Raw genomic sequence first — 57,275 nt, forward strand, 5'->3', positions numbered from 1 at the left:
TGAACGGACACGATGCCGTCTGGATACTCGATCAGGATAACAAGCCAGTCTACGGTTACGAAGGCGGTCGGCAGCTTCCCCCCTCTTCGCTTCGACCTTACGGCGGCGAATTAGCAGAACTGGTCAGGATCGTGCGCAGCGGCAAAGAGGACGGTCGCCGAATACGCGACGCGAACATTGAGACACATCGTGGAGCGTACCCTGGCTCCCTCGGCAGCAACTCGCGTGGCCGTTGGAGTTCGCATATCATCGGGGATGCCGGCGAGGCTGTGATACTAACGGTCATGACGATCGTGCCAGTCACTGAACGTGTGGTCTTGCGGCAGCGGCCGCATTTGATCGTCAGCGCCGTCAAAATCAATGAGCAGCGCATTCAGACCTATGCCGACACGTTGCTGATCAACGGGCTTCATGTAAGACCGCTAACGTCCTCGCATAAATATTCGGGCACATATATTTTAACAGATGATAAGGGCCAACCGATCGTCCAACTTGTATGGGCCTCCCGCCGACCAGGCCGGATCCTCTTACAATACGTCTTGCCGCTCTTCGTCATCGTTACCGCGATCGCCGCATTTCTGCTAGTCGCAACATTCCGCCGAATGCAGAAAATGACAATCTCGCTGATCGACAAAGAGCGAGAGGCCAGTTTCCTTGCCAACTTTGATCCGCTATCTTCGCTTCCCAATCGTCGTCTCTTCATGCAACACTTCAACAAATTGCTTGCTCCCCACCTGATTGACTCAAATCCCGCAATGGTAGCATTTTGCGACATCGATAACTTCAAGACCGTCAATGACACATGGGGCCACGAGGTCGGCGATGTTCTCATCAAGACCGTCGCCAAACGATTGCGAAATGGTTTCCCGGACAGTGTTCTCGTCTCGCGCTTCGGCGGCGACGAGTTTGCTCTGGTGCATGCGGAAAAGTGGCTATCGGTAGAGGACTTTGGAAATCGCATACAACGCGCTTTCGCAGAGCCTTTCGATCTCGCAGGAAAGCCATCACGCATTGGCGTATCGGTCGGTATTGCGATTGCACCAGATCACGGCCGCGGAAGCAGCGAGTTGCTGCGCAACGCTGATATTGGCCTGTACGAGGCCAAGGACGGCGGCCGCGCGCGTTGCGCAGTGTATCACCGCGGCATGCACGACCAGATCGTTGTGCGGAAGGAACGTGAAACGCGGATTCAGGATGCGCTTGAAGCCAGCCGCTTCGAACTCCACTACCAACCCATCGTCGATATCCGCAGCGCCTGCGTCTGCGGCATGGAAGCCCTGCTGCGCTGGCCGGCGGACGATGCGGCAGCGATGCCGCCAGCAGAATTCATCCCGATTGCCGAGCGAGCGGGACTGATGCCCATACTTGGGGACTGGATCATCTCACAGGCCTTCCGTGATTCCCTGCGGTGGCCGGGGCTATGGGTTTCTATCAACCTGTCACCGCTGCAGATCAGCACCGCTGGCCTGATCAACACCCTTAGTCGCGAACTACGCATAAGCGGCGCTGACCCTGCGCACATAATGTTCGAGATAACGGAGGGTCTCCTTCTGAATTCAACTGCCGATACCCGGAAAACCTTTGACGCCATTCGAGCTATGGGCTTCAAGATCAGTCTCGACGACTTTGGAACGGGCTATTCAAGCCTGAGCTACCTCCAAGACTTTACCTTCGACAAACTTAAGATAGACCGCAGCTTCATCTGCGACGGCAAGCTGCAGGACCCGCGCTCTGCTTCCTTGGTGAAAGCCGTCATCGACGTTGGCCGTGCACTCGGCATCGAAGTGGTGGCCGAAGGCGTCGAGTACCTTAGCGAAGCGCGGATTCTTCAGGCGCTCGGTTGCTATCAGTTCCAGGGGTGGCTCTACGGGCGAGCGCTTCCACCTATCAAAGCAACTGACCATGTACGAGAATTGAACACACTTGTATCCCAGGGGTTCACCGTCGATCCGGTAGCGTCGCTGCGCGTGGCGAAATAGCAATTCGTATCTCACAAATCTTGCTCTCGCGACTGGTGGCAGGTGCGATGTTGACGGGATCGGTCTCGACCACGTCATCAGCCCAGCTTCCCACATCACGAATTGACGTCGACGAACCAAGGGACATCATCGTGACCGCACAGCGTCGATCGGAGCGTCAAATAGACGTACCGGCCGCGATCACTTCCTTGTCCGGAAAAGGCTTCGACGCAGCGGATTTGGGTGATACCAAGGCAGTTATACGGTTCACGCCCGGTTTTTCCGGCTTCGCAGAGAACAACTTCGTCGACGGCATCGCCATTCGCGGCATCGTTTCAAACGACTACGGGCTTGGTGGCGACCCCTCGATTGGAATTTTTCGAGACGGCGTTCACCAAGGTCGGACAGGTTCGGTGATCACCACCGCCTATGATTTGGAACGCGTTGAGGCGCTACGCGGGCCGCAGGTGTTCCTGTTCGGTCGCAATGCGATTTCCGGAGCTCTGGCAATCGTCACCAAGGCGCCCGAACCGGACGCGGCCGAAGGCTACGTGACGATCCGTGCGGGCACTAGGCACCGCTTTGAGGTTCAGGGGGCTTACAACGCCGCTTTAGGCGATGGTTGGGCGCTTCGCGCGGCCGTTGATCGGGAAACCGAGAGAGGATCGTCACAAAATGCGAGCTTCCCCAATGCGAAACAATTGGGATCCCGCGACGTGGCCGCAACTCGTGTATCACTGCTTCATCGGGGCAATGACACGACGGTACGGCTTACGGGTGAATATGACGACCGCGAACTTGGCGGCACACCGCATCGCGCTAGGATCAACGATGCGGCGGTGATTGACCTGCTACGCGAACTGAATCCACAACTGGAGATCCGGGGCGGTCGGCGGGACGTCGACAGTGATCTATCGAAGCTGCGTGACCACAGCCGTGTCGGATCGCTAACCCTACGGATCGATCACGATGCAGGCTCGGTGACGCTTGCCTCGCTGACCGGACTACGTGCTCATCGCTATCGGTATCTTGAGGACTACGACGGCACACCCTTGGTCATCGATTCGTTCGGCGTCAGACAGCACGGCGACTATGCCAGTCAGGAGTTCACCGCCGTCTCGACGGGCAAAGGTCCGCTGCAATGGGCGGCAGGCATTTCGGCTTACCATGAGCGCGTGAAAGGCAGTTATACCAACGGCATATCGGAGAAGATCGTCTGCGGCCCAGGCTATGGATATCCGGACTGCAACCAGTTGGTGGCGGACATCTATGGCAGCGATCGGGTCTTTGTACCTGCGGCGGACGGCATTCTGACCGACGTGAACCGCGCCAAAGCGGCCAACTGGGGTATCTCGGCCTACGGGGCGGTGGATTGGAAGGCCAGCCCGGATTTCACGATCGGAGCAGGTGCTCGCTACACGTGGGATCACAAGCGGTTCGATCTCGACGTGCCGCAAGTCGCGAGCACGTTGGGAAATGTTTGGCTCTCGACCTACTACACTGGCGGTTACGTCCGGGCGGCACAGGCTTGGGACGGCGTTTCGCCGCGCGTCTACGCACGTTGGGCCCCAAACCATGACTGGACGATCTATCTAAGCGCTACCAAGGCCATGAAGGCGGGAGGGTTTGGAACGTTCAGCCTCGTCGCCTCCGAACCGCTTGATGATTACGATCTCGTTCCCGCCGGCACAAAGCCCGACGACTATGGTAAGGAAACGGTCCGCAGCGTTGAGCTGGGCGTGAAAGGCCGACTTCCTGACGGTCGCGGCACCGCCGCCATTACGGCTTTTCACTACATCTACAACGACCTGCAGGCCAACGTCTTCGATCCGGTGCTCCGCAGTACGCAGGTCATCAATATCGGTAGGGTCCGGGGCACCGGCATTGAGGCGGAGGCGGCGCTGCGGTTTGGCCGTCACGTCAGTCTGGCGCTCACCGGCGCCTGGACGCGTACGGTTAAGACCGGCGATCGCGGCTGCACGCTTTCCGACTGCGGTGGTCTAGGCAATCCTACGCTAACCACGAGCGCGATTTTGCGCCTACAAACGCCACTTCGAAACGGCGAATTGTACGTGCAGAGCGAGGCGTTCTACGCCAGCCGCGCACGGGGCTCGTTCGACGACCGGGGCTTTGGGCGGGTGCCTGTCTGCGCCCGAGGCGACGTGCGGCTGGGATATGCCGGTAATGCAGAATGGAGTTTGGAAAGCTACGTCCGCAACGTGACGAACTCGCTGTGCTACGCCGGTGCCGACAACGGCGGAGGGATCTCGCCAGCCACTCTGTGGGGCCCGATCCTTGCGCGCACCGCGGGACTAGCACTTACGCGACGCTTCTAGGTCCTGTTCTTCCCGTCCCGTATCCCGTGCTCCAGAAGGAATGGGATCTTGTCTAGTCCGCATTGCTTAGTTGATAACGGATGATTGAGCGCGCCTGCGTGGTCGCAGGCTTTCGAACCGCGATGGAGGTCAGGCTCGGCCTGCGCCGATCAATTATACCAGACGTTCGGCTCCACATAGCTTCCCATCCCTCTCTCGAGATCGATCGCCACAGGCGCCAGCCCGCCCGCGATAGGGTAGTTCCCGGACCGTTCGTAAAGCTGACCCGACCACGCCTCCCAAAAACCGACCGGTTTCTCGATGACCATGGATTTGCGGCAAAGACTGACCATGCGCCCCCCCGCCCTCTCATGACTTCGCAACCATGGATCGTAGAGCCGACCATCCTCCCGCCGCAATATTGCGTAGTCCGCGATATCCATATCGAGATGCTGCTCAAGCATGGTCGGCCGCACTGGGAGAAACGGCTTGCCCAGGCCCTTGCTCTCTACAAGGTTGCGCATCGCACCGAGCACCACGCGGGCCAACCCACGATTACGATGTGCGTCCGGTACGGAAACAGAGAGGCCCACCACCATGTTCGGTGCACAGCTAGTCGTTTCGGCAGCGCACTGAAGCGCCCAATCCCAGCCACGCTCCGGCAAGTTAGACGGATCGTCGTAAAACATCGGGATGAGGTTGCCAGTTGCCACAACATAGTCACGATCACGATCGATGACGGCAATTTGATATTCCGGATATCGCTCCATCAGATCAAAGTAATGAACGAACGGCTCTGAGAAGTTTAGAAATCCCATACGGGACCAGACAGCTTTCTCTATTTCATCAGCCGCATTCGCTACCTTATCCGATTCGGCGGACGTCGTTATCAGAAGGTTATCCATAATCTAGTATCATCCCTTACGGCCCCGCATGCCTGCCCCATAGATGGTTAAAGTCTGATTAAGAATACTTGATGGCATAGATAAATGAAAACCATTGGCGGCTGTGGTTCATCCACCGCATTCCTACGCTCACGTAAGTACAACCAAATCTAAAGCATTCCAAAAGTATAGGCCGTCAGTACCGACATAAATACGCCGGAGCACAAATGATAAAACCGGTTTTCCTGATATGACTGCACGTGTTCCGACTGAGGATCGGCAACCAGCGGATCGGCCAGTGGCCGTTACGATTAGCAATTGTTCTGCCGCGATATTGCGTTACCACGGGGTGGACCCGGAGAAGTTCGCCGTCGTGCGAGCAGTTCCGCGTACGAATGCGATCGAGATAAGCGAGGTGCGTCTTGTTGACGGTCACCTATCGCTAACGATCCTGCTGCCGATGCCGTACGGCTCGAGACGCATGACTGTTATTACGGGTAAGAACGCCAGCATATCCCTTCCGGGCATGGAGTTGTCGCCTGAAGTCGCTGCTGCGGCCGTCGGACGCCCCGTAGGACGTCTCTCTGGTCATCCTGCATTTGAAAACCTTACGGAAGTCGTCGTGACCGAAGTCTTGCAAGTCGTCGAGGTCGGACAGCGCCCGACTACGATTCTGCGCTTTGACGATCAGGTCAAGCTACTAAACGCCGCAGATATCGCGACGCGGTCATATAATTAGATGCCCCGCACTAATACAGGAGTGCCGATCAGCGCTGTTTGGTATACCAGCCCCTGTAAAGCTTCGACGCAGACTCAATGGCTTCGCAAAGATCTACCAGGGTTCCACTTTCGGCGTCGACTCACAGGTCTCAGAGGCCACTGTCATAATGTCTGCTACGGGATTGGCTATTTATGAGCATTGATAGCCGAAATACGCGCGCGTACGCCCGCAATTCGAGGTGAACAAACGGCCACTCGCGCAATCTGAGCGTCCCTAAAGCGGTCGGGCCGTAATTCTTCCCATGATCGTCATACCCTAGTCAAATGTGTGGAAAGCCCGGTCGTAATGACAACTGTGCAACAACAGGTGATTTCGGACGGCAGCCTCCCGATCGCCGCAAAACGCCGTCGCCAACCCCGATTGGCGAATATCGTGGATTTTCCGACACTGCATGGCGGACAGTCGGCGCTCAAAAGCGGCCGGGCAGATGTACGCCCAGGGTCAGACGCTGGGGTTGGAGATCCGCTATCTGAAAGCAGCCATTCGGCAACCCAAACGCCGCATCAGTGCCCCGGCAGCAGGTGCTCCACTTTCAGCAGGCAAGTCGTGCAGCGTATGTCGCTGCTACTGGTGGGGTAAAATACATGGCGAACGGTAGTGGCAGCCGCGCAAACTCGGTTGGCGGCGAGCGCTGGCCACTCTTCTAGGGGCGTACCTTTCCAATGGACGAACTGACGACTGCCACAGCCAGCTTTGACTTCCCAAGCGAACGCAATAGCAAAGAGCAACCGGCGTATGGCGTGTATGCTCTGCTCGTCTGGCGACGCTGTCGAGCTACGCCTCGAGCTGAGCGGCTGAACGTGCGATAATAGTCCAGCAGCGCCTCGTCCCAAGGCAGTTAGCGCTTTTCGGTCAGGTTCATTGATCGGCTCGTCGTCGAGTCTGCGCGCCCCGATGCAGCCGCCCTAGGCCGCGCGGTCTTCGGGCGCTTGCCGCCGCCCGCACCGGAAGAACCGGATCATCAAGGGCACAGCCTCGGACCCCAAGAACTGGTCTAGTTGACCTTCTTATGTCGTTCACAGCCACAGATCAGATATGCCCTTCTGATAACAAGGGACTGCATGAGTCGGATTTAGAATGTCAATCGCCGACTTAGTGAAAGAGCGGCAAATCCAATAAAAACCGCTTTTATCGAGTCGCATTCAACATATGCGACATGTCTCATCACACGATCAAGGAATCCCCTTTCTTCGCCAAGGTCTCTCTCAGCTAAATATTCGGTTGTCCATTTTCTGAATTGGCGACAATTGGTCGTAATAGGCCTAAAGTAGCTAATATTATCGTGACGCGAATCTTTAGCAATCCGATCCATCACAGCCTGCACTGCGGCAGCGTCTCCCTCCAGCGCTTGTATGAAGCGGGCACCGTCAGATAGGAGAAGACCAGTAATATCTTCAGAACGGTTTCCGGCATCAGCGAGGTCGCGAAGGTCGGCCAAATCACCTGACGTAAAGTTCTGCTTGGCTCTGCTGATATAAATAATGATCTGCATAGAGCCCTCGGATCGTATCGCACTAAGTCATGTCGATCGAAATGACTCCGCTCGCTGACACATTCTCGGTTTTTTCTGGTTAAGAAATAGTTAATGGCTGACAAGTGAATCCTCAGGAGGATAGTGTCCGTCGGTCGGGTTAAGTAACCGGATCCAAATACCGCTGGCAGCGTGAGTGCCTGCCAAGCAGCGACAGCCATTTCTCTAAACGCGGCCTTCCAAGTAGCGCTGGCCTCTTTCCATGGCGCCCGACCCTCGAGCCGCTCTATCCGGCTGCCTGACATATAGGCCGCGACGTGTTCGATCATCGCGTCCTCATCATTGCTCGTGCATAGGCGACACCGTCCCGTCACATCGACTCCTTACAAGCCTGTTCCTGATAGGTGCCGTGGCAAATGCATCATCAAACACGACTCATAATCAATCTGGCGGTCCAGGTTCTGTGAGCCACGCTCAGTGAGACTGTCAGCGGTCGCGTGGACACGCCAGCGGTGCGCCTAGCCCTGCGGTGCCTCTGGCATCATTGCCCCGAGCGCTGGCCGCTCGTCATGTTCTGGGAGGGTGCGTAGCAAGATAACGAGATCGGCCAGAGCCAGAGTGTGACGGCCTCCCTCACCGGGATTGTGCGACATCTGCGACCATCCGAAGCGTATTTCGAGATCAGCAATTTGCAGTAGATGCCCAAGTGCCTTTAATAACATCGACTGCAGCGGCAATGCGGTACCAATCCTTTACGGCGATGGGGTCGCCGATGGCAGCGACCATCTGATCGACGATATAATCTGGTGTATGTTCGCCGTGTTCTGCAAGGATGGCGCCCGCCTGTATCCAGACATCTCGATTATTTATGGGGGCTGACCGGGCCATCAAATGTCGAGGTTTCGGCGCTCGACTTCGGAGCGAGAGCCCTCGCTGGCCTGTAACGCCATCGCGATGATGTACTCGATGACCGGCTCCGGAATGGCGTTAGCCACATCAAGCCCAAATAGGTCAAGATACGACCACGCGACCCATCCCGAGTAGACAGTGAGCCCCGGTATATCGAGCGAAACAAACCGTCCGACCGTAACTCTGTATTCCGAGCGAAGCTTGAACCCCAGAGTTGACACGTTTTGAATGATAGCCGGATGCTCATCTGCAAGAGTGTGATGAGCACGGCTGGAAGACTCATCGCCGTTCGGTTCGAATACCGACGATCAAGCCGGTCTTTGCCGGCACTAGCCACAGGGCCGCGATGGGTGTTCATGGGGCCGTCGTCCGTCAGCACGCCTAAAACTCCGTTAAATCATAGCATTTTAGACTTTCGATTTAACGTGATGCAAAGGCCCGCCGCGCCTTCGCAATTCTCTTTATGACACACTTGCTATGGCAGTATGGCCAGTGCGCTTAGCCCCGTGGTCGAGTTGCGTTTAAGGTTGGCCAACCGGCCCGACGATAATGCCGCTGCCATCGTCAGTGACCGCGGCATGTATCTGGGCTATGTCAGCGCCGAGCGCGCGCTGCTGATCGGCAAGCGGATGAAGGAAAGCCAAACAGTCGCCGTTTTTCAGGCAATGCACGGAAGCGGAGCCTACATCCGGATCCGCTTTGCAGGTCGCGTTCCTACCCAACCCCGTCCCCGATGTTCCGAAACGCCCGCCACCCCGCTTGGCTCGGCCTGCGGATCGACCGGTGTACGATTCCCCCGCGCGTTCTATCCAGATGAGGATAGGGCCGGTGTTTGGGGCTTAGTTCATTCGGTAGAAAGGAACTTTGTTCGCTCGGTAGAAAGGGGTCGGGTTCTACCTCCTTTGCCATGCAAGGCATTGATCGAATTATGGAGCAAACTTTCGAAGCTGGTCGGGTCGCGGGCCAGACTATCGACGGCAAACTATCTGACTGCCCGCACGAAGAACGGCTTGCCCCGAACCTAAGAAATGTCTGGATTTCCGGATTTCTGTGCAGCAGGACTGGGCGAGCATACCGCAAGCGACTGCGCCTAAACTAAAAGCCTTGCAGCGCTGGCACTTCGGAACGACTGCCTGCAGTTGTAAGGCCGACATCTCCAACGCGAGGGGTGGCCGCGATTGCGCCAGCCCCAGTTCCTAAAGCAGCAGTAGTTTTGATAAATTTGGCACCTATGTCCCCGCTCCGACTATATGGTCGAGGCGGGTCAAACAGTTCTGAAATTTTGATCAACCAAAAACTGGTTTGTATTTGCAGGACAGCACCCGTATTAACGCCCGGCCAATCGATAGAGACCTATCGAAAGTGTCACCCCTTCCCTGGGCGACTGAAAGCGGCCTTTTTCTGTGCGTTGGCTATGTCGCAAGCGCTTCACCCCGACGAGGATGGGCCCGAGTGGGGCACTTGCCTAATCACTGTCCGCTGCTGACGGGCCAAGGCGCATCTGGAGAGCAACTGATCGGGCGACGCTTACGCCGCTTCGATGTCGAGTTTGAGAGCAAGGCCGGGCCCATCGAACAGCCCGCCCCCTCGTCTGCTGAGACGTTCAGAACTTCAGGCCTCGAGGTGCGCAGCATACTGGTTCTCCCGTAGGCAATCAGCGGCCAGTGGCAGCGGATCGTTCCGAGCACTAAGCCACGACATGACGATCCGCGGCGAACCTGACAGCCCCATCTCGATGAGGAGAGGTGGAGTGGTCAAAGCCGCACGTTCGTGCTTTGACACGGAAAACGCCGCACTAGCTTAGTTGCGGTAACGCTCAGGCCGCTTCAGCAAACTCGTCAGTATACCATCGCTGATGGCCCCTGCGCCGCAACCCATTGCTGAACATGACGCCGATTTTGAGGCGGTTTCAGGCAAGCATCATTGAAAATGAAGCGAATTACGGCTCCACGCCTGAAGCACGGGTTCGATTCCCGCAGGGGTCGTCTTGAGCCGGTCTTTTTGCAGGGAAAGTTTTGCCCAAAGCCTACGGGAGCGGTTTCCGTAGCATCGTCTGTGACGGAAAAAGCACGATTTTCCCGAAAATCGACATTATCAAGGTCATAGCTGGATTTTGCGATAGAGCGGTTTGCGTGTCGCCATGGCCCCCGTTATCCTTTCGTTAAGGACAAACTCGAGGAAACCAACATGAAGCGTCTATTCTTTTCGACCATGGCATTCGCATCCGCCTTCGCGATGGCCCCAGCGGCTCATGCAGTTGACTTCACCCCGAACGATCCGGAATTCACCGTTCGCGGCGATATCAACGATGGTACCGTTTCGGCAGATTTCGGCCGTTCGGGCATCGCGGCCGGCACCTTCCAGGATACCTTCAACTTCATTATAGATCAGACCGGTCTGGCTAGCGGCACGCTGAGCACGAACACCACGCGGCTGACGAGCTCGACCGATCTCGACATCCTGTCGGTGTTCATCAACGGCGTCGCAGCCACGAAGACCATTGTCGGCAACGCCGAGTTCTTCGAGCTCAACGACGTCTCGATCGCATCGGGTGTGCCGAACCAGATCGTCGTGAACGGCACGTCGCGTGGCAACGGCTCCTATGCCGGCACCGCGACCTTCGAGCCGACGGCAGCAGTTCCCGAGGCTGGTACCTGGGCAATCATGCTGTTCGGTATCGGCGGGATTGGCGCATCGATGCGCGTTCGTCGTCGCCAGGCGAAGATCGCATTCGCCTAAGCCTATTTCACAGCTGGTCCCAGTGGCCATCTGTGTGAAGGCAGCCGTCAACCTCTCGAGGTTGGCGGCTGTTTTTGTTTAACCGCCGGCGCAATGGGTTTGCCGAAGAGTCCATGTGGCGCGGTGGGCGCTGTCGATCGATAATTGGGCAAGCGGGATGGCCCATACTGCGCCCAACAGCTCAAACCCCGAGATCGCGAACGCGCCTGAATGGACGCCGTCAGGTACCGAGCACACGTCCTGGTATCGGCATCCATCGATCTACAGCCACGCAGAGCCACGTACGCGGCTGGGACTGGTAATGGCCACCGGTGTGCGCCATTTTGGGGTCATGATGTTCAAGCGTGGGCGGAGAACTATAACATGAGTCTACGCTTGGAGCATGTTACCAAACTCGCACATAGCAAGGAAGGCCTGAGGGCTGCTTACGCCGCGGGTGTCGACCATCAGCGCAATGGTTGGCTGAGATATCCACCATGCAAATGGGACCATCCCGCAATTCTGGCTTTTGATGAAAGCGGAACTTGCGTTGGCGGTATTAATTGGGGCGAGGACCATGATGATCGAACGCTCACAATCACGTTTGCCTGGGGTTCGCCTACTGCTCCTGCAGCCTTTGCTGCCGTACTTTCGCGGTTTCGGAAGACTCACCTAAACGGGTGGTTCACGGAAATCCACTTCACGATATCGACGCATAACGAAGCAATGCGAAAGGCCGTAAAAGTGCTTGGGCTTGTTCCTCGGGCCTTTACTTTTGAGATGCCGGTAAAGGACATGACCAGGTCTTGACGGCAAAAAGATGCCCGGCTTGGAAAGCCGGGCATTTTCGAGCTTAGCAGTTATCGAGCTTTGCGGTATTCCAATATCGCGTATTAGATATGTTAGGTTAAAAACAAAGGTATCAGTCAGCAGCCTCTGCGAGCCTTACCACTGTTTCAGTGACGCATTGCGCTATCCCCTGCAAAATGCGGCAGTAAGATGATAGCTGCTCAGGCTGTTGACACTATTAAGCCCTGATGGGCTTACCGATAGGCCAGTAGCGCATATGAACCCCCCGCGTTAAAAGTGTTTGTCTTTCGACAAGGAGACTTATGCAGGAACTCTATTTCGTAATTGTAATTCCATACGGTGAAAGCCGCATTAACTGGAATTGGCGGGTTTCTTACTCTCTGCTCGAGTGGTGATGTATCAAAGCCCCCGTAGCCGTTCGCATAAACGGATCGTGGTGAGAGTAGGGCAGACCACCCTCATCTTTAGGCTAGAAGCGACGTTCCAGGCGAGTGGCCTGCGATATGGACCGTCAGCCAGAACCTCCGCCTCACCCTAGCCTAGCTGCGACCCGAGTGTGCAATCGACTGAGGACCAATGGTCACAAGCTTGGAATTCGCTGCATTTAGCAGGCGTCTCGCCGGCACTTTGGCGCTTACTGAGTAAGCCCGACTTTGCCGCTTCTTCGGCACCACGGTCCGCTTGCTCTTTGACGCTGCGGATGTTGCCCGGCCGCGGATAACTTCGCGCGTTTTCCAAATGCCCGTGGCGGGGCGGGTCGTAGAGTTGCCGAGTGCCATCCTGGCAGGAGTGCTGTTGACACGCACGGTGTTGTAGTCCGCCTGCCATGCCTCGCTAATTCGTCCCGCCGTCGCCAGCGAGCAGGTGTTCGCTCAAACACCCGGCGCGCAAAAGAGAATTGGACAATTTCACGAATTCATTCGTCGGTAGGTCAGTAATGCGCAGGAGGCTCTATATCTATGATGAGATCCAGAAGTTCACGGCGTACTTGATCAAGTTCGAGTGCCCCCTGGAGGTCTCCGCGCTCAATCTTGGCATCGACTTCGCGCTGGGCGACGAACGCAGCATCCACCCCGTACCGACTAACCATAGTGTGGGCCGCAGAGTGAGCCACAGGGAAGTTCGATCGGTGGGAGGCATTCATGCTGCACCTCATTGATAATCATCATCAATGCACAAGCGCTCGACGAATTTCTTCAAGACGATTGTTGATACAACCTTATGGTAAAGAAGGTGTTAATGGCCACACGCGCTAGTTCGATCAAGCGAAAGCGCCCGGCGTGGCTGTGCGAAAAAACATGGCGAGGCGCTAAAAAGGTACGCGGTACTGAAGGCCATAGCCTCAGTTTTTGGCTACACACTTGATAGTTGAATATTCGTAAAGCACCCCGCCCGCTTGTGTGACACGCTTGATGTCGCGAGCGGGATGCCGAGCTCTCACTGTCTTGGGTCAGCGGGCTCTTAGGTCTGCCTCGCAGAGAGCCGTCTACGTCGCAAGCGCATTTCAGAACTGCAATCTCGCGGTGATACAGGCCGTTTTTAACTCGAGCAAGAATTGCCACGTTGCTGCCTGCGCAGACCTGCCCGCCCCAAACGCCGATCCGTGGGTCTGAACAGTCTGCTCTACAGCTCCGGCAGGCGGACTGAGCGTTTCCGCGGTACAGCCAGAACGGCTGTTTCCCAAGTCGACGCAAAAACAGACAGCCGATGTCTTCGTGCATTATCGATAACCGGCTCACGGCACGTGATGCTGTTGTCAGAACCCTAGATGTGTTCGCATAAATTCAGCGAAGCGAGGGGAAACGCCATAGCCGACTGAGGTTGCCAGTATGATAGCAATTGGGAGGCCCCAGACGACCGCAAGTACGCTGTACAGAATTATCATCTGAGAAAGATGGCAGAATTATCGTCTGTGACTAGCCCTAGTTCCGTTCCAAAAGCCTAAAGTGTCTCGAACTTGACCAATGTCTACGACCTGCAAGCGTTTAGGTGCGGAGCATCCAAAGCCGGCACGTCTGGTCTCGGTCGATCCTGACACCGAAAATTTAAGCCGCTCTAGCTTGGCCCAAGTTACAAGACAGCAGGCCCAAACCGGTTCAAAGGCACTTTGAGAAACGCCGTCCCACATTCGTCGGCATCTGGCAGTCGGCCGCCACGTATGTTCACCTGAAGCGCGGTGAGCATCAGGTCGGGTAGTGGGAGCGATGCGTCGCGTTTCTCACGGGTTGCGACGAACTCGGCTTCGTCGATGCCATCGTGAACATGAATGTTGTCGCGACGCTGATCGGCGACGGTCGAGTGACCGAGTACGTCCCGGCCATCCTTGCCATAGTCATGCCCGACATAGGTTGCGGTTTCGGGTGGCAGATCGAGGATGGCGCGGATCGAGCGCCACAGCGCATGAGCATCACCACCCGGGAAGTCTGCCCGGCTTGTGCCGCTATCGGGGACCATCAGCGTGTCGTGAACGAACGCGGCGTCACCGACGACATAAGTGATCGAGGCGAGCGTATGGCCCGGGGACAGCATGACTTGAGCGTCTAGCGTACCGATCCGGAAACGCTCGCCATCCGCAAACAACCGGTCCCACTGGCTGCCGTCGACGGCGAGATCGGGCAGGCAGTAGATGTCCCGCCACAGCTTCTGCACTTCCACGATCTTGTTGCCGATCGCGGTTTTGCCACCGGTCTTGCCGGCGAGGTACGGAACGGCTGAAAAATGATCGGCGTGTGGGTGGGTGTCGAGCACCCATTCGACGGTCAGCCCCTTCTCGCGTACATAGTCGAGGATCAGATCGGCGTTGCGGGTCGCAGTCGCACCAGCGCGCGGGTCAAAATCCAGGACTGGATCGATGATCGCGGCCGTTTTCGTAGTGTCGTCGACGACAACATATTGGAAGCTACCAGTGCGTTCGTCATGGAGCGACGCAACGGTCATACCATCGTGCTTATACTCGATCATGTTTTCGTCCTCTCGCTCTGTTAGCTTTCCGTCCGCGCCCGCGCGAACAACCGTTCGAAATCACCCGCTTCGATTGCGCCCATCACCAGCATGCGTCCGGCAAGAAAGCCCGGGGTGCCGGCCAAACCGATCGAATAGGCCTCTTGGCCGTTCGCGCGCAGACGCGCTGCGACAGCCTGTGCATGCGAAGCAAGCCAGGTCGTCGCGCGCAGCCAGTCCCCGCTAGCGCCGGTGACAATGTCCCTCAGCATGTCGTCGTCGATCAAACGACTGTCGGTCATCAGCTGGCGATGAACGGCCGGGTAGATGCCCTGTTCGACACAGGCGAGCGCAACGCTCGCGGCGCGTTCGGACGGCGGACCGAAGATCGGCCAGTCCTTGTAGATGACCCGAACCTTGCCATCGCGTCGCACCGCCTCTTCCAGTGCGGAAAAGGCGTGACGACAGGCCGGGCAACGATAATCGGTGAACACGGCAAGTCGCAGCGTGGCATTGGCAGGGCCGTATTCAGGCGAACCGCTGCCCGCCAGAATCAGGTCAGCGGTCGGACCAACGTCGCGACCGATCGGCGCTGTGCGTCGCAGCATCTGTCCGACTGCCCAACTAGTCACGACGACGGCCCCAAGCCCGACTGCCTGCCTGCGATTGAGCGGCTCTGGCATGTTCAGCGAGCCTGAGGCTTGCTGCGCGCCGTTGCGACAAGCCGGCGTAGCGTCGGCAGATCAACCGCGCCGGCCACCACTTGTGAGCCGACGATCAGCGCCGGTGTTCCGTTGAACCCGATCGCTTGAGCGATAGCGTTGGTGCGTGCGAGGAACGCATCGATTTCTGCACCGCGCGTCTTCAGGTCGCGTTGCAGACGTGGCCAGTCCACCTTGGCTTTCGCGGCAGCGGCCTTGACCCCGGCGCTATCGAGCCGTGCGGGCGAGGTCAGCAGCGTCTCATGAAAGGCGGCATGTTTGCCCTGCCATTGGCTTGCGTCCGCAGCCCGTGCGGCCTCCCGGGATGCAGGGCCGAAAATCGGCCAGTCGCGATAGACGATCCGAACCTTAGGGTCGGCCGCGACGAGCGCGTTCAGCACCGGCTCCATTCGCCGGCAATAGGGGCAGTTGTAGTCGAAAAACTCAACAACGGTGACGTCATAGGCTAAGCCGGCACGCTTCGGAGCAACGGGATCGTCCACGACCGCCTTGCGCGACAGATCGGGTTGCTGCGCGACTGCTGGCATTGTCGGCACGGCGACGGCGAGCAAGGCCAGAAAGCTGCGAGAGAGAAGGTTGCGTCGGTTCATCGGTGTTTCCTTGCCATATCGATCCCATCGGCGAGGGCGGCGCGCGACAGCTCGCCGAGCTGAAGCTGCACGATCGTGCCGTCCGCAGCGACGAAGGCGGTTGCGGGATAACCAGCCATTTCGAAGGCTTGGAAAAGCCCACGGGAAGGATCCAGCGCGACATTGTTCACGCCGATGCCTTCACGGGTAAGAAATCCGGTGACGATTGCTGGTGCCTCACCCTGATCGGCGAGCAGGATCGGCACATCCCGATTGCGCGTTGCCGCGGCGTCGAGCATTGGCAGCTCGCGCCGGCACGGCCCGCACCATGTCGCCCATAGATTGACCACGAAGGGGCGGCCCTGGAAGCGCGCAAGCGGGAGAGGAGCGCCGGACGGCGTCGTCAACGTTAGATGATAGGGGAAGGGGCCGTAGGTCACGGGCGGGATAAGCGCCTGGAGCGTGAACCACAGTCCACCCGCTATTGCCAATGCTCCCCAGCCCACCGCCAAGGCGCGTGTTCGGCCGAGTTGGAAGGCCAGCATGGCCGAAGCACCAATGATGCCGGCGATGGCGGAGAAGCCGCCCTGCCATACAGCGAAAATAGATAGCGGGGCCTCAGCATAGCTCGCCCAATGTGCCGCGACATAGCCGATCCGCGCCGCCACCAGTCCAGCGACGATGGCACTGGTGGCGACCGTGGACACCCGCGGGAAGCGGAACCGCCCTGCCAAGGTTGTCAGCCCCAGGAACACGACGATGCATAGCACCGCCAGTCCGCGTTCGACCGCCATCATGAGCGGTCCGATGGCAATCGCGCTTCCCATCAGAGAAACGCGCCTGCGCTCTTCCAGAGCATGTAAGCTGCCACGACGAAGATCAGCACCGCGAAGACGGTGGTAAGCGTTCCGCCCGAGCCAAGGCGCTTGGCGATGCGTGTGCCGATCAACCCGCCGACGACCCCGCCGCCAATGAAGACGAAGGCAAGCGGCCAGTCGACCAGCCCGGAGAATGCATAATTAGCAGCGGTCGTCAGGCCGAAGGCGGTGACAGCAATCAACGACGTGCCGACAGCGTTAAGGATCGGCATACCCGTCGATCCGATCACCACGCAGACGTCGTCGCCGCCATCGGCTTCTACGGCGACCATGTCCGGTTCGCGCATGGCAGCGCGGGAGGCTGGCAGCCCTTCGGCCCCGTACGCACGATCAACGATGCGGCGGGATCGGTACTGCGCGGACTCGACGGCGAGCCGGCGCTCGCACTGTACGAGCGCTATCTCGGTGAGGAGGCGGTGGATCTGCCTGCATCGGGGCTGCTCTATCCTCTCGAGATCTGGGATCCCGCCCACCCCGATGTTCGCGTCGTCCGCACATTGCTCGCCATCGACCGTGACGCCGGGACGCTGACCTTTGCCGGCGACATGCCGCAGGGGTGGAAGGCACGGCTGATGCGCGGGATGTTCGACGAGCTGATCAACGGCGCCTCGACCGCGGCGCACCACGCGCTCGAGCAGACGACCGCATGGGGTACGTCACCCTCTGCCTGCCTCGCGATCAGCTGTGTAGGGCGGCGGCTGCTGATGGGCCAGCGCACCGAAGAGGAAATCGCCGCGGTCGCCGCCGCGCTCGGCCCGGACATCGCGCTGGCGGGTTTCTATTCCTATGGCGAGATCGCGCCGCAAAATCAGACCGCGGTGCCGTGCCTCCACAATCAGACGATGACGATCACGCTGATCGGGGAATGTGCGTGAAGCCCCCGCCCCCGATCACTACCGAGCCGCCGGTGCTCCACCGGATCGCGGCACGCCAGGCGGAACGCGCGCGACGGCCCGACGGCGGGATCGACACGGATCGCCTGCTCGCGCTGGTGTCGGCGACCTATGCCGAAACCGATGTCGACCGGCGGCGATCGGATCGCGCGAACCGCCTGATGGCGCAGGAACTGGAGGTCGCGCTGGCGGAAAGCGCGCTTCAGAATTTGCGGTTCAAGGCCGCGCTCGACAACATGAACCAGGGGCTCGCGTTGTTCGATGCGTCCCGGCGGCTGGTGCTGACCAATCAGCGGTTCCTCGACATCTACGGGCTCGATCATGCCGTTCCCGGCCTGACGCTCGACCAGCTGCTGAGCAACAGTCCCTGTCTGTCGGTCAGCACGGCCGACGAGCATCGTCGACTGGTCGAGGAATATGACGGCGCGGCCTCCGCCTATGGCGCGAGGATCGAACAGCGCTGGCCGGATGGACGGACCATCACGATCGAGCGCACCCGGCTGGTCGATGGCGGCTTTCTCGACACCGTTGCCGACGTCACCGAAGCGCGCAACGCGTCCGCGCGCCTCGCGCATCTGGCGCGGCACGATGCCCTGACCGATCTTCCCAACCGTACCATGCTGCGCGAACGGCTCGACGAGATGATGCGCAACGCCCGCAGCGGTGATCGTTGCGCGATGCTGTGTCTCGACCTCGACCGGTTCAAGCTCGTCAACGACACGCTCGGCCACCCGGTCGGCGACGCGCTGCTCGTCGCGGTGGCATCGCGTCTCGTCACGCTGGTCCGTCATCATGACGTCGTGACCCGGCTGGGCGGCGACGAATTCTCGGTCCTCGTCCAGCATGTCACGTCGGACCATGCGATCGAGCAACTGTGCCGCCGCATCATCGAGGCACTGACGCAACCCTTTGAGATTGGTGGTCACCATATCCAGATCGGCGCGAGCATCGGCGTCACCATGGTCGAGGTCGACGCGCTCGAACGAATTCATCAGCGTGTGCGAGGAGATCGGGCTGATCGGCGCGGTCGGCGAATTCGTCCTGACGCGCGCCTGTCGGGATGCGGCATGCTGGCCGGACAGCGTCAAGATCGCGGTCAATCTCTCGGCGCTGCAGTTCAAGTCGGGGACGCTGCCGGCGGTCGTCGCACACGCGCTGCGTGTCAGCGGCCTCGATCCGCGTCGCCTGGAACTGGAGATCACCGAAAGCGCGATGCTCGACGACACGGCGAGCGTCCTGAAACAGTTGCGTGACATCAAGCAACTGGGCGTGCTCATCTCGCTCGATGATTTCGGCACGGGCTATTCGTCGCTGAGCCATATCCGCAATTTCCCGTTCGACCGGGTCAAGATCGATCAGTCGTTCGTCCGCGATCTCGGCACCAACAGCGACAGCCTGGCGATCGTGCGTGCGGTGACGGGGCTCTGCGGGAGCCTCGGGATCCTGTCGACCGCCGAGGGGGTCGAGACGCTCGACCAGTTGAATATCCTGGTCGCTGAGAAGTGCGACAGCGCGCAGGGCTATTATTTCAGCCGCCCCGTGCCGTTCGTCGAAACGCTTCCCTTCGTCTCTCGCATGCACGCGCTTCACTCACAGGCCGCCTGAGCGAGCTGCGCGGATCGGACGCGGCTGGCCGTTGCTCACGGCAACGCCAGTCCCCGGGGACCCGCAGGAGCCGCGATGAGGCTGACCGTCAGCGACGTGAAAATTCGGCGATCAGCCGCAGCCCGACCACGAACGCCGACCGGCGGCCTGCGCCGGCATAGGCGCGGCGAACATATTGCACGTCGGGCTGGACCGCGAGGAAGGGCGCCGCCCGATCCTGATAGGTGATCTCGATGCCCGTCTCCGCGGCATCGGCGCGATCGCCCGCATCGCGCACCGTCTGACGGAGAGCCTGCGATAACAGGCCCTGCGCGACGCCGATCGAGAATTGCCCGTCGGGCCGTCCGGGAACGAGGCCGCGTGCGAGCAGCCCGGTTTGAAAACCGCCGCGAAACGGCGTCGTCTTCCCGTCCGATATGCCCGCGCGCAGGAACAGATCAATGCCCCGGCCGTCGTCACCGACCAGCCGCTGATCGACCAGCACATAGGCGCCGATCGCCGTCCGTTTGACCGGATCGCCGTTGCCGTCGCACGCCCGCATGTCGTCCTGCTGCCGTGTGTATCGCCACGCACCGAACGCAAGCTTGCCGTTGGCGCGTGTCCCGGCCTCCGCGATCAGAAGCGCGCCGTCGTGCATTCCGAGGTCGATCCCCGTCGTATCGCCCAACACCCCTGCCCTCGCATTCACGACGGCAGCGTGGAAATAGCCAGATGTGCCGATGGACGTCTTCAGTCGCATCGTCAGCGCGGTCGAGGGGAAGATCGAGGGCCCGTTGGGCCCCGTCGCCGCGAGCTCCGAGCCGATGCCGAACGCCGGCGCGACCAGCATGCCCGCGGAATCATTCTGGTAGAAGTCGACGTTCAGATCGGACAGCCCGACCAGCAGCGCGGCGCGCCCACCCGCAAGATCCTGTTCGACCCACGCCTCGTACAGCTTCACGCGGCTGTCAGCGACCTCGATATTGTCGACGCCCTGCACCGTCCCCGCCAGCGCATTGATCGATCCCCCCTGATTGCTGAGTACATGGAGATGCGCGCGCGCGCCGCGCCAGCCGGCCAGCCGGGCGAGGTCGCCATCGGCCGTGACCTCGAAATTATCGAGCACCCGCGCGCCCCGCGCGTCGCCGCCAGCGACGTTGCCCATGAGATCGACGACATAGCGTCCCGTGATCGCGACGGCCCGTGGCGGGGGGTCTTGCACGACTTCTGGCGGGCCGGACTGCCCCCAGGCAGGTAACGTCCAGGCCGCGGACAGTAATAGGGCGGGTCCGACCAGTCGAGGCACCGTCATAATATCCACGCGCCACCTCCGAGCACTGCATTCCCGCCTATTATAGAAGTCGAAATGTGTCCCAGTACGGAACAGGCCAGCAAAACTATGATGACGAAGTCCCGGTCGCGTGATGCGATGTCGCTGACCCGTATGATCCGGATGGCGGGCATGGTCCTGTTCGGACTGATGCTGCTCTGCGGTGTGACCGGCATCGGCGCGGCGTGGATGCAGAGCGCCGCGCTGCACCGCCTGACCGATGCGACGACGCTGCTTTCCAATCACCAGGGCGCGGACATGATGCACGACGCGATCCGCAGCGACGTGCTCGCCACATTCCAGGCGGCGGAGCCCGGCAGCGCGATCAAGCCGGATGATATCCAGAAGGATTTCCGCGAGCATCTCGTCGCCCTGCGCGAAGGGATCGCAGCGGATTCGGCGTACACCGGCGACGCCGCGGTCGCCGCGGTAACGTCCAGGCTGGCGGCGCCGATGGAAGCCTATGTCCGCGTCGCGACGCAGGTCATCGATCGCGTCGGCCGCGATCCGGTCGCCGCGCGTGCGATGCTGCCCGGGTTCTTCGATCAGTTCCGCGTGCTCGAAGTGTCGATGGGCACGGCGTCGGATGCGATCGAGACGAATTCGACACGGTCCGCCGAGAAAGCGGAGCAGCTCGGCACGATCGCGATGATCCTGCTCGCCATCACGCTGGCGGTCGGCATTGCCGGAACGCTGGCGTTCGTGATGGTCGCACAGCGCCGGGTCGTGCAGCCGATCGTGGTCCTTGCCGGCACGATGCGCGCACTCGGCGACGGCAATCTCGCCGCCGAGGTGACCGGCGCGGATCGCAGCGATGAACTGGGCGACATGGCGAAGGCGATGCTGGCGTTCCGCAACCAGCTTCAGGAGGCCGAGGCCGCGAAACAGGCACAGGCCGCGCTGATCGTCGACAGCCTGGGCACCGGCCTCACCGCGCTGGCGCAGGGCGATCTGACTGCCGAGGTGGTCGCGGACCTGCATGCGCCGTTCACCGGGCTCAAGAGCAACTTCAACAGCGCGCTCGCCAGCCTGCGCGGGCTGATCGGATCGGTCGCGCAAGGGGCGATGATGATCCGGACCGGATCACAGGAGATCGCGCAGGCCAGCGAGGATCTCGCCCGGCGCACCGAAAGCAACGCGGCCAGCCTCGAGCAGACCGCGGCCGCGATCGCGCAGATGGATCAGCGCCTCAAGGCTACGGCGGTCGCCGCGGGCCAGACCGTCGAGCGGGCGGACGGCGCGATCACCACCGTGGCGGACGGGCGCAGGATCGCGGACGAGGCGGTCCAGGCGATGACCCGGGTCAGCGAAAGCGCGACCGGGATCGACAGCGTGATCGAAGGACTCGACAAGATCGCGTTCCAGACGCGCGTGCTGGCGATGAATGCCGCGGTCGAGGCAGGGCGTGCCGGCGAGGCGGGCCGTGGGTTTGCGGTCGTCGCCGACCTCGTGTCCGCGCTCGCCATGCGAGCCGAGGAGGAAGCCGGACGCGCGCGCGACCAGCTGACCGCGACGCAGGCCGATATCGGCACCGCGGTGGAACGCGTGCAGCGGGTCGATGGTGCGCTGTCGGCGATCTCGACGGATGTGCGCGGCGTGCACACGCTGCTCGCCGGGATCGCGGACGACAATCGTGCTCAGTCGAGCGCGATTACCGAGGTCAGCATGGCGGTCGGTGCGATGGACCAGGCAACGCAGCAGAATGCGGCGATGGTCGAACAGACCTCCGCGGCGGCGCGCAACCTGACCGCCGAAGTCGCAGCGCTGTCGGACCAGGCGGCGAAATTCCGCATCGAGGGCGCGCAGCGTGGCGCCGGGGCATTTCGGCAGATGATCGAACGACCGGACCTACAGGGCGACACGCGCCTGCGCTCGTCTCCATCGGCGACCACCACGCCCCCCGCCCCGGTTGGTATCGACGAGGACGCGGATTGCGGGTTCGCCGCCTTTTGACGCGAGCGACGCGTGCTTAACGCGGCATTAGGGTTGATGGCCTAGATGTGGCGTATGAAGACCTACCGCCGCCTCGCCAGCGACATCAGCCACGATCTGCTCGATCGACGCAATTGCACGCGTCGTGCGATCAGCCTCCCCGTGACGATCGTCACCGGCTTCGGCGACACACACGCGGCGATCGTTCAGAATGTCTCGTCCCGGGGTTTCAATATCCAGTCCGAATATGGCGTCACGATCGGTCGGTTTCTCTCGCTCGACATACCCGGGCTCGCCCAATATCCCGGTTGGGTGGCGTGGTCCTATCTCGGGGGATTCGGGCTGGAGGTCGCCAACCCGATCCCCGAACAGGTGATCGAATATATCGTCGCGATGGCCGTCAGACACGCCGCCTGAGCTGCGGCATGCCCGGCGGGGGCCGCGTGATCGCGTCGTCACCGCACCGATGCGGACCTGCCATCAGAAAAACCGCAGCCACGCAATATCCCGACGACGCTGCTTCAACCGTGCGAACCACATCGTCGGAAGCGCAAACGGCATGATCAGGGCGACGTACCATATGAGCACCCAGGCATAGCCATCGACCATGAAGACCGCGCCGTCGGTCGGCCCCCACCACGCCAGCGCCGCGTGATAGAGGATGCGCAGCATGGTGAGATGAAACAGATAGAAGAACATCGGTGCGGCGCCAAAGACGGCCAGACCGGAGACAAGCCGTGAGCTCGCCAGTCGCTCGCATTGCGCCAGCAGCAGCGCTCCGCCGCCCAGGGTCGGCAGCAGGAACAGGAGCGACGGCGGATATTTCGTCATCGACAGGAAGCTGATCGCCGTCCGCAGCGGGCTGTTGTCGACCACATGCCGGGGCGCGTCGCCATAGAGGTTGAACGCGCGCAGCGTGATGAAGCCGACGATCATCCCGATGCCGAGCCGCGTCAGATATCGCCAGCGCTGCGCGGATTCGACCATGCGGTCAAACCACGGCCCGATCGCGTGACCGAGCAGCATGACCCCCAGCCACGGAAGGATCGGATAGGTCGTCCTGGCCAGGAACCCGAACGGCAGGGCGATGACGTCGCGCTGGTGCAGCAACGCCCAGACCGGAAACAGCGTGTCCCCCTGGTGCAGCCGAACGGGATCGAGCAGATTGTGGCCACACACCAGCACCAGTCCCAGTGTGATCCGTGCCGGCCGGGGGAGCCCTATCAGCCCGGCGAGCAGGATCATGCACAGGCCGAGGCACCAGATCACCTGCAGCCAGAAGGTCGGCTGCGGCACCACCCCCCAATAAAGCGGTGAGAGGTACAGCACGTCGATCGCCATCAGCAGCACGCCGCGCTTTGCCAGGAAGGCGGCGGTTTCGCGCGGCGTGTGGCTGACGCCGAAGAGATAGGCGGAAAGGCCGGTCAGCGCGACGAAGATCGGCGCGCAGAAGCTGGCGGCGAAGCGCGCGATCGCGAGTGCCGGCATGACCGTGTTCGCATCCACCGGATCGGGCATGGGAACGAGGACAAGCCATGTCTCGCGCAGATGGTCTAGCAGCATCAGGATCATCACGATCCCGCGCACCGCGTCGATGCTCTCCAGTCGCCTGCGCGGGATATCGCGATCGGGTGCGGCAGCGCGCGTCTGGTCCGTCATTATCGCCATTCAGAATTCCGCTCGCAGCGACGCGCGCACGGTGCGTGGCGCGCCTGGATAGATCCAGACCGAATTGTACGAGCTTTGCGCGTAGCGCTCGTCGAACAGGTTATCGACCTCGGCGCGGACCGTCAGCGAACTCGATAGCGGAATGTCGGCGGACGCCTTCACCTTAATATAGTCGGGCAGCATGAGCCCGCTGGCGTCGGTCGCGCCGGACCGCTTGCTGACATAGGCGACGCCGCCGCTGATCTGCCAGTCCCGGCCGGTGCCGGGATCGAAGCGGTGCACGATGAAGGCCGTCGTCGAATGATCGGGGACGTTCAGCGCCAGCGGCGTGGCGAACGACCGATCGTCGGTGCGCGCCCGGGTCCAGGCATAGTTCACCACCGCCTGCCACCCCGCGGCAAGCCGCAGCGAGGCATCGAATTCGACGCCGCGGCTCGTCAGCGATCCCACCGGCGCCAGGAAATTGGCGTCGTTCGGATCCGTCGTGAGGACGTTGCTCTTTTTGATATCGAACCACGTGAGGCCGACATCGATACCGCGCCAGCGGCCCGCCGCGCCGATCTCGTAGCCATGCCCCTGTTCGGGGGCGAACGCGACACCCCCCGCGCCGCTGCCGGAATTCAGCTGGAACGACTCACCCCAGTTGGTGTGGACCGAGAGCGCGTCGCTGACGGCATAGCGCGCACCCAGGCGGAAGTTGACGGGGCGCCCCCTGGACACGGTCGTCGCCTTGACGAGATTGCGCGCGAGCTGCTGCCGATAGGCGTCGAGGCGGACGCCACCGACGAGATCGAGCCGATCGGTCACCGCCCAGGCGTCCTGCGCGTAGAGCGACACCACGCGCCGCGTTTCGCGCTGATCGATACTGGGCAGAAGCGGCAGGGCCTGTGTCTCGCCGTAGACGGGGTTGAAGACGTCGATCGCATAGGGATTGGCGGCGGTCGGATTTCGCCGGTTCAGCAGTTCGAGATAGTCGAGCGTGTAGCCCTTGATGCCCAGGCTCGGACGATGAAGCCCCAGCGCCTGCACTTCGCCGCGCACTTCGAGACGCGCGGACAGATCCTCGACTTCGTAACCCCGTTCGCGGCGCTGCCGCCACAGCGTGTGTCCGTCGACGAGGCGCGACGGATCCGCCGAAAAGCCCCGCAACGTGCCGGTCCGATAGGCAACGCCGCCGACGAGCGACCATGTCCCGCCCAGCCGCGCTTCGCCGGTCAACTGATGGCGGGTGTCGCGTGCGCGCGTCGGCCCGTTCGAGGGTTCGCCAAGGAACCGCGACGCCGGCAGCGCGAGCGGATCGCCATCGACCGCCGCCACACCGCGATCGAACGGCGCGTCATAGACGATATGCTGGGCGAGATAGGTGAGCCGTACGGCGTCGCTCGGCCGGAAGGTCAGCGACGGGGACACGACGCGGCGCTTCACCGTCACGAAATCGCGGTACCCGTCGCTGTCTTCGGTCGCGACCACGATCCGCGCGGCGAGCGTCCCGGTCAGCGGCCCCGTCGCGTCGAGTTCGATGCGGCGCGTGTCGAACGAACCATAGTTCAGCGTCGCCGACGCCTGTGATGCAAAGCGCGGCGTCTTGCTGACCATATTGACCCGTCCGGCGGGATCGATATCGCCGAAGACGGCGCCGGCAGGGCCCTTGAGGATCTCGATGCGCTCGATCGTCGCGGGGTCCCGCGCGGGGGCGCTGCCGCGATTGGCGATGAAGCCATCGGTATAATATTCGCCGCCGCCATCGGCGGTGCTCAGGAAGCCGCGGATCGCGAAATTGTCGGCAAAGCCCCCGCGATTATTCTGCTGGCTGCTGCCGCTCACCAATTCCAGCGCGTCGCTCAACCGGTACGTCCCCGCCGCCCGCAGGATGTCCTGTTCGAGCGACCGGCTCGATTGCGACATGACTTCGGTCGCGCGATCGGAGGAAAGCGTCGCGTCCCGCGATGTCCGGGTCCCCAGCACGACGATCTCGTTCCGCTCCGCTGGCTCCTCGACGGCCTGCGCAACCGCTGGCGACCCTGCCATCATCCCGATCGCGCCAAGCGTGTGCCGCAGCCGAAGCGGCACAGCCCCGCCCGATAATCGTGTCACAGTCCGCATCGTCCAGCGTGCCAAGAGACTTCCTCATATGCGATGATATGTTGTCTCCTAACGTCACCACTCCGCTATGGCAACGCGGCAGTCCGCAGTGGTGGCCAGGTGTACCAACGATCGACCTGAACCTGCAGGGCAGGACGCAAAACAAGAAGCATCGAGCTTTGCCGCCCGTCCTCCCGACGCTCGATCGCCGGCTATGGGCCGAATACGCGACCTCACGTAAATCAAATTGGGGAACCGCGCCGGCCTCGGCTGGCTGGTCAATTATCACGGGCGAGCGGTGCAGGATGTCGACCGGGCCTGGGACACCTTGCTTACGAAGCTCGGACTGCCGAGGGCCGCGAGTGGCGCTCCTACCTATTGCGCCACAGCCTCACGACGCTCGCGCGCAACCGCGGCGCTACGAAGTGGGATTTAGAAGGTTTCATGGGTCACAGCGACGGCCGCTCAGCCCCTCGCGTCGCGCAACGCTTCCAATCTAGCCAGCTTGACCGGGTCGTCAACTGCAAGAGCCTCTTCAAGATAGTAGCCATAATATATGTTGCGCACCACCTCTTGCGCCTCGCCACTATATTCTTCCGCTATGATCGGAAACGCGTTCACGAGCTCACGGAGAAATCCCTTGTCCATCTCTTGAAGATGGCTAGCTAAGGCTTCCATCATCTTCACGGCGGTGTCAGGGTTAAGTTCCTCGTCGTCGGTCAGTTCGAGGAACACGGCATACTCCGCGATAATTTCTGCAACCTGCATAGCGATCATGGCTTCACAACCCTTACGTGGATGTTCGTGATGCTCATCTGCTTGAGCAGTTTCAGTGCTTTGGTTTTCTCGACAGGCGTAGGGACCTCCCACGTCCCGATCAGACGGTGTTGTGCCAATACCTCCGACTGCCGCAAAATCTGGGCCCGCGAACGAGGCCTGTTTACGACAGCCCATTTTCGGTCGACCATATAATCGCCCTGAATGCCGTCAAACTTCACCGGCCGCTTAGAACCGTTGGGCATCGTCCGCATCAACGTTGGCGCCTGACCGGCGCGCGCGCCGGGCGTCGAATCGTTATAGGGTTTCCAAGGCATTTTTGACTTGGTCGTCTCCTTGACCCAGCCGATTTGCGGCGGGTCAAAGGTTATACGCGGCCTCGCGATAGCGAGTCGACGCAATGCGGCAGCCTTGGAGAGCGCCGCCCCCGGCGCTACCGTCAGCGCGACGTTCCCAGCAACCTTTTCTGCGGCGCGACCGATGTCCCGCGCCGAGGCGTTGGCAACGGCGCTTGCCGCGCGGGAGGCCTGGATATGGGCTGGGGCATCCTCAGCAGCGATTGCGGTGTCGATCATGGCCGCGATGCCACGGCCGGCGTTGCGAACAGTCGTTACCGGATTTGTTGTTAGCGCAGCATGGACTCCCGCCGCGGTTCCTTCCCCAACATCATAAAGTCCCTGACCGACGCCACCAACGAATTCGGCGACGGGGTTCGGCTGACCACCGGGCCGCGCTCCCGGGATCCACGTGGACTGCACCTTGGCCGACCTGCGTTCTACCGATTTCGGGTTGTCGCCCGTGAGCGATCGGGCGCGGGGCGTTTCAGCCTTTGGCGGTTTTGCGGTCCGCGATGTATGATTATCCCCTGGGCTTGGAGCGCGACCGCTCCCAGAACGCGCACAATCGTTTCTGGCGCTCGTCGTATCGGTTTGGGTCGATCCATCATGGCGCCCCGCGCCTGCAAATGTAAACCGGCCGTCCGCCGGATCATGCCATGGATTGAATTTGAGTTCGAGACCGTCAGGACCTAGCGCCGATGGCACCATGCCCGTCCGTAGCCACCGTGAAAGTGCGGTCCGCTTACCGTGCCTGATGTCTGGACCATGCCATCCCCCGCCTATCGCTGCGGCGAGAACATCTGAGCAACATTATCCTACAAGTCAAGCGCAACGCGAGCAAATCTTAAAATTCGCCCTGCTCGACCGCACCTTTGTAGTATGGTGCCGCTTACAGGACTCGAACCTGTGACCCCCGCATTACGAATGCGCTCTGTTCACTAGAAAACCGCAGAAATACGTCGTTTGAGTGACGTGATCGGACCTTCGGGGGCCCCAATTTTGCAATCTGCGATACCACTGCGATACCAAGCTTGCGACGATGGCGATATGAATGCTTAGCGACAGTCGCCCATTCGATACCGCCGCCAATAGCTGTCCCATCGGACTGCGGCGCCGGCGGCCAGAACCGCACATGAGAGCGAGCGACCATCGGGCAATGTGCAACGGGCGACGACACGACTGTAGCTTTTCCCCTGCGGCTGGCAGACCAAGCGCTCGCCCAGCGTTAGGTTCGACACAATGCGTTGTGAACGCCCGGCAGCACGGTTGTTGCAGGTATAATTCACCCGTCGAGCATCGGGCCGACGACAAGGTGCAGCGCTTTCAAAATCGGGGGCTTGGACGCCGGCTACACGAACCTTAATCCCGTTCGAACACCAAAGCGGGCCATCGCCGTCATGAACGCGGGTTACGGTACGCATGAACGGCGGGGCGAGCGCGGCTGCGAGAAACGAAATAGGCGAACCGCTACGGTGGCAGATTCAGTTACCCACTCCCGAAAGCCGCCCGTCGGCGCACCACCACAGAGCGACATTCGGCCCGGCGATCGACCAAACGACTGCTGACGCCGTCGAGCTGCCAAATGGCGGACGGTCCGATATCTCCTCCAATCCCGGCTACCCCGCGTAAAGTGTCAATTCGCCCTCAGCCGGAACCGACCCCTTGCTGCTTCCGTTACCCTCTTCCTTGGATCACTGAGATCCCGTCCAAGGCTTGGTAACTGTCTTACGACCAGGACAGCCAATCCAACCGCGTCATTCATGACCGACAGTCCAGCTGCCCCGAGTGTCAAAATCCGCGGTTGAAGCGTACCGCCAGACCATAGTCGGTCTGAATATTCGCAAAATTGCCGGGGTCGCGGCGCAGGAAGAGATTGGTTTCAAGGCCGCCACCGAACGCGGGCAGGCCGTACCGGGCCTCGATATCGAGCTCGCGGCCACTTGGCGTGAGGTTAAGGTGCTGCGTGGTCCAGCCGGTTACCTGGCTGGTCGCATAGTCATAGTCGGTCGGCAGCGCGAGATCGATCCCGCCCCTTGTGACCCGCAGGGGCTTGGCGATGCGCAGGCCGATGCTGTCAGTCCCGAACAGGCCCGCCTTGCCGATATCGGCTGCGAATGCTCGGGTATGGAGCATGCCGCCGCCGTTGAGACCGCCGCGGATATGCGTGCTGGACCAGCCTTGGCGAAACGAGCCGCCGACCGACCAGCCATCGCCGCCGTCGAGCCGCGCCTTGGCATCGGCAAACCAGCTCGCTGCTCGCGCAGCGCCTAGCCCGGCATCGAGTCTCGCACCTAGAAACGTATTCTGCTCGCTCATCCGGGTAGCCGAGACATACGTCGACACCGCGCCGAATTGCCGATCGACACCGATAGCGACGCGCTCATAGCCCGACCGCCGCCAGCCGGTACGCGCAAATCCATCTGCCTCGCGGCGCGACAGCACATCGCCGGTTTCAATCCCCGCAGTCACGCCGAACCCGCCAAAACGCTGCCGCACCGCGCTCGACGCCCGCGCGCTGCTGTCGAAGCCGAGGCCCGACATGGTGGCAACGAGAAACGCCGGTTCATGCTGGTCCGTCAGCTGCGCGGTTATTGCACTCGATCCCTGCGCAACGCCGAGCCCGAACGACAGCGTCTCGCCAAGCCGTTGCGTCATCGTTGCGGCAATCGCGCGCGATTGCCCGGCGTCGAACCCGCTATTCGGACCAACGTTTGGATAGACGTCGGCCCTGGTCAGGATCAACCGCCTATCATCATTGTCTGTGCTACCTGATCCGAAACCACGGGACTTCGGCACCAACGTCATCGACGCGGTCATGCCGCCACGTGCCACGGCAACCGCCCGGGTCCTTGATTGGAGCATGCCGCCCAACGTTGGCGACGGTGCACTGCGGCCGATCGTCGGGGCAAGATCGGTCGCGAAGGCACGGGCGTAGCCGTCGAGGACGACCGCGCCCAGCGACCCCTGCGCGGCATCGCCCATCGGTGCCGACAGCATGCCGTTGGTGACCATCGAGATCGCAGATCTCGACCCCGCGACCGACGTCGTCCCGAGCGGCTGGAATGCGCGCGTCAGGTCGAGCACGCCATTGCCATAGATCGCGTCGACTCCTGCCGCGCCGGCATCGCGCGCGCTCTTGAACAGGATGTCGACGATCTGCGCGCCACTAAGATTGGGGAACGCCTGTGCGAGCAAAGCGACGGCGCCGGAGATTTGCGGGGCGGCGAACGACGTTCCCGACCAGAGGAAATTAGCCCCGTTATTGTCCGGTGCGGGGACCCGCTCGCCGACTGCGGTGAGAAAATGTGCAGCGCCCGTGCCAGCCTTGTCACTGAACGTGGACAGCGTGTCGCCTGCACCGACCGAACCCGCGATGATCACCATGTTGCGGGCGATGCTGTCATTGGCGACATTGGTGAAGGGGTCGGGATTGTCGGTACCGTCGTTGCCTGCCGCGATCACCACGATGATCCCGGCCAGCGTCGCACGGCCGACTGCATCCTTCAGGCTTTGCGGCATCGCCGATCCGCCAAGCGAGATATTGATGACCTTCGCACCTGCTGTCCGCGCGGTATCGACGCCGCGGGTGATCGCATCGGTGAAGAACTTGCAGCCCGATTCGGCGTCGTCCGTGGTGCCGCCGACGCAGGTGCCAGGGCGATCCGCGCGCAACACGATTAGCGTTGAATCGAACGCGACGCCGTGCGTGCCGGTGCCATTGCGCCTCCCTGCGAGGGTGAAGGCAACGGCGGTGCCGTGCCCTCCCTCGTCGTCGATCGATGTGTTGCCGGCGACCCCGGTCGAGGCGGTGGAGATACGGCTACCGAACTCCTCGCTTTGCAGGTCGATGCCGCTGTCGATGACGCCGACGCCGATGCCCAGGCCGGTCGCACCCCTATTATAGGCTGCGAGCGCATTCATCGACACCGCACCCACCGTCGCACGATATTCGCGTGTGTCGTAATTTGTCGCTGCCGGAGCGGGTGTCGGTGTCGGTGTCGGAGTCGGTGTCGGAGGGGGCGTTGGTGTCGGTGTCGGTGTGGGCGTTGGTGTAGGAACAGGCGCTGGCGTGGTTGGCGGGACGGATGCGTCAGGCGGCGTCGGTGTCGAATTGATGCCACCGCCGCTGCTGCCGCATGCACCGAGAAACAACCCGCAGCTCAATGCCGCCGATCGTAGGAGGCCCGCCTTCGTGCCGCGCATCACATCCGCCTTATTTTATCGCTTGTGATTTACTGGAATGGAAAGGGTTGCACGGTGGTTAACCTCAGGAATTAATTGTAGATCTTCACCAGAGCGCTTTTCAACCGAGCTGGATCATCGGGGATCTACACGGCGGTCGTTTCTGATTCACGATCTGTGCTGGCGAAAGAGGCTGGTATGGATGGGCCGGGCTTTATCGCGTGATTTGCGGGCCGTATCGTTGCAACTATTAAAGGCAGGCTATCGTGCCGACGACTGGCGGAACGGTTCGGAGTCAGCGCGGTGCGCTTTCTTAATCAACCATCGATTCCGAGAACGCCGATCCCTTCTTGGCCGCCATTGCTCTGCGGAAAAGCGGGGCATCGGGCCGGGCCAGGCAGGCCCAACAGCTATTGACCCTCGAATATACGATACATATACGAAGCGTATATTTGGAGTATGGGGATCGAGTTATGGGCTTGGTTAAGATCGACGATCAACTGCACGAGGAAGCCCGCCGCGCCAGCGCCGTCATGTGCCGGTCGATCAATGCCCAGGCCGAGTTCTGGATGAAGATTGGGATGCTCGCCGAGGCCAATCCAACCATGGCCTTGAACGACATCGTGAAGGCGCAACTCGCGGAGGCGAACTTCCGCTTGGTCCAGCCGCTCGCGGCTTGATCGAGCGCCTTCAACCATCCCGACCACTTGCTAGGACTGACATGCCCTTTCACGACGAAATCACAGACTTCTTCGGCCGCTACGTCGATGCCTTCGCGCGCGAGGACGCCGACACGTTAAGCGAGCTATGGGACGAAGTTGGGCTGTTCCCCACCCCTACCGGCAACTTCGCTATGCCGCGCTCCGCGTTCCGCGACCATTGCGCCACGCTGTTCGGTTTCTATCGGGCCCAGGGCGTCGTGCGGCCGGAAGGTGCTCTGCTGTCCGCCGACGAGCTGTTCCCGGGCGTTGCGCAGGCGCGAATGGCCTATCGCATGATGGGCGCCGACGACACTCCGGCGGCCGAGTGGGAGCATGTCTATGTCCTACGGCGCACCGACACTTGGCGCGTATCGCTGACCATAGCGGATGGCGAGATGGCGACTTGGACGGCCAAAGGCGTTCAGCTCTGATCGAATTTGCTGCCGCTCAACGATTCCCGAAATACCATCCTTTCCGGGATGACCGGCGCTATGAAAGGCTAATGACAGTTGGTCCGGCCCTCTCGGTGTCCTTGAACGCGATCGGCAAGGTGATGGCCGAAGCACATGATCCTTGGTGGATCATCGGGAGCGCAGCGGTTGCCCTTCACAGGGTCGATCCCGGCCATGTGGCTGACGTGGACGTGCTGTTGAGCGTTGCTGACGCTCAACGCATCCTGCCGGCAATCGGCATTGAGCTCGGGTCAGGATCGCCGCACGCGGCGTTCCGGTCGAGCATCTTCGGCACTTGGACCGGGACTGCATTGCCTGTTGAGTTCATGGCAGACTTCCACCGTCGATCAGGAGAAGCATGGTTGCCGGTGCGACCAGCGACGCGACAGCCAGTTGAGGTTGACGGTTTGGCCGTCTTCATTCCCGAAAGGGTGGAGCTACAACTCATGCTCACTGCTTTTGGCCGGCCCAAGGACATGGAGCGCGCCCGAAGCCTAGCAGCCGTATCGTAGGGACTTTCCTAAAATTCGATGGGTTGCGAAAAAGCCGTTGCCTTCCCGCTTCACCATCCTTTTCGAGAAGGGCAGCTATCGCCAACTGCCTCCTGAAAGCTGCCTGTCCGTTCCCCACCATCTCTTGGCGTTCAGCTCCTTCGGGGGCGTCCATCGTGCCCGAAAGCCGGCGCGCAGCTATCGGGCGGGAAAGCAGCTATCGGGCGGGAAAGCTGCCAGCCTGCAAGCGTCCTGATCCAGCACGTCAAACCACATCTCGCCCTTGATCGGCTTCCCGCCGCCAACGTCATGTGTGCCAGGCATCCATTCACAGAACTCGGTGAGCGGGATCAGGCAACGGCCTTCCGGGGCCTCCAACCGCGGTCGCCAGCGCTTCAGGTCGCGGACATTCGTGATCGGGTACGCGCTCCTTTGCCGAGCAGGTCTCAGCTCATGACGTCAAGCCCGATCACACCAGCTTCGCGTCGGATCACATAGGCTCGACCGCGGAACACGAGCTCAACTGGGTTGAAGCGATTGTCCATCGGCTTGTCGGTGAGCCAGCCGCCACCGAGCCGTTCGATCAGCGTCTTGGGCTCACCCCGGTTGCGCGCGCGGTTGCCCATCAGAAAATGCCGGCGACGGCGAACGGCGACGTGCGCGCCAAAGCCGGCACCGTCGATACACTGCGCCTTGGTGGAATCGGGGCCCGCCAACTGAACGTGATGATAACACCGGCGCTAGGAGATACTGACGTTCTCGGCATGAATTTCTTGTCAGAGTTGAAATCATAGCGCGTCGAGGGGCGCACCTTGATCCTCGTGTCGCGTAAGTCAGGCCCTACGGCGGCAATTCCACAATAGTAACCCATATTTCGAGATGAGCTGTGACGCCTGTGATGCTAAACAGACCATCCATGCTGTACAATACTTTACTATCAAAGATACGTGATGTAAATTAGATTAGTTTACGCAATCTATCACAATATAAATTCTCAAATTATCGGACTTTTGTTATTTTCAAGAAGCTATTTCTCGACGACGAGCGGCAACCACCCCCCGGGGACTGGTTAGTGGCGCGCGATGCCTCGCATTTCGGAAAAATACTAGAAAGCAATGAGCTGTCTGTTATCTCATTCGATCATGATCTAGGGTACGATCAGGCAGGCAGAGAGCTTCCGACTGGCCAGCACTGCATGCGCCTGTTACTTGAGGAGGCGATGGACCGGCCAGACACGCTCCATCGACTTCGTCTGGTTATCCTACACAGCGCGAACCCCGTTGGCAGAGCGAACATGCGCGGCCTACTGGAAAGCGCACAACGGCATGGCATTTTGCCTGCCGTGCAGATCGTTGAGCGCCCGGTCACAAGCTACCCGTTGGCAGCCTGGCCAGTGGAATGATTAGAGCATGCGAGCTCACGCTCGTGGGCGTGAGACAGGTCCGGCTCAATCGTCGTCCCAGCGCGTTGAAGATGGGTAACGCTAGGAGCATACCATGCCGACCGACCCGAACACCGACATCGAGCGCGAGACGACCGGCGAACCTTACGTCGAGGGCAACATGGAGACCGAGGAGGGCGTGGCTTCCGACGGCACCAATGCCGAGGGTCTTGACGCCGTTGACGACGCGCCGGACTCGCTGACTAAAGACGACCCCGACGTTGATGATGCTGCGGACAATTTGTCGTTCCGCGGCGACGACGACGACGCTCCGGATAGTGCGCCATAAAATGATACTGCGGACCATAGGGGCGACCCGTGCCGCATTTCGGCGTTGGCAGCGGCTGTGGATGGCGCAGACCAAGAGAAGGGCGGCTGATTGGCACCATCCGGGTGAGGCACCAAAGGTGCACCTAGGACTTCTCCATATATGCGATCGCAGCCGTATCCTGCCGAGCAAACTGGGGACGATGCCCGCTATGGCGAGTCATCCTCGGTGCGGCCCGCCGTTCAGTTACCGGCGCGTTAAACATCGTGAGCTAAAAGCAACGGGCGGGAAGGACCGAAGGAGGTTGCTGATCCCCACCACAGCCACGAACTAGGCAGTCTGCGGTCATCAACGTTAGTCGGACATCGCACGATAGACGCTCGCCCGACCGATGCCCAATTGCCTTGCAATATCGCTCGGCCCGATCCCCGCAGCATGGAGAGCCCGAACCTGGCCAACGTCCACGGAAGGCTTGCGGCCCTTGTAGACACCGGCAACCTTTGCGCGGTCTATCCCTTCCCGCTGCCGCTCCTTGCGGATGTCTGTTTCGAACTCGGCGATTGATGCGAGCACCGTGAGCAGTAGCTTGCCCGTGGAGGTGTCCGTATCGAGGCCGCCCTGCTGAAGGCAACGGAACCCTACCCCCTTCGTGGACAAACGGGCGACGATCGCGTGCAGGTCAGCGGCTGATCGCGCAAGGCGGTCCAGACGAGTGACGACGAGCGTGTCACCCTCACGAACGAAGTCCAGAGCTTCGGCGAGTTCGTCGCGTCCCGTCACGCTGGTGCCGCTCCGCTTCTCGGAAAAGACCTTGCTGCAACCTGCGGCACCAAGGGACTCGAGCTGAACCTCCAGCGACTGCCCCGCACTGCTTACTCGACCATAACCAACCAACATCGACGTCACCCGCCTCAATAGACCCTAGACGTTCGACCATGGTGCCCCAAAATGATCGGGGCAACCCATTTGAGACAGACCGGCCTGGGTTCTTGCGTCTCACCGCATAGTACCGCGAGGGTATACTCTTTCGGTACCTATTAGATTGTAGATGGCATCAGCACAAACCAACGCCAGCTTGTTTGTGAATTTGGTGCATTCGCTAATTTACGGTAACGTTCGAAGTCGAAAGTTTAATTTTTCGCCTTCGTCACCAAGTGTAGATGGTCAATGCCACACTCGTCGTAGATGTTCTGCGCTTGGCCGATCTCGTTTACGCTTTGGTCGATCCAGCCGTCGCCTACGCTATAGATGGTGCTGATTGACCCCGTCGTGCTGACCGCGAATGGCATCCAGGTTCGGCGATCGCTACTCACGTATTTGTCCCAATAGCCACAAATCGTGTCGGGCTTGGTCTCGCTCCGATGGGCATTGATGATCCGTGGTGTCCCAAATGGCTGGTTCGGGCCGAGCTGACGCACGATCTCCGCCTGTACTAACCCATGGTCCTCCTCTGCTTGGGTTTGGGGATCTGTGCAGCCGGCAAGGGCGGCGGCTAATGCGAGGCATGCCGTGATGATGCGGCTCTTCGTGTGGCCGCACATTATGCGGCGAGCCTGAGGTGTGCATGGGTCGGGGGAAACTGCTGGGGACATCCGAGGCACAACTCGACGTTGCTATCGGTATGGAACTTTTCGACCTCGCACTTGATGCAGTCGGCCGCGTCGTGTTGGCTGGTGACTGCTTGGCCCTCCCACCTGATTTGGAGCAGGATGGGCGTGGTGGGGTCGACGAGCGCCTGCTGGAACGTCCCGCCGATGTTGATGATCGCCGCGTTGTCACTGGCTGCGCACGCCTTAGCGAGTGCTTGTGCTTGTGCTTGTGCTTGTGCTTGTGCTTGTGCTCTCGTGTCGGTCAGCTCCAGGTTAGCCAATACATGTCTATCGCTCATCGTCTGCGGTTCGTTCTTTGATCGATGATCTGGTATCGCACGCTGTTTGACGGGCTGCCGGTGGCTTCATCAGCCTTTCGAGCCAGAGAGGAGCACGTATGGGTCCGCCACGGGGCCGTCTCTGCGCGGAGAAACATCCTCCACCGTCGTCGATTTGATCGCGGCCACGCGGAAGTGGACTGGGAGGTTGCCGTGCTCCTTGGCGATCGCGTCTAGTTCCTTGATGAGCCGCTTAATTTTCATGCAACCTACTCCGTTGTGCGCGGTGGCTGGGTGCCAAGGATCTGTATCAGCGCCTCCAGGCGAGCGTTCGCCGCCACGTAGCCATGGTAGGCGTTGAGGATCGAGCTATGAACGCCCAGCTTCGCTTCGGCGCTGAGGATCTCGACAAGCTTTCGCTCGATCTCAATCGCTGCCATTATGTCTTCGGGCTTCACGATCTTCCCCTTATCTGATGCTGTTTAACCGTGCGTCCACCTCATCCTAGCGATGCCGAGGCGGCACATGCCTTTCTCAGATGCACTAAAGAACCAGCCGTCACTTCCTGGCTGTTCGTATACCGACAGGAAAACGAGGCCGAGAACCACAACGACGGCAACTCGCCCAAGAGATGCGATGACCTTCAAACGTCGATGTTCCAGATAGCCTTTAGATCCCCGTTGACCGCCGCGAAGATGCTCTCCGCGCTATCACGAGACAGGTCAATGTCCGATATGCGAAGCTTCTACGTATTTGCGGAAGGGCGTGAGTCACCTTGGCCAACCTTGCCCTAGACGAGCTCACGCGGTTCAGCCTTGCTTTTCACATCGGGAATGAACGGCACAGATGCGATCAGGTTGTGCTTCCAGGCCCAATTCAAGGGCTGCCGTAACGCCGCGGTGTCGCGCGAGATGGTGTGGCCTCCGACGCCCTGGAGGCGTCGCCACGCGTGGAAGCGTTTCACGAGAGCAGACGTAATGTCGGCCACCGTTGGCGGCCCCAAGAGGCGGCCGCCAGTTCGCTCGTGCTGAAAGAACGCGATCCAATGGGTCACGCCGTTCGCGTAGCGGCCCGGGTCTGAAAGGTTCGGTGCTGCGTGCTCCACCAGCCAGTCCGCCATCAACTTTTCAACGTAGACGCTGGCGATCGCGGCCTGCACAGGCTTCTGCGATCCAAGGTAATGCTCGGCTAGTGCGTCTTGTGCCGCTTTAGGCGGCTTACTTGCATCACCGCCGCCGATGCCAAGCGACCTGCGGCGAGTCCGACGTCCATTTCCGCCTGCTCCGTTTTCGTACCAGCAGATGGCCCAGTCGTCTCGATCTGCGCGATACCAAAGCCAGTAGGGGCCGAGCTCATGGCGGGAAGTGCTGCCCGCTCTTGGGGTCCGAGCGGCTGGTTGTCCTGTCTGCATGGTGCGGTGAGTTCTTCCAGTTCCAGGCGAGCAATCGCCTTGTAGATTTGAGGCGACATCAGCAGCTGCACTTGAGCGGGATCGAAAGTAACCCGCGTGCCATTCCGCGCCGCCTTGCGCAGTTTGGATGCCAAAATGTGGTACGCTGTTTTCATGATGTGTGCTATAGGGCATGCAGCATGAAATGTCGAGCGCGTTCGTTCGGTGCAATGAGTGAGGTAGAAGGCTTTGACCCGAGGGATTGCTGATTATCGAGATACCCAGGCTGCCCACATGTTCAGCAGTGGCCTGCGTCGCACTGCCCAAGTGCAGGGGATCAGCCAGCGCGAAATCGCAAAGGCGCTTGGCTACAAGCAGAGCGTTGTCTTGAGCCATATGGCGCTCGGTCGGGTTCCAATCCCGGTCGAGCGCGCCGCACAGTTTGCCAAGCACCTTAACCTGGACGCGAAGGCGTTTTTGGCCGCTGTGCTTAAGCAACGCTACCCTGACATTGACTGGTCAACCTCACTCCGCGGTGACGACGCTGATCTTGAATCCACTCATCTTGTTCAGTCCATCGAGGCCATCGCATGTCGTCCTATCGAACAGCTTGCGCCAGAGCAGATGCGTGTGATCCGGGAGGTGGCCGCAGACCCTCACGCGGAACGCCGCTGGCTCACAGTCCATGAAGTTCGGGCCATCGAACTGCTGCGCCGTCATGTTCCACTGTTAGCAAGGGACGGCCTGTCGAAGGAGGAGGAGGGCGCCATCGAAGAGGCGATAAACGCCAAGCGTGTGTTGTAAGGCACGCACGCATCACATAGTGGCTGCCCATTGAAAATGCCTACAATGGAAGTCTGTCATCATGTCCGTCGAGAACATCCATCGCCTGCACAACCTTACGTCGCGGGAGCAGCACATTCACTGGGGAGGTCGAAGGCCCTGGGAGCATGATGGCGGGCGAGTGATGCTGCCAAAACCAGCTAATGCAGGAAGAGCGGACGTTAGCGTCGACCTCGCGGGAAACGTCACCCGCATGCGAGTTCCAGTGCTCCGACCGTGCTTCGGATCGCCAACCGCACTTCTTGTCCATGGCGGCGATCAGACCCGCTCCGGGAAAAATGGGCGCCAGCCTACGCGATGCAATGCATGCCCCGCGAAGGAGGCTTGCGCGAAAGTTGGATACGCCCGACTTCACGCCGACGCCCGAATTGCTGCCGCCTACAATGCGTTTGAGGCAGCCGGAGGCCGATTGATCTTCATCAAAGGTCGAACCTCCCGTGGTGATGCCGAGATCGAGCGTTGCTATGGAAAGGTCCTCGCCGCCCTGATCGCACACCCGCCATTCGCCAACGTAAATGACGCTCACATTCAGGCTTACTGCGACGACCTGATCGCCGAACGGCAGGCCAAAGACCAGGAACGTCAACGTCTCAAGCGCGACAGAGAGCGTGCTTTGCGGATGCGGCAAGCCGAGGCCCCAGAAGAGGCCCGCACCAGCGAGAGCGAGGAAGGCGAGGCGGTTCATCTAGTCTCGCTGCCAGAGTCTTCGTCCGAAGGCGATAGAAACGACTTGGCTCTGAGCTACGTTCGTAAATGTCACCACCGCCGCGTCCCTGACGCCGCGCACAGGACTGTCCTGTACAAACGCTGGGTAGGTAATGAGCGACATAGGTAGGAAAGATCGCATCTAACGAATGGCTTTGGTTAGGTACCCGGATCGCCAGCCTGAATGTCTAGGTGTGGGCGGAATCGGTCATTCGGCGCGATAGGCTCGAACGTTCGGGATCAGTAAGGGAACAGACCGGCCTCCGTTAACGAGGAGTGGCTTATATCTGCTGTGTCCTTTTCTCCGGTTCCAGCTACATCCGACTTTCGACATTCGCAGGGGGGGTGTTCATGCAAATTGCGGTTTTGACATTCGAAGGGTTCAACGAGCTCGACTCGTTTATCGCAGCAGGAATACTGAACCGGATGGGGGCACATGGCTGGACCGCGCACATCACCTCGCCGACTGATTCCGTGACGTCCATGAACGGCGTCACGGTCAAGCGTCAGAAACCCTTGGAGTTCGCTGCCGAAGCGGATGCCGTGATAATTGGAAGCGGGATCAGGAGCCGCGAAATCGCGACTGATAATGACCTGCTGTCCCGGATCAGCCTTGATCCATCCCGCCAACTGATCGGCGCGCAGTGTTCGGGCACCCTCTTGCTCGCAAAGCTGGGATTGATTGGCGATCTTCCTGCCTGCACCGACCTGACAACCAAGCCCTGGGTGATCGAGGCGGGCGTCGAGGTGATCGATGCTCCCTTTGTCGCACACGGCAACGTGGCGACGGCCGGAGGCTGTATGGCCTCGCAATACCTGGCGGCGTGGGTAATCGCCCGTGGCGCTTCGCTGCGCGATGCCGAGGAAGCGATGCACTACGTCGCACCGGTAGGCGAAAAGACGCTTTACGTTGAACAGGCCATGAGAGTTATTGCGCCTTTTATCTCGCCGGCAGCTTCTATCGCCGCTTAAACACGACGCGGTGGCTGGCGCCTTCTCGGTGCCGTTCACCGCGTCGGAATGGCAATTTTTGGTGGAATGCGGACCTTCGGCTTTGAAGGCTTCACCCCAAGAAACCAACCGAACGGGTATCCCGGATGCATCAGTGTCTTGCATCGCCGGAGCCCGCGGTTTCCTGTCGTTCTTCGCATGATGCGGAATCCGTGATTTTTGCATCGCGCTGGTGATTGGCATGCGAGCTCGCTCTTTGCCGGGAAGGTCGTAAGCTATGCGGGTCAGGGAGTTACAGATGAAGAATAAGGCATCAGTATGTATCCGCGTGATCTCGGGTATGACGATAGCAGCTGCAGCGATCAGCGCTCATGCGCAGTTCGTCCCACCTGCTGGATACAGTGGCGGCGGGTCACGACCGGGTGTCGCGGTGCCCTCAGACCCTGATGCGCCGCCCTTAACCCGGATCCCTGACGCGGCATTGTGGAGCCTGATCCACGTCGATCCACTCTACTTGCGCGGCTCGGCTGTGGGCCATGCCAAGGTCGTTGGCGCATTTGCGATAGCCGAAACGAGCAAGACACATGTCGTTGCGGCATGGTCGCCCGGTTTTTTGCCAGTCACCCTCTCATTGAGCGACGGCCGCTGCTACGTGCTCCAAGCCAATTATGAGGGAGGCACACTCTCCAATGGCCGGTTGAGCAAATCGAGATGTGATGGACAGCGGAATGCCAATGAACCGTCTTTTCCGTCGCCACCCCCCGGCCGCTCACTACGCTTCATCGGGTCAGCTTGGGGCTACGGCGCGTGGGCCGATGATGAGGCAAAGACCACCATCATCACAGCGCCAGGAGCAACGACCTTCCAGCCTCTCTTTACGGCTCAAATGATGTCCATCGCTATCATGGCGATGAACAGTCCTGATTCACCGGGCGGCAATGTGACGTTGGTTGGCAAAGTCAAAGGCCGGCTGACAGTCGCCACGCTGGAGGTCGGATACTAGTGTCGATGCAAGATTCTTGAGTCCTGCATCACGGATGTCCGGAACTGATGGAAAGCAGATTGACCCTTGGGGGAGGGGGGGGGGGGGGCGAACCTGGAAAAACCGATCATCGAACGAGCGTCTCAAATGCATCGGCTTTTCCCATCAACGGTCGCGCCGGCTCCTGCCGTTTTCTGGTTGATGCAAAACTTGTGGGCTTGCGTCGCGTAATGCCAAATCGGACGTGACTACGACGGCTAGGCTTTCCGATTGAAAACTTCAGGTAACCGGGCGCTTCGGCGGCGCTGCATTTCGAAAAAAATCGTTGGATGAAGAGCAATAGGATTTCAGGACGCCGGCTTGAGATTGGGCGCCGTCATTGATGCAGTTGTCTCTGGGCCAAGATCCGCGCGAACCAAGCGCAGGGTTGGATCGCGGGCCATCAGGCGCGACCCCGTTACCGCAACCATGTTCGCGGTGAAGGTATAGCGTTCGCGTCCATAGCTTGGCTGCACTTGCGGGGCATAGCGACGAACCGATACGGAACGGACCACCTGCTCGGCCCACCCCCCCTTCAACGCTACATGATCGCCATGCCGCGAGATGTGCGCGTCACTGATCCGCCCGTCAGTGCCGATCGCGAAGGCCACATCGATCCATTGTCCGACATAGCTGCCCATCGCCACCGGCGGCATTTCGGTGTTAAACATGGCAGCAGGGTTGGAGTTCGGGGCGAAGCGGTTACCTGATCCCCGGGAAGACGCGGTCAGCGCAACTGCGGGGGCGTATAATAACAACGCAGGCGCTCCAGCGGGTTGCCTTGGATATCGTTCAATCAGGCGATCGAGCTCGGGCCCGGGGGTCGTCTGGGCAGCGAGCAGAAAACTCAGTTGCCGGCCGGCTACTTGATAAGGCTGCAACGCCGGTTCGCGCCTCGCGATCAACGCATCGATAGCCCGGCGTGCCGCGAAGCCGAAAACCGTGTGATTTTGTTCGGCAAGGCGGGTTTTGAGCGTAGCTACCCGTAAAAGAGCAAGGCCCTCAATCTCAATGAGGCCGAGCTTGTGAGCGCGTCGGGCAATGCCTGCATACTGCTTCTCGCTTCCTATAAACCGGCCAGCGCGAGCATAGGCATCGCCAAGCTCGATCCGCTCCAGGAACACACGTGGATCGTCTTCAGCCATGCCCGCCTTCATCGCGCTGATCGTGTCGAGAGCACTGGACAGCTCGCTGTCGGCTAGGCCGAGATGCGCTGCCATCACGCTATTAGCATGGTGCAGATTAGCAACCGCCACCGGGTATTGCTTTGCAAACCGTGCATTGCGACGCCTTGCTGCCAACAGGGATGCGCGTGCCGCATCATATGTCCCCGCTTCGAACTGCGCTTGAGCGAGAGCAAGCGTAGCGGCAATGTCCCTGTCAGGCGAGCAATGCGTTGCAAGGCATTCGTCGACGTGCCTCTTATAATCCAAAGTACGGCTGCCGGTGACAACAATATCACGCCCCGATGTCTCTTTTGCGGCAGGAGGGGTCGTAACTTGAGCGGACAGGGGTGCGGTGGCTAACAGGCCGCATGCCACTAACCAACGCGCTATCAGCATCGCTAAAGACTCCGAGAACTCGGACCAAGGCTAGGCGTAAATCACATCCTCGTCCACCCGCACAGCGGAAAAGGTGCACAGTAACGTAGCTACTAAATTGGGCCGGCCCGTCTAGCTGTTATGATACGTGCACGTGTCTGATCATTGAGATGGATCTGGGCGTAGGCGGAACGACTGGGTTTGGTGGTCAGCGGACAGGCCGCTTTTGGCAGGCGGCTGGCAATAGCGGACATTGCCCGGAGCTGCCGCATTTCTCAAAAAGGATCGGGAATCGTGAAAGAGCGACATACGGCCAATTCGTGTCATTGAGGGCTGCGTGTGGCGGTGTAGTAGTACACGCAGCTAGCATGATCCGGTAGGGGGGGGCCGATGGTAACCAATTCGTTTTTAGCAACTCGGCCAGGTTCCCGCTCAAGGCTAACCGCCTTTGGAAAGGCAGTGACCTACCTGGCCCTGGCACTCGTCGGCGCGCTTCTAGTCTCGGCTGTGGCAAAGCGCCTACTCGGCGCATCGCTCCTTGAACTCGCGCAAGGCGGCGCAGTGACAGGGACAGTGCGGACAGTATTATTGCTGCTTGGGGTAGTTATTTTCCCGACCGCAATGGTTCTCAGGTTCTTCAAGGAGCCGGTTCAGCTTTCGGCATGGGCATGCGGCAGCGCACCAAGGCTCACAGGTTGGGGGCTTGCGACCGGCTTCAGTCTGCTCGCGGCCATCGCAGGTGTGATGTGGGTGTTCGGTGCCGTCACGTTTGCCATTGTCGCCCCCACCTTGTCGGCAGCGTTCTCGGGTTTAATTATTTCCGCAATGTTGTGGCTGGCTCAAGCCGCAGGTGAGGAAGGTCTGCATCGCGGCTATGCCTTCGTGCAAGTTTCTCGTGCGATCTCCTTCTGGCCGACCGCCCTTCTTAGCAGTGCTTGGTTCATGTACGGGCATGTCGGAAACGAAGGCGAGACGGTGCTTGGCATCATCGCTGCCGGACTGCTTGGCTTGGCATTGTCGTACAGCCTGCTGAGGACAGGCTCTCTCTGGTTCGCGCTCGGCTTCCACGCCTCTTGGAATTTCAGCCAAAGCTTCGTCTTTGGGTTTCACAACAGTGGGGGTAAATCCCCAGCTAGCTTGCTTTCCGCCACCGTCAACGGCTCGCCGCTACTGACGGGTGGTACCACCGGACCCGAGGCCAGTCTGCTCGTTCTACCGGCCTTAATTGTCCTGTCGGCAGTCATCCAGCGGGTTACTGTTCAAGCCTGCGAACGCTCGGACAGGCCAGCCCCATCGGTGCCGACAAACAGCTGACACTGCCTTTCCCGTTCGCAGGCTGCCACAAAATAACCCGCTTTCCCGATTGGGAACCCATCGCGGGACAGTCGCCCGGGCAATCGCGCCGAGAGCCGTCCGGGGCACCGGCTTTCCCAGAATCTGTTCCCGATTGCTCTTTCCCGAAATAGCCTTTCGAAGACGCAGAAACGGGAAAGATCGCGCTCAACGAATGGCCGTTATCGGGAGCCCGGATCGCCAGCCTGAACGTCCGGGTTTGGGCGGAAGCGGAATGGCCGCTTTGGGCCGATCTCAATCGGTAGTCCGAATGTCGCGACGTGGTGGAGAGCAGAAATGACAAAGCCGCCAGCCTTCGGCTGACGGCTTCGTCTCACCCTTTGAGATTCGCAACCCGTCAGGCGTAGGTCGTTGTCGTGGTGCGACGACGGTAGCGAACTGCTCCGCCGACCATGCCTAGGCCGACGAGCATCATTGCCCAAGTGGCGGGCTCGGGGACTGCGGATGTGGAAAAGCTACCGCTGTACGCGCCTAAGATAGTGCCCCTCTGGCGAGTGTTGGGATCGAGAGTGGTATAACTAAAGCCGAGCCGGTCCGCGTTGCGTGGATCTTTAAGTTCGTCCAGCCCCAGACCGCTTTCGCCATTCTCCGCGCGGAAGAACGCATTGATCGCTAGTGCCCCGAAAGCGCCTGCCCCTGTCGCGAACGGCGTTTCGAGCGACGATCCTGTACTGCGCGCGCTAGCGAAGTTGAACGTCGTAACCAGCACCGGTTCGCTGAACGGTTGACCAAAAAAGGTGAAACCGCGGCTAATCGATAGCAGGGGTTCAAAACCCGGCGCTCCCGACAGGGTAAAGGCGTAATTCCCAATCGTTGCCGAAAAATCCGTCACTGGCAGGTCGTAGAACGCGTCCTGGTCGCCACCTTCTAAGAAAGTAAGAGCGGTCGTATCAAGCGTGAAGGTAAAACGGAACGGAGACCCGTTCGAGGCCGCAGCGTTCCTGACCAAAGCTCCCTGGGAAGCGTCTACGCTGCCTTGTCCAGAAAATACGATTTTTGCGGCCTCTGCGGGAACGCCAAGCCCAAGCCCAACTCCTACAAGACCCACTGCCGTTAACGCACGTAGCATAGTTGCCCTCCCTATTTTTCGTCGAAGTGGCAACAGGGATAGCGTTCTGTCAAGGAACCCCTTTCATTGAGAATGCTCGAGAAAACCACGAATGAACGCCTAATGGATGATAGCGAAATGGCGGATTTTGGTGGAATGCAGGCGGTCCGCTTCCGGTGAGGTAGCAGCGATAGCCGACACGGGACGACTGCCGCCTTTCCCCAAAACAATCCGAAGATGGGACGATTGGTCTGCTGGCAGGCGACGCCGTTAAGGGATCTGCCGGTGCAGCGTTCTTGCGATGAGCCAAAAGTGCAGAAGCTGCACCGCGACAAGCACCGCGCCCATCCCGATCGCCGTAGGAAGCACGAGGCCTTCTTGCCCGGGTCGGGCCGGGACGTTGAGCGCCATGATCGTAATGAAGCCAAGTGAGACAATTGCCAATGCCGGCATGAAGGCAAGGGCGAGGCGCCGAGGTGCCGACCAGGTTACTTCATCTGTGACCCACCATTGCATCGGCAGCCGGTCTTCGCTGTGGAACGAGGCATCGGCTCGGTAAGCTAAAGCACAAATCACCAGAACGGAGATCACCGAAACGACCACGATGCTCATGAGAGGACTCCTTCGGGCGATAAGATAGCACCTCATTTGGTCGTCCGCATCGTTTTCTCGATTGGGAACCCATTGGCAGGACAGTCGCGCGGGCGGTCACGCCGAGAGCCGTCCGCCCCCCTTTTCGCAAAACCTGTTCCCGATTGCTCATTCCCGAAATGGCCAGTCGGGGAACGGAAAAGCAGTTAGAGATTGCGCTTAACGAGTGGCCGTTATTGGGAGCCCGGATCACCGGCCTGAACGTCCGAGTGTGGGCGAATGCGGACTGGCCGCTTCGGATTGTTGCCGATCGGCAGCGCGAACGTCGCGACCTGGTGGGGAGCGGAACGGCAGCTTTCGGGAAGGCGCGTGACGGTAGCCGACATCGCGGAGCTTCAGCTTTTCCCAAAAAGTTGCCGTTTCAAAAATTCGCAAGACGACCGTGGTTGAAGCAGAAATAGGCAGGTTTGTGACAGGAACGCTAGCAGCCAGCAAAGGCAGGGAACCGTAGACCGTCTTCAGCACCAAGCGGAGACGACATATGACCATCGCAATCATCACCGGCGGAAGCCGCGGCCTCGGGCGCAGTGCCGCGCTGCAGTGCGCAGCACGGGGTAGCGGAGTCATCTTAACCTACAACAGTCATCCCGAAGGCGCAGACGCAGTTGTGCGCGAAATCGAGGCGAACCGAGGCCGGGCCATTGCACTGAAGCTCGACGTCTCGGACACGCGTTCATTCCCGGCGTTCAAGGAAGCTGTCGCAGTGGCTCTTGCTGCAACGTGGAACCGCACCGAGTTCAATCACCTTGTGAACAATGCGGGCTACGGACTTTTTAAACCGATCACCGGCGTCACCGAGGCCGAGTTCGACGGACTGTTCGCAGTCCACCTCAAGGGCCCGTTCTTCCTCACACAGACATTGTTGCCGTTGATGGCCGACGGCGGATCGATCGTGAACCTGACGAGCGCGACGACCCGTGTCGCGACCGCAGGCGTAGCACCCTATGCCGCGTTCAAGGGCGGGCTTGAGGTTCTGACCCGCTACATGGCGAAGGAGTTCGGCGACCGCCGCATCCGCGCCAACGCGGTATCGCCTGGACCGATCCGGACTGAGCTAGGTGGTGGGCTGAACGATGAGTTCGAAGCGCTCCTTGCTGGTCAGACGGCGCTTGGTCGCGTGGGTGAGCCCGACGATGTCGGTCGCGTCGTTGCCAGCCTTTTGTCAGGCGACAGTGGCTGGATCAATGCACAGACGATTGAAGTCGCTGGCGGCTACGTCATCTGATCAGGTCGTTGCAGAATGCCGTGAAGCTCGCGCTATCGTGAGGATAATGCGAGCTTCACCCCAAATCCAATGAAGACCCCGCCCGTCATCCTGTCGAGCATCCGAACGACCGCGGGCCGACGCATCTGCCGGTTGAGCGGGGCGGTTGCCGCGATCATAATGGTGAACCAGGCCGTGCCGAGCGTGACGTGAATGCAGGCAAGCGCGAAAGAGAAGAGCGCAACGTTCGAGCCGGCCGGTACAAACTGCGGCAGGAAAGTGACATAGAACACGCCGATCTTCGGATTGAGCAGGTTCGTGAGAAAGCCGCGGCGCATCGCGGCGTTACGGCTGAGGGGAACGACCGGGCTAGCCGTCTCGGCTGTCATTCTGCTTCTCGGGCGGAACAGCAGGTTTATCCCGAGCCGCAGCAAGTAGGCCGCGCCAGCCCATTTCAGGATCGTATAGGCCAGCGTCGACGCCGTCAGCACGATCCCCAGACCCAATGCGACGGCCGCACCCCAGGCCAGGCAGCCGAGACCAATACCTATTGCCGTTGCGATAGCCTGACGCGGTCCGCCCGCTACCACACTCCGCAGGACCATCGCTGTATCGAGACCTGGGGTAATCGTCAGCAGCGTGGCGGCCAGGCCGAACGCCAGCAGGGATGGAAGAACGCTCATTCGAACCTCGCTCCGGAAGGCATGATGGTCACGACCGTATAACAGGGGTTGGCCCCGATGACGTGGCGAGACCCTCGACCGATGAACCCACCGCTCGCCAAGCGACGATCGCTGCCAGAACAGCAAGGATGGCACCGCCCATGAATGCTTCGGGCAGGCCTACAGCAAAGGTGCCGGGCACGCTCGAGAACGCGTAGATCGCCGTCATCACCGCAATCCCCAGCGCCCCACCGATCTGCTGGTCCATCTGCAGTAGCCCAGACGCCGTACCGGCGTGTTCTTCCGGGACGCCTTCCATGATCGCAACGGTACCCGGCGCGAAGATAAGTGCGACACCCACCGCATGGATCAACAGCGGGACGAGGACAGCCGGGAAATAGCTGCTGCTGTTGTCCAGCAACGCAAATCCAACAAGGCTGATAGCGACGATCGCGCTGCCTGCAACCATGAGCCCGCGAGCGCCAAATCTGACGATCAGACGGGGCGCGAAATGGCTCATCGCGTAGACCGTAATCGTGAGGGGCATGTATCCGAGACCTGCGCCCAGCGGGGTCCAGCCCAACACGCGCTGAAGATACTGCACCAGCATGAAGAGCACGGCGAAGTGAACGCCGACGATCAAGGCCATCACCGCCAGCCCGCCGAGCCGAGCGCGGTTACGCAGCAAGCTCAAGTCCAGGAGCGGCGCTGCGTGACGTTCCTCGATCCGGAAGAAGGCTACGAGTAGGACTGTCGCCGCAAGGAAGGACCCCAGCGTGCCGGCTGCGATCCATCCATGATCCGCAGCACTGATGAACCCGTAGACCAGCGCTACCGATCCAACCGTCGCAGTAAGCGCTCCGGACAGATCGAGACGGGCGGGCTTCGGATGGGTTTCTGCCACAAGTCGGCCGATCGCGATCACCACGAATAAGCCGACCGGCACGTTGATGAACAGCGCCCAGCGCCATGAGAGAAAGTCGGTGAGGATCCCACCGAGGATCAGGCCGGCAGACGCGCCGATCGACGAGACGGCGGTGAACAGCGACAGTCCCCGCGCGCGCTCCGCGTCGTCGCGCGCCATCACCATGACCAGAGCCAGAACGCTTGGCGCGGCCAGCGCTGCGCCGATACCTTGAACGACACGCGCTGTGATCAGGATCGTGGGGGCTTGTGCAAGACCGCCGACCAGGGAGGCCACGACGAATATCGTGAGCCCCACCCTGAATGCACGGACCTGACCAATGATATCCCCAAGCCGCCCGCCAAGCAGTAACAGGCCGCCAAATGCCAGACCGAATGCGTTTGGTACCCAGGTCAGGGCAGCAGGGCTGAAACCCAGATCCAGCTGGATCCGCGGCAGGGCGACGACGACGATCAGAAAATCCATGGCGAGCATGAGTTGGGCCGCCAGGACGATCCAGAGTGCGAACGCGCGCTGGCGCGACGCGGGAGGGTTACCTCCGCGAGTTGAGCTTGGCATGTGCATCTTTCCGAGTGCCTGACTGCAGGCGGGCGCCCAATATGAGCGCGGATGATGCCGTCGGCCCTAGTCGGCCGACGGCATCCAGATCGAGGTGCTATGCCCTCAATCCAAGGCCTTACAGGCCGCGAGCGCCGCCTGTGACACGGATGGACTCGCCGCTGACCCAATGTGAGTCATCCGAGGCCAGGAAGACCGCCGTTGGAGCGATGTCCTCAGGTTCGCCGACGCGACCAAGCGGTGTCTCGGCCAAGAGCCGCACGCCGATATCCCCGCCGAAGTTGCCGTCGGTGGCAGGCGTGTTGGTATAGCCCGGCATGATGGCGTTCACCCGGATCTTGCGGGGACCGAGCTCACGGGCGAGGCCATAGGTCATGTTGTCGACCGCTGCCTTTGTAGCCGAATACACGCTGGCGCCGGCCGAAGGATGTGTGCTCAGGATCGAGCTGATGTTGACGATGCTGCCGCCTGCATCACCAAAGTGCTTCACCGCTTCGCGCGTTGCGAGGAAGTAGCCCAGCACGTTGACGTTGAACTGCTTGTGGAACGCGTCCTCAGTCAGGTCAGCGACCATCTCGAAGACCGCAACGCCGGCATTGTTGACGAGGACGTCGACCTTGCCGTGATCGACGATGACCCGGTCGAACAGGCGCGTGACGTCGGCCGATTTCGACATGTCCGCCTGCACGGCAAACGCCGAACCACCAGCCGTCTCGATTGATGCGACGACGGCGTCGGCGCCGCTCTTACTTGAATTGTAATTCACGATGACGACCGCGCCCTCGGCACCGAATGCCCTGGCGATGCCTGCACCAATGCCGCTTGAAGCACCTGTGACGATGGCGACTTTGTTGCTGAGTTTCATGGGACTGTCTTTCTCGATCGAGGGATCTGATGCGAGAGGCAGAAAGCCCCTCGTTCGCCTTTCCGATATGGCGGGGCGGGGCACAGACCCCATGCCGCTTATTCTCTCATTCCTGCCTAATCTTCTCAAAGCGGGTTGTTCGCCGTCCTCGCCGGGCCATGTGTGTTCCATGGAAAATGTAATGGACGAGCTGCGCAGCATCGTGATGCGCGCCGGAAGCCGGTGGACGGACACGGGGCTCCCCCGCGTATCAATGGTGCGATCGGAGGGCTGTGCCGACCAGGTCTATGAGCCGATGCTCCACCTTGTCCTCCAGGGCTCGAAAAGTCTGTCGATCGGCGACCAGAATCTGCGCTTCGATGAAGCGACCTACTTCGTCGTGCCCGTCCACGTTCCCGCAACCGGCGAGGTCCAGTCGGAAGGGACGAGCCAACCTTATCTTGCCGTCAGCCTGAAGCTCGATCCGACGATCATCGCCAATCTCATGGCAGAGATGCACGGTACCGGGACAACGCCGAACCCGAGCGGCTTCGCCGTTTCGACAGCTACGCCTGAGCTGATCGATGCCTGGCTGCGCATGATGAGGCTGATCGACCGCCCGAGCGAGGCACCTATCCTGGCCGCGATGATCGAGCGGGAAATTCTCTTTCGCGTGCTGATTGGGCCCCAGGGCGACAAGCTACGGGAGGTCGCATGTGCGGAAAGCCGGCTTGCGCAGGTCCGGCCTGCGATCGACTGGATCCGCGATAATTTTGCGGAAACGATCCATTCGGAACCGTTGGCCGGTATGACCGGCATGAGCGTCGCTGCGTTCTATCGCCACTTCAAGGCGGTGACGTCGATGGCCCCGATCCAGTATCAGAAGCGGCTTCGCCTGTTGAAGGCACGACGGCTCCTGCTGTTCGAAACTCACGACGTTGCCAAGATCGCTTACGAAGTTGGCTATGAAAGCGCGTCACAGTTCAGCCGCGAATATGCGCGTATGTTCGGTATGCCGCCAGGACGGGACGCTGCCCGCTTCCGGGTCGAGGCGACGATTGATAGCGTCGAACTGGTCGCGGCCGAATAGACGCGGAGCAGCATCGGACGGGGGTATGCCCTGTCCGATGCTGCTCGCTGATATCGCTTACAGATCGATGATAGTCGTGTCGGCAATCGTCTCGGCAAAGCCAGCGCCGAAGAGGCCAGCCGGCGTTTGGAATCCCGGGCGTGCCTCGCCATTCAGCACGCGGCGCGCCGCTTCGGCTGCAGCGATGGTCGTGAACGTATAGCCGTTGACCGTCTCCAAGATCGAACGGACCACCGTTCCGTCCTCGCCGGTCACTTCGACCGCTGCGTGGTAGCGATTGGCCTCGCGCTCATCGACCGTCGGGCCGTCAGGCATGGCGGCAAGGTCGCCTTCCGGAAACGCACCGTCGGTCAGGTACACGAACGTCTCGATGTTCGGGATGTCCGTGGCGCGCCAGATCGTGATCAGATCTGGCAAGGTCACCGGGAACGAGGACGCAGGACCATTGCCGAAATCAAAATCGCGAACATCCTGTGGGCTGCGGCTGATCAGCTTTCCATCGACCCGATGCAGCAGGCCGGTGTTGACGTTGTCGCTGGCTGAGATGGCCGAACCGCGGGAAAAGCCGCCTGCCACGTGCATGGCGATGCTGACGCTATGGGGCTTGCTGACACGCTTTGCGGCATGGCCAACAAGCGACCCGAGCATCGCAACGCTGCCACCGCTGCCTGGGAGAAGCATCACGCCTGCAGCGGTTGCAGCCTGATCCAGCGTTTCGGCCAATTGGTAGCTGTCCAGCTCGGCAGCGATATCGAGATAATGAACGCCTGCCTCAATGCAGGCCTTCATCAGCGGCTCGGCCGTGAGCATGAATGGCCCAGCGCAATTCAGCAGGACGTTGATGTCCGAAAGCGCAGCCTTTGACGCTAGCAGATCGTCCACTGCAAAGAGGCGGTATTCCACACCCAGCTCGCCAGCCAATGCGACGAACTTTGCCTTGTCCTGCTCTCGACCAGCGAGAACGAGTTCGACGCCTGCTTTTTGGGCGTTCGTGGCGGCCATCTTTCCGGTGTATCCGGCTGCGCCGTAGATCATCAGTTTTGCCACGTCGGTAACTCCATTTTGGTGAAGGCATTCGCCGCAACGCCACGTTATCCGGCCGCTGCTGCCTGCACCTCAGATGGGCACGCCCGCCATCTCGTGCCTATCCGATCCTCTTCCAAACCTGCCTGATCCTGCTTGGTGGTAGGTCAACGCGGTTTGATCAGGTACCAGCGCAATATGAACGCCAATCTAGAAGAGCTCCGCCAGCTAGCTGCGCGCGCCCAGAACCGGGCTACGCCAACCGGCATACCGCGCGTTGCTATGGTCCAGGGCGAGATTCCCCAGCATAACCTGGCGGCCGTCTACAGTCCGATGATCAACCTCATTCTGACGGGCTCCAAGACGATGACGGTAGGAGCACGCACCTTCCAATATGATCCGGCGACCTATTTCGTGATGTCCGTCGACCTTCCTGCGGTCGGGTCCGTACATCCTAGCGATACCGGCGATCCATATCTGGCAGTCAGCCTGACGCTCGAACCCTCAATCGTAGCGAACCTGCTGGCTGATATGCCTAAACCTGCGGGAGGCGAGCTCTATAGCTCAGGCTTTTCGGTTGCACCCGTCACCGACGAGCTGCTCGACGCTTGGGTCCGTATGCTGCGCCTGATGGACCGCCCTGACGACATACCCGCACTTGCGCCGGCCTATGAGCGCGAACTGCTCTACCGCGTTCTGCAAGGTCCGCACGGCTGGATGCTGCGCGATATCGCCGCACCTGGTACCGCCTTGTCCCGGATCGGCGTCACGATCCGCTGGATACGCGAAAACTTCACAGTCCCGCTCAGAGTGGAGGCACTGGCGTCCATGGCAGCGCTTAGCATTTCAGCGTTCCATCGCCACTTCAAGGCCGTGACGGCGCTCAGTCCGCTCCAGTATCAAAAACGGATCAGGTTGTTGCATGCCCGGTCCCTGCTGATCGCCGGTGAGGGGAATACGACGTCGGTTGCATTCGGTGTCGGGTATGAAAGCCCTACACAGTTCAGCCGGGAATATTCCCGTTTCTTTGGTCTTCCCCCATCGAAGGATAGTCGGCAAATCGTTCGGGCTTTGCAGACGACTGGCTAAAGGTCGCGGCTTCTGGCGAGATGACGCTCCAACGAAGGAACTCATAGCGGAAACCGGAATTTCGGGTTTGCAGCGCTCAATGGGTTTGTAGCTCTAAGCCGGCATCGCATTGGCAAGGCGGATCGTCTGATTAACGAAGCCAGTCAGTTCATCCCGATCAAGGAACGGCTCCTGTTCGCCGCGTGCATCCTCGCCGTGGTGATAGTCCGCCGTGTAGTCATTAATCCGGTCCAGCTCGTCCACCTGCGTTGCTGCCGGGTGCTGATCACCGCCCTCGCGGGTCTTACGGATGATTTCGCCAAGGTTGTCGTTCGGACCAAAATACCCGGTAAAGGTGCAGCGGTAATGCGTTTCCAGCACAATCCGCAGCTTTTTAATGATTTCTCGCAAATCGCCAGCGCCATTTGCGCGGAAAGCCAGCAGCGCATCTAGCTCAGCTGCGGCACGGCCTTGGCACGCGCTGTCGAGGTCGAAGCCCATGATCTTCGACCCGGAGGACGGATGATAGTTCACCTGGATCGCTGCGCGATCGGCCGGCAGACACTTCTGCCAAAGCGCCTTCAAAAACACGGGATCATGCGACAGGACGATGATCTGCGCGCCGCGTCTGGCAACGGCCATGATTTCATAAATCGTCTGCCGCCGGCGGAAGGCGTCCTGGCTGTTAAAGGGGTCATCGAACACAACGATCCGATTGGCGATATCAGGGTCGCGCTCCAAATCGGCGAGGAAGAAGGCCAAAGCGAGCGTGGTTCGATCGCCGGCACTGAGCGTGTTCTTGAAGCACGGCTCGCCTTCGGGCGTGCGCCCATCCCCGAGCGGCACTTCCACGTTGCTGATCCGCAAAACGTAGGATGATGTAGCTAAACCACCCGGATAAGCATGACCAACCCGGCTGATTGAAAAGCCGGCGTTGAACAACCCGAGGAAGCGGTTGATCCGGTCCTCATACGGCTGCACCACTTGGTCGCAATGCGTTTCGAGTTCGGTGCGCACCGCTGCTTTATCACGGGTGATCCGGCGCTTTTCGGTATCGAGCGCCTGCCAATCAGCGCAGCGAGCAATCCCTTCAGGTGAGTGGCGACGGGCGATCCGTTCGAGACCAGCAATCCGATTTTGAACGGCCCCCAGATCGCCGCCGGCGGTAGCCGCCTTCGTCGCGACGATCACCTCATTAGAGGTTGTAACGGCCGCATTATAGCTTGCTACGTCCTGCGCGGCTGTTGCAACAATGACGCGCAATGCTTCTGATTCTGCAATCTCGACCACTTCGTCTAGCAGCCGACCAGCCTTCGTATTGATCAACGCCCGCAGCCGCACATGAACGGTGTTTAGGGCGAGCGCGACAGGCTCCAAAGCCGTCAGTGCTGGCAACGCACAATGTCGTCCCCAAAACTCGAACGTAGCGCTGTTCCGAGCTTCAAGGGTACGTAGCGCGCTAACGGCCGTCGGACCAAAGGCCACGTCGACGGTGCTGGCAAGCTCGGTCACATTCTGGCGCAGGTCGCGATAGGCGCGTCCAAATATCGCTCGGAATGCTTGAACCAGATCAAGCGCGGCCAGACCATCCCGCCCACAGAAAGGGCAGTCATCCTGTTCGGCATACTGAACACCGCGCGCCAGCCAAGCTTGGCCGCCCTGTTCCATACCATGTTGGACGATATGACGAGCAATATGTTCCTCCGCTTCTGCGCCGATCCCTTCCAGCGTCCCCGAGAGAATTGCTTCCAAGTTAGCAGGCCATACCGGATCATTTGCAGTGGCAAGTTGCGCTCGATCACGGATTGCCGCCGACTCTTTCAGGGCTTCAAAAACGGCACGTTCTGTGGTTAGCTTTGTCTCGACGTCGGCATCTACCGGCAGCGCATAAAACGCGCGGGCTGTCAGGCCTGCCGCCATATCCGTAACGGCCTTTTCCGCCGGCGTAAGCTGCCCCTGTATGGTGCGGCCCGCATCGGCCAGCGCTGCCTCCCGAGCCGCTAGATCGACACCGTCACGTCCGACGATAACGCGGTAGAGATTGCGGCGGTTGGCGACGTCGACGACGTCGCCAGAATGCACGTTCTCCGTAACGAATGTACCGTCAAAAATGGCAAGCCCAGGCTCGGCATTAGGCCACGTGCCGTTCTGAAACTGACGCTGCGCCCCATTCCAAAAGAAGTTCACCGTCGCCGGCGCCTGCGCACCTAGCGTTCGCCGGGCAAGCAGCTGCTGCGGCTCGCCGCGTTCCAGTGATCGGAAAACCGCGCACAATGTCGTTTTGCCATAGCCGTTAGGCGCAAAGACTAACGTCTGCCGAGCAAATGCCGGATTTGGCGTGCTGGCCGAATTTCGGAACCGGCCAACGTTTGCAATCGAGATGATGCGCTGAAGCATGATTGCCTCTCCCCCTTGCGGCACCTTATGAACGAACGGCATGTTTCGGGAAGCGGCAAACCGACTTTGCGTGTCTGAAAGTGGGCGTTAGCGAACGGAAAACCGTGACGGTGTATCGCAATACTGCGTTCGCCCTTTTGACGTCATGCGCGGACCGCCGGGACGTCGGCAATCTTGGTCGTCCAAGCCGGCGACCGCATTTCCGACCGCAGCTTCCACTCCCGTTTAAAGCCCTGCGTTGCGGTCACCGCCGTCCAGGTGCCGAACTTGCCGTTGATCGCGTCGAGCGCGCCCATTAGGCGGTCGCGCTTCACCGTATCCGCCTCGAACAAAGTTCGCGGTCGCTCGTCCTCGGGCAGGAGGTCGTCGAGCAGGATACCGGCCTTGGTATAGGCATAACCGTCGCGCCACGCCCTCTCCGCTGCACGTCTTGCTGCTGCGATCAATTCAAAGCTGTCGCTCGACATGGGGTGGAGCACGACCGTGCGCGACCCACCATATTGTGGTCGGTCCGGCCTGTTCCGGTTGGTATGAAAGAAGGCGGTAAGCCGCCCCGCGACCAGTCCGTGCATCCGCAGCTTCTCGCCGGCCCGCAACGCATATTGTGACAAGGCACCCATCATCCGATCAAAGTCACACACCGGCGTGCCGAACGAGCGGGTGACCGCCATACCCTTCCGGCGGGGCGCGACGGACTCGACAGCGTCCGAGGGCACACCGCGTAGTTCGGCGACCAGCCGCTCGAGCACAACTGTGCCGACGGCGCGCGCCTGTTTCATCGGCATGTCGCGCAGCGCGCCGGCGGTGTGGATGCCGAGCCCGGTCAGCTTTCTCGCGGTGGCGCCGCCGACGCCCCAAACATCTCCGACTGAGAAATCGTCCATGATTTGTCGGCGAACGGCCTCGTCACGCAGGTCGGCGACGCCCTCCAACCGGGCGTCCTTCTTGGCCGCAGCATTCGCCAGCTTGGCCAGCGTTTTGGTTTCAGCAATGCCTACGCAGGTCGGTATCGTCGTCCACAGACGAACCTGCTCCCGCAT

General features: G+C 60.5%; 54 protein-coding genes and 2 pseudogenes (2 of these 56 cut by a window edge). 23 read left to right on the top strand and 33 right to left on the bottom strand.

Translation table 11 applies throughout. The features are described from left to right. Both NEF64_RS17115 and NEF64_RS17120 read left to right on the top strand, forming a co-directional pair. Window positions 1-1,979 carry the 3' portion of a bifunctional diguanylate cyclase/phosphodiesterase gene (locus NEF64_RS17115; protein ID WP_252574248.1) on the top strand. 202 nt of this gene lie to the left of the window's left edge, so only the last 1,979 of its 2,181 coding nucleotides appear in the window; the start codon falls outside the window, past its left edge; the stop codon is at window positions 1,977-1,979. 131 nt (window positions 1,980-2,110) lie between these two features. Further along, on the top strand, window positions 2,111-4,294 hold the full coding sequence (locus tag NEF64_RS17120) for a TonB-dependent receptor (RefSeq protein ID WP_192143142.1): 2,184 nt from the start codon (window positions 2,111-2,113) through the stop codon (window positions 4,292-4,294). A gap of 149 nt (window positions 4,295-4,443) precedes the next feature. On the opposite strand, the gene NEF64_RS17125 is transcribed toward NEF64_RS17120, so the two are convergent. Next, a complete protein-coding gene (locus NEF64_RS17125; RefSeq protein ID WP_252574251.1) occupies window positions 4,444-5,178 on the bottom strand; it encodes a hypothetical protein in 735 nt (244 codons plus the stop codon). A gap of 277 nt (window positions 5,179-5,455) precedes the next feature. Here NEF64_RS17125 and NEF64_RS17130 point away from each other — a divergent pair, with 277 nt between their 5' ends. Beyond that, a complete protein-coding gene (locus NEF64_RS17130; protein WP_156360315.1) occupies window positions 5,456-5,896 on the top strand; it encodes a hypothetical protein in 441 nt (146 codons plus the stop codon). A gap of 1,114 nt (window positions 5,897-7,010) precedes the next feature. Here NEF64_RS17130 and NEF64_RS17135 read toward each other — a convergent pair. The 3 genes from NEF64_RS17135 to NEF64_RS17145 all read right to left on the bottom strand — a co-directional run bounded on the left by NEF64_RS17135 (window position 7,011) and on the right by NEF64_RS17145 (window position 8,539). After that, window positions 7,011-7,430, bottom strand: coding sequence for a BLUF domain-containing protein (locus NEF64_RS17135; RefSeq protein ID WP_252574253.1), 420 nt, complete (start codon window positions 7,428-7,430; stop codon window positions 7,011-7,013). Window positions 7,431-8,090: 660 nt separating this feature from the next. Beyond that, window positions 8,091-8,297, bottom strand: coding sequence for a hypothetical protein (locus tag NEF64_RS17140; RefSeq protein WP_252574256.1), 207 nt, complete (start codon window positions 8,295-8,297; stop codon window positions 8,091-8,093). After that, window positions 8,297-8,539, bottom strand: a complete 243-nt coding sequence (locus NEF64_RS17145) for a hypothetical protein (protein ID WP_252574258.1) — start codon at window positions 8,537-8,539, stop codon at window positions 8,297-8,299. Before NEF64_RS17145 ends, NEF64_RS17140 begins: the two co-directional genes overlap by 1 nt. Before the next feature lie 264 nt (window positions 8,540-8,803). Here NEF64_RS17145 and NEF64_RS17150 point away from each other — a divergent pair, with 264 nt between their 5' ends. Together NEF64_RS17150 and NEF64_RS17155 are read left to right on the top strand one after the other, a co-directional pair. After that, the gene (locus NEF64_RS17150) at window positions 8,804-9,343 is read left to right on the top strand and encodes a hypothetical protein (protein ID WP_192143140.1); all 540 of its coding nucleotides are present in this window, start codon (window positions 8,804-8,806) and stop codon (window positions 9,341-9,343) included. Between the two features lie 1,162 nt (window positions 9,344-10,505). Then, entirely contained in the window at window positions 10,506-11,057 is a 552-nt protein-coding gene (locus tag NEF64_RS17155; RefSeq protein ID WP_252574261.1) for an FxDxF family PEP-CTERM protein, read from the top strand. Window positions 11,058-13,916: 2,859 nt separating this feature from the next. On the opposite strand, the gene NEF64_RS17160 is transcribed toward NEF64_RS17155, so the two are convergent. The 5 genes and pseudogenes from NEF64_RS17160 to NEF64_RS17180 form a co-directional block, all read right to left on the bottom strand. Next, on the bottom strand, window positions 13,917-14,807 hold the full coding sequence (locus tag NEF64_RS17160; RefSeq protein WP_252574264.1) for an MBL fold metallo-hydrolase: 891 nt from the start codon (window positions 14,805-14,807) through the stop codon (window positions 13,917-13,919). Window positions 14,808-14,827: 20 nt separating this feature from the next. Beyond that, window positions 14,828-15,469 carry a DsbA family protein gene (locus NEF64_RS17165; protein ID WP_252574266.1) on the bottom strand — a complete coding sequence of 214 codons (642 nt, stop codon included), beginning with the start codon at window positions 15,467-15,469 and terminating at the stop codon, window positions 14,828-14,830. A 2-nt stretch (window positions 15,470-15,471) separates the two neighbouring features. Continuing rightward, window positions 15,472-16,098 (bottom strand): DsbA family protein, encoded by a 627-nt coding sequence (locus NEF64_RS17170; protein ID WP_252574269.1) that lies wholly within the window; start codon window positions 16,096-16,098, stop codon window positions 15,472-15,474. Beyond that, window positions 16,095-16,874: a TlpA disulfide reductase family protein gene (locus NEF64_RS17175; protein WP_252574271.1), complete on the bottom strand. Its 780-nt coding sequence runs from the start codon at window positions 16,872-16,874 to the stop codon at window positions 16,095-16,097. The genes NEF64_RS17170 and NEF64_RS17175 overlap by 4 nt, the downstream gene beginning before the upstream one ends. Window positions 16,875-16,903: 29 nt before the next feature. Next, window positions 16,904-17,185, bottom strand: a pseudogene (locus NEF64_RS17180) (TSUP family transporter); the annotation flags it as partial. Between the two features lie 21 nt (window positions 17,186-17,206). Here NEF64_RS17180 and NEF64_RS17185 point away from each other — a divergent pair. From NEF64_RS17185 to NEF64_RS17195, 3 genes and pseudogenes are all read left to right on the top strand, one after another. After that, window positions 17,207-17,830: an FIST signal transduction protein gene (locus NEF64_RS17185; RefSeq protein WP_420833718.1), complete on the top strand. Its 624-nt coding sequence runs from the start codon at window positions 17,207-17,209 to the stop codon at window positions 17,828-17,830. A gap of 179 nt (window positions 17,831-18,009) precedes the next feature. Beyond that, window positions 18,010-18,816, top strand: a pseudogene (locus NEF64_RS17190) (diguanylate cyclase domain-containing protein); the annotation flags it as partial. A 28-nt stretch (window positions 18,817-18,844) separates the two neighbouring features. Beyond that, window positions 18,845-19,453 (top strand): EAL domain-containing protein, encoded by a 609-nt coding sequence (locus tag NEF64_RS17195; RefSeq protein ID WP_252574276.1) that lies wholly within the window; start codon window positions 18,845-18,847, stop codon window positions 19,451-19,453. An 88-nt stretch (window positions 19,454-19,541) separates the two neighbouring features. On the opposite strand, the gene NEF64_RS17200 is transcribed toward NEF64_RS17195, so the two are convergent. Next, window positions 19,542-20,654 carry a carbohydrate porin gene (locus tag NEF64_RS17200; protein ID WP_234387267.1) on the bottom strand — a complete coding sequence of 371 codons (1,113 nt, stop codon included), beginning with the start codon at window positions 20,652-20,654 and terminating at the stop codon, window positions 19,542-19,544. 180 nt (window positions 20,655-20,834) lie between these two features. Between NEF64_RS17200 and NEF64_RS17205 the strand changes: the two genes are divergently transcribed. Both NEF64_RS17205 and NEF64_RS17210 read left to right on the top strand, forming a co-directional pair. Next, window positions 20,835-22,715: a methyl-accepting chemotaxis protein gene (locus NEF64_RS17205; protein WP_234387266.1), complete on the top strand. Its 1,881-nt coding sequence runs from the start codon at window positions 20,835-20,837 to the stop codon at window positions 22,713-22,715. A 54-nt stretch (window positions 22,716-22,769) separates the two neighbouring features. Continuing rightward, window positions 22,770-23,111, top strand: coding sequence for a PilZ domain-containing protein (locus tag NEF64_RS17210; protein WP_252574278.1), 342 nt, complete (start codon window positions 22,770-22,772; stop codon window positions 23,109-23,111). Window positions 23,112-23,174: 63 nt separating this feature from the next. On the opposite strand, the gene NEF64_RS17215 is transcribed toward NEF64_RS17210, so the two are convergent. From NEF64_RS17215 to NEF64_RS17235, 5 genes are all read right to left on the bottom strand, one after another. Then, window positions 23,175-24,353, bottom strand: coding sequence for an acetyltransferase domain-containing protein (locus tag NEF64_RS17215; RefSeq protein ID WP_252574280.1), 1,179 nt, complete (start codon window positions 24,351-24,353; stop codon window positions 23,175-23,177). A gap of 9 nt (window positions 24,354-24,362) precedes the next feature. Then, on the bottom strand, window positions 24,363-26,432 hold the full coding sequence (locus tag NEF64_RS17220; protein ID WP_252574282.1) for a TonB-dependent siderophore receptor: 2,070 nt from the start codon (window positions 26,430-26,432) through the stop codon (window positions 24,363-24,365). Window positions 26,433-26,909: 477 nt separating this feature from the next. Beyond that, window positions 26,910-27,221, bottom strand: a complete 312-nt coding sequence (locus NEF64_RS17225) for a hypothetical protein (protein ID WP_252574284.1) — start codon at window positions 27,219-27,221, stop codon at window positions 26,910-26,912. After that, window positions 27,218-27,796 carry a hypothetical protein gene (locus tag NEF64_RS17230; RefSeq protein ID WP_056408967.1) on the bottom strand — a complete coding sequence of 193 codons (579 nt, stop codon included), beginning with the start codon at window positions 27,794-27,796 and terminating at the stop codon, window positions 27,218-27,220. Before NEF64_RS17230 ends, NEF64_RS17225 begins: the two co-directional genes overlap by 4 nt. 1,551 nt (window positions 27,797-29,347) lie before the next feature. Continuing rightward, a complete protein-coding gene (locus NEF64_RS17235; RefSeq protein WP_252574286.1) occupies window positions 29,348-31,480 on the bottom strand; it encodes a S8 family peptidase in 2,133 nt (710 codons plus the stop codon). A gap of 734 nt (window positions 31,481-32,214) precedes the next feature. Between NEF64_RS17235 and NEF64_RS17240 the strand changes: the two genes are divergently transcribed. From NEF64_RS17240 to NEF64_RS17250, 3 genes are all read left to right on the top strand, one after another. Then, the gene (locus NEF64_RS17240; RefSeq protein ID WP_252574288.1) at window positions 32,215-32,421 is read left to right on the top strand and encodes a ParD-like family protein; all 207 of its coding nucleotides are present in this window, start codon (window positions 32,215-32,217) and stop codon (window positions 32,419-32,421) included. 41 nt (window positions 32,422-32,462) lie between these two features. Beyond that, window positions 32,463-32,873 (top strand): Cif family virulence factor, encoded by a 411-nt coding sequence (locus tag NEF64_RS17245; protein WP_252574290.1) that lies wholly within the window; start codon window positions 32,463-32,465, stop codon window positions 32,871-32,873. Between the two features lie 71 nt (window positions 32,874-32,944). Continuing rightward, window positions 32,945-33,406 (top strand): hypothetical protein, encoded by a 462-nt coding sequence (locus tag NEF64_RS17250; RefSeq protein WP_252574292.1) that lies wholly within the window; start codon window positions 32,945-32,947, stop codon window positions 33,404-33,406. 425 nt (window positions 33,407-33,831) lie between these two features. On the opposite strand, the gene NEF64_RS17255 is transcribed toward NEF64_RS17250, so the two are convergent. Then, window positions 33,832-34,011 (bottom strand): hypothetical protein, encoded by a 180-nt coding sequence (locus NEF64_RS17255; RefSeq protein WP_252574295.1) that lies wholly within the window; start codon window positions 34,009-34,011, stop codon window positions 33,832-33,834. A gap of 6 nt (window positions 34,012-34,017) precedes the next feature. On the opposite strand from NEF64_RS17255, the gene NEF64_RS17260 reads away from it, so the two are divergent. From NEF64_RS17260 to NEF64_RS17265, 3 genes are all read left to right on the top strand, one after another. Then, window positions 34,018-34,179 (top strand): retropepsin-like aspartic protease, encoded by a 162-nt coding sequence (locus NEF64_RS17260; protein WP_252574298.1) that lies wholly within the window; start codon window positions 34,018-34,020, stop codon window positions 34,177-34,179. Between the two features lie 221 nt (window positions 34,180-34,400). Continuing rightward, window positions 34,401-34,787 (top strand): cyclic-phosphate processing receiver domain-containing protein, encoded by a 387-nt coding sequence (locus NEF64_RS19400; RefSeq protein ID WP_420833719.1) that lies wholly within the window; start codon window positions 34,401-34,403, stop codon window positions 34,785-34,787. 94 nt (window positions 34,788-34,881) lie between these two features. Next, window positions 34,882-35,115 carry a hypothetical protein gene (locus NEF64_RS17265; RefSeq protein ID WP_252574301.1) on the top strand — a complete coding sequence of 78 codons (234 nt, stop codon included), beginning with the start codon at window positions 34,882-34,884 and terminating at the stop codon, window positions 35,113-35,115. A gap of 333 nt (window positions 35,116-35,448) precedes the next feature. Here the strand turns inward: NEF64_RS17265 and NEF64_RS17270 are convergent, their stop codons facing one another. From NEF64_RS17270 to NEF64_RS17300, 7 genes are all read right to left on the bottom strand, one after another. Further along, window positions 35,449-35,991 (bottom strand): recombinase family protein, encoded by a 543-nt coding sequence (locus NEF64_RS17270; RefSeq protein ID WP_252574304.1) that lies wholly within the window; start codon window positions 35,989-35,991, stop codon window positions 35,449-35,451. 233 nt (window positions 35,992-36,224) lie between these two features. Continuing rightward, window positions 36,225-36,635, bottom strand: coding sequence for a hypothetical protein (locus NEF64_RS17275; protein WP_252574308.1), 411 nt, complete (start codon window positions 36,633-36,635; stop codon window positions 36,225-36,227). Further along, window positions 36,635-36,982 carry a hypothetical protein gene (locus NEF64_RS17280; protein WP_252574310.1) on the bottom strand — a complete coding sequence of 116 codons (348 nt, stop codon included), beginning with the start codon at window positions 36,980-36,982 and terminating at the stop codon, window positions 36,635-36,637. Before NEF64_RS17280 ends, NEF64_RS17275 begins: the two co-directional genes overlap by 1 nt. Before the next feature lie 69 nt (window positions 36,983-37,051). Beyond that, window positions 37,052-37,225 (bottom strand): hypothetical protein, encoded by a 174-nt coding sequence (locus tag NEF64_RS17285; RefSeq protein ID WP_252574312.1) that lies wholly within the window; start codon window positions 37,223-37,225, stop codon window positions 37,052-37,054. 5 nt (window positions 37,226-37,230) lie between these two features. Further along, on the bottom strand, window positions 37,231-37,419 hold the full coding sequence (locus NEF64_RS17290) for a hypothetical protein (RefSeq protein ID WP_252574314.1): 189 nt from the start codon (window positions 37,417-37,419) through the stop codon (window positions 37,231-37,233). Between the two features lie 332 nt (window positions 37,420-37,751). Beyond that, window positions 37,752-38,120: a site-specific integrase gene (locus NEF64_RS17295; RefSeq protein ID WP_252574316.1), complete on the bottom strand. Its 369-nt coding sequence runs from the start codon at window positions 38,118-38,120 to the stop codon at window positions 37,752-37,754. 29 nt (window positions 38,121-38,149) lie between these two features. Continuing rightward, window positions 38,150-38,527 (bottom strand): hypothetical protein, encoded by a 378-nt coding sequence (locus tag NEF64_RS17300; protein ID WP_252574318.1) that lies wholly within the window; start codon window positions 38,525-38,527, stop codon window positions 38,150-38,152. Window positions 38,528-38,645: 118 nt separating this feature from the next. On the opposite strand from NEF64_RS17300, the gene NEF64_RS17305 reads away from it, so the two are divergent. Further along, complete coding sequence (locus NEF64_RS17305; protein ID WP_252574320.1) at window positions 38,646-39,155, top strand: helix-turn-helix domain-containing protein; 510 nt, start codon at window positions 38,646-38,648, stop codon at window positions 39,153-39,155. 40 nt (window positions 39,156-39,195) lie between these two features. Here the strand turns inward: NEF64_RS17305 and NEF64_RS17310 are convergent, their stop codons facing one another. Then, window positions 39,196-39,879 carry a hypothetical protein gene (locus NEF64_RS17310; protein ID WP_252574322.1) on the bottom strand — a complete coding sequence of 228 codons (684 nt, stop codon included), beginning with the start codon at window positions 39,877-39,879 and terminating at the stop codon, window positions 39,196-39,198. A 371-nt stretch (window positions 39,880-40,250) separates the two neighbouring features. Here NEF64_RS17310 and NEF64_RS17315 point away from each other — a divergent pair, with 371 nt between their 5' ends. Further along, window positions 40,251-40,871, top strand: a complete 621-nt coding sequence (locus tag NEF64_RS17315) for a DJ-1/PfpI family protein (RefSeq protein WP_252574324.1) — start codon at window positions 40,251-40,253, stop codon at window positions 40,869-40,871. 277 nt (window positions 40,872-41,148) lie between these two features. After that, window positions 41,149-41,853, top strand: a complete 705-nt coding sequence (locus NEF64_RS17320) for a hypothetical protein (protein ID WP_252574326.1) — start codon at window positions 41,149-41,151, stop codon at window positions 41,851-41,853. A gap of 326 nt (window positions 41,854-42,179) precedes the next feature. Here the strand turns inward: NEF64_RS17320 and NEF64_RS17325 are convergent, their stop codons facing one another. After that, on the bottom strand, window positions 42,180-43,433 hold the full coding sequence (locus tag NEF64_RS17325; RefSeq protein WP_252574328.1) for a hypothetical protein: 1,254 nt from the start codon (window positions 43,431-43,433) through the stop codon (window positions 42,180-42,182). A gap of 438 nt (window positions 43,434-43,871) precedes the next feature. Between NEF64_RS17325 and NEF64_RS17330 the strand changes: the two genes are divergently transcribed. Continuing rightward, window positions 43,872-44,726, top strand: coding sequence for a CPBP family intramembrane glutamic endopeptidase (locus NEF64_RS17330; protein ID WP_252574331.1), 855 nt, complete (start codon window positions 43,872-43,874; stop codon window positions 44,724-44,726). 376 nt (window positions 44,727-45,102) lie between these two features. Here the strand turns inward: NEF64_RS17330 and NEF64_RS17335 are convergent, their stop codons facing one another. Beyond that, window positions 45,103-45,834, bottom strand: a complete 732-nt coding sequence (locus NEF64_RS17335; RefSeq protein WP_252574333.1) for a PEPxxWA-CTERM sorting domain-containing protein — start codon at window positions 45,832-45,834, stop codon at window positions 45,103-45,105. A 249-nt stretch (window positions 45,835-46,083) separates the two neighbouring features. Next, window positions 46,084-46,425: a hypothetical protein gene (locus tag NEF64_RS17340; RefSeq protein ID WP_252574335.1), complete on the bottom strand. Its 342-nt coding sequence runs from the start codon at window positions 46,423-46,425 to the stop codon at window positions 46,084-46,086. A gap of 520 nt (window positions 46,426-46,945) precedes the next feature. On the opposite strand from NEF64_RS17340, the gene NEF64_RS17345 reads away from it, so the two are divergent. Beyond that, the gene (locus tag NEF64_RS17345; protein ID WP_252574338.1) at window positions 46,946-47,689 is read left to right on the top strand and encodes an SDR family NAD(P)-dependent oxidoreductase; all 744 of its coding nucleotides are present in this window, start codon (window positions 46,946-46,948) and stop codon (window positions 47,687-47,689) included. Window positions 47,690-47,721: 32 nt separating this feature from the next. On the opposite strand, the gene NEF64_RS17350 is transcribed toward NEF64_RS17345, so the two are convergent. The 3 genes from NEF64_RS17350 to NEF64_RS17360 all read right to left on the bottom strand — a co-directional run bounded on the left by NEF64_RS17350 (window position 47,722) and on the right by NEF64_RS17360 (window position 50,678). Beyond that, a complete protein-coding gene (locus NEF64_RS17350) occupies window positions 47,722-48,351 on the bottom strand; it encodes a LysE family translocator (RefSeq protein ID WP_252574349.1) in 630 nt (209 codons plus the stop codon). A gap of 28 nt (window positions 48,352-48,379) precedes the next feature. Continuing rightward, a complete protein-coding gene (locus NEF64_RS17355) occupies window positions 48,380-49,819 on the bottom strand; it encodes an MFS transporter (protein WP_338112122.1) in 1,440 nt (479 codons plus the stop codon). Window positions 49,820-49,931: 112 nt separating this feature from the next. Next, window positions 49,932-50,678, bottom strand: coding sequence for an SDR family NAD(P)-dependent oxidoreductase (locus NEF64_RS17360; protein ID WP_252574353.1), 747 nt, complete (start codon window positions 50,676-50,678; stop codon window positions 49,932-49,934). 181 nt (window positions 50,679-50,859) lie between these two features. Between NEF64_RS17360 and NEF64_RS17365 the strand changes: the two genes are divergently transcribed. Continuing rightward, a complete protein-coding gene (locus NEF64_RS17365) occupies window positions 50,860-51,747 on the top strand; it encodes an AraC family transcriptional regulator (protein WP_252574355.1) in 888 nt (295 codons plus the stop codon). Window positions 51,748-51,804: 57 nt separating this feature from the next. On the opposite strand, the gene NEF64_RS17370 is transcribed toward NEF64_RS17365, so the two are convergent. Continuing rightward, the gene (locus tag NEF64_RS17370) at window positions 51,805-52,794 is read right to left on the bottom strand and encodes a saccharopine dehydrogenase family protein (RefSeq protein WP_252574356.1); all 990 of its coding nucleotides are present in this window, start codon (window positions 52,792-52,794) and stop codon (window positions 51,805-51,807) included. Between the two features lie 174 nt (window positions 52,795-52,968). Between NEF64_RS17370 and NEF64_RS17375 the strand changes: the two genes are divergently transcribed. Further along, a complete protein-coding gene (locus tag NEF64_RS17375; RefSeq protein WP_252574357.1) occupies window positions 52,969-53,859 on the top strand; it encodes an AraC family transcriptional regulator in 891 nt (296 codons plus the stop codon). A 93-nt stretch (window positions 53,860-53,952) separates the two neighbouring features. Here the strand turns inward: NEF64_RS17375 and NEF64_RS17380 are convergent, their stop codons facing one another. Both NEF64_RS17380 and NEF64_RS17385 read right to left on the bottom strand, forming a co-directional pair. Continuing rightward, window positions 53,953-56,235 carry an AAA family ATPase gene (locus NEF64_RS17380; protein ID WP_252574358.1) on the bottom strand — a complete coding sequence of 761 codons (2,283 nt, stop codon included), beginning with the start codon at window positions 56,233-56,235 and terminating at the stop codon, window positions 53,953-53,955. Window positions 56,236-56,378: 143 nt separating this feature from the next. Then, window positions 56,379-57,275, bottom strand: partial view of a Y-family DNA polymerase gene (locus NEF64_RS17385; protein WP_252574359.1) — the 3' portion only. It continues 372 nt past the right edge of the window; the window shows 897 of its 1,269 coding nt (coding positions 373-1,269); its start codon lies off the right edge, out of view — the gene reads right to left on this strand; it ends in the stop codon at window positions 56,379-56,381.

The organism is Sphingomonas aerolata (genome assembly GCF_023935825.1).
Classification (GTDB): domain Bacteria; phylum Pseudomonadota; class Alphaproteobacteria; order Sphingomonadales; family Sphingomonadaceae; genus Sphingomonas; species Sphingomonas aerolata.

Coding starts and splice junctions, on each gene's coding strand:
- NEF64_RS17160 (WP_252574264.1), bottom strand. CDS start 14,807: ATGATCGAGTATAAGCACGATGGTATGACCGTTGCGTCGCTCCATGAC.
- NEF64_RS17275 (WP_252574308.1), bottom strand. CDS start 36,635: ATGTGCGGCCACACGAAGAGCCGCATCATCACGGCATGCCTCGCATTA.
- NEF64_RS17215 (WP_252574280.1), bottom strand. CDS start 24,353: ATGACGGACCAGACGCGCGCTGCCGCACCCGATCGCGATATCCCGCGC.
- NEF64_RS17270 (WP_252574304.1), bottom strand. CDS start 35,991: ATGTTGGTTGGTTATGGTCGAGTAAGCAGTGCGGGGCAGTCGCTGGAG.
- NEF64_RS17140 (WP_252574256.1), bottom strand. CDS start 8,297: ATGGCCCGGTCAGCCCCCATAAATAATCGAGATGTCTGGATACAGGCG.
- NEF64_RS17345 (WP_252574338.1), top strand. CDS start 46,946: ATGACCATCGCAATCATCACCGGCGGAAGCCGCGGCCTCGGGCGCAGT.
- NEF64_RS17155 (WP_252574261.1), top strand. CDS start 10,506: ATGAAGCGTCTATTCTTTTCGACCATGGCATTCGCATCCGCCTTCGCG.
- NEF64_RS17360 (WP_252574353.1), bottom strand. CDS start 50,678: ATGAAACTCAGCAACAAAGTCGCCATCGTCACAGGTGCTTCAAGCGGC.
- NEF64_RS17285 (WP_252574312.1), bottom strand. CDS start 37,225: ATGAAAATTAAGCGGCTCATCAAGGAACTAGACGCGATCGCCAAGGAG.
- NEF64_RS17225 (WP_252574284.1), bottom strand. CDS start 27,221: ATGATCGCTATGCAGGTTGCAGAAATTATCGCGGAGTATGCCGTGTTC.
- NEF64_RS17280 (WP_252574310.1), bottom strand. CDS start 36,982: ATGAGCGATAGACATGTATTGGCTAACCTGGAGCTGACCGACACGAGA.
- NEF64_RS17265 (WP_252574301.1), top strand. CDS start 34,882: ATGCCGACCGACCCGAACACCGACATCGAGCGCGAGACGACCGGCGAA.
- NEF64_RS17175 (WP_252574271.1), bottom strand. CDS start 16,874: ATGATGGCGGTCGAACGCGGACTGGCGGTGCTATGCATCGTCGTGTTC.
- NEF64_RS17320 (WP_252574326.1), top strand. CDS start 41,149: ATGAAGAATAAGGCATCAGTATGTATCCGCGTGATCTCGGGTATGACG.
- NEF64_RS17205 (WP_234387266.1), top strand. CDS start 20,835: ATGACGAAGTCCCGGTCGCGTGATGCGATGTCGCTGACCCGTATGATC.
- NEF64_RS17260 (WP_252574298.1), top strand. CDS start 34,018: ATGCCGGCGACGGCGAACGGCGACGTGCGCGCCAAAGCCGGCACCGTC.
- NEF64_RS17125 (WP_252574251.1), bottom strand. CDS start 5,178: ATGGATAACCTTCTGATAACGACGTCCGCCGAATCGGATAAGGTAGCG.
- NEF64_RS17150 (WP_192143140.1), top strand. CDS start 8,804: ATGGCCAGTGCGCTTAGCCCCGTGGTCGAGTTGCGTTTAAGGTTGGCC.
- NEF64_RS17250 (WP_252574292.1), top strand. CDS start 32,945: ATGACAGTTGGTCCGGCCCTCTCGGTGTCCTTGAACGCGATCGGCAAG.
- NEF64_RS17315 (WP_252574324.1), top strand. CDS start 40,251: ATGCAAATTGCGGTTTTGACATTCGAAGGGTTCAACGAGCTCGACTCG.
- NEF64_RS17310 (WP_252574322.1), bottom strand. CDS start 39,879: ATGAACCGCCTCGCCTTCCTCGCTCTCGCTGGTGCGGGCCTCTTCTGG.
- NEF64_RS17335 (WP_252574333.1), bottom strand. CDS start 45,834: ATGCTACGTGCGTTAACGGCAGTGGGTCTTGTAGGAGTTGGGCTTGGG.
- NEF64_RS17240 (WP_252574288.1), top strand. CDS start 32,215: ATGGGCTTGGTTAAGATCGACGATCAACTGCACGAGGAAGCCCGCCGC.
- NEF64_RS17170 (WP_252574269.1), bottom strand. CDS start 16,098: ATGAACCGACGCAACCTTCTCTCTCGCAGCTTTCTGGCCTTGCTCGCC.
- NEF64_RS17375 (WP_252574357.1), top strand. CDS start 52,969: ATGAACGCCAATCTAGAAGAGCTCCGCCAGCTAGCTGCGCGCGCCCAG.
- NEF64_RS17350 (WP_252574349.1), bottom strand. CDS start 48,351: ATGAGCGTTCTTCCATCCCTGCTGGCGTTCGGCCTGGCCGCCACGCTG.
- NEF64_RS17305 (WP_252574320.1), top strand. CDS start 38,646: ATGTTCAGCAGTGGCCTGCGTCGCACTGCCCAAGTGCAGGGGATCAGC.
- NEF64_RS17365 (WP_252574355.1), top strand. CDS start 50,860: ATGGACGAGCTGCGCAGCATCGTGATGCGCGCCGGAAGCCGGTGGACG.
- NEF64_RS17230 (WP_056408967.1), bottom strand. CDS start 27,796: ATGATCGACACCGCAATCGCTGCTGAGGATGCCCCAGCCCATATCCAG.
- NEF64_RS17355 (WP_338112122.1), bottom strand. CDS start 49,819: ATGCACATGCCAAGCTCAACTCGCGGAGGTAACCCTCCCGCGTCGCGC.
- NEF64_RS17325 (WP_252574328.1), bottom strand. CDS start 43,433: ATGCTGATAGCGCGTTGGTTAGTGGCATGCGGCCTGTTAGCCACCGCA.
- NEF64_RS17135 (WP_252574253.1), bottom strand. CDS start 7,430: ATGCAGATCATTATTTATATCAGCAGAGCCAAGCAGAACTTTACGTCA.
- NEF64_RS17235 (WP_252574286.1), bottom strand. CDS start 31,480: ATGAATGCGCTCGCAGCCTATAATAGGGGTGCGACCGGCCTGGGCATC.
- NEF64_RS17245 (WP_252574290.1), top strand. CDS start 32,463: ATGCCCTTTCACGACGAAATCACAGACTTCTTCGGCCGCTACGTCGAT.
- NEF64_RS17300 (WP_252574318.1), bottom strand. CDS start 38,527: ATGAAAACAGCGTACCACATTTTGGCATCCAAACTGCGCAAGGCGGCG.
- NEF64_RS17255 (WP_252574295.1), bottom strand. CDS start 34,011: ATGGGCAACCGCGCGCGCAACCGGGGTGAGCCCAAGACGCTGATCGAA.
- NEF64_RS17340 (WP_252574335.1), bottom strand. CDS start 46,425: ATGAGCATCGTGGTCGTTTCGGTGATCTCCGTTCTGGTGATTTGTGCT.
- NEF64_RS17165 (WP_252574266.1), bottom strand. CDS start 15,469: ATGCCAGAGCCGCTCAATCGCAGGCAGGCAGTCGGGCTTGGGGCCGTC.
- NEF64_RS17210 (WP_252574278.1), top strand. CDS start 22,770: ATGAAGACCTACCGCCGCCTCGCCAGCGACATCAGCCACGATCTGCTC.
- NEF64_RS17380 (WP_252574358.1), bottom strand. CDS start 56,235: ATGCTTCAGCGCATCATCTCGATTGCAAACGTTGGCCGGTTCCGAAAT.